General features: G+C 67.6%; 42 protein-coding genes and 1 pseudogene (1 of these 43 cut by a window edge). 23 read left to right on the plus strand and 20 right to left on the minus strand.

From position 1 onward, the window contains the following. Positions 1–474 carry the 5' portion of a hypothetical protein gene (locus tag UCD39_RS17385; protein WP_330497149.1) on the minus strand. It extends 111 nt beyond the left edge of the window, so only the first 474 of its 585 coding nucleotides appear in the window; its start codon is at positions 472–474; its stop codon lies off the left edge, out of view. Between the two features lie 122 nt (positions 475–596). Beyond that, on the minus strand, positions 597–1,535 hold the full coding sequence (gene msrP, locus UCD39_RS17390; RefSeq protein ID WP_330497150.1) for a protein-methionine-sulfoxide reductase catalytic subunit MsrP: 939 nt from the start codon (positions 1,533–1,535) through the stop codon (positions 597–599). A 229-nt stretch (positions 1,536–1,764) separates the two neighbouring features. Here msrP and UCD39_RS17395 point away from each other — a divergent pair, with 229 nt between their 5' ends. Then, positions 1,765–2,328 (plus strand): Mpo1 family 2-hydroxy fatty acid dioxygenase, encoded by a 564-nt coding sequence (locus UCD39_RS17395; protein ID WP_330497151.1) that lies wholly within the window; start codon positions 1,765–1,767, stop codon positions 2,326–2,328. A 66-nt stretch (positions 2,329–2,394) separates the two neighbouring features. Here the strand turns inward: UCD39_RS17395 and UCD39_RS17400 are convergent, their stop codons facing one another. Beyond that, positions 2,395–2,865, minus strand: a complete 471-nt coding sequence (locus UCD39_RS17400; RefSeq protein ID WP_145613550.1) for a Dps family protein — start codon at positions 2,863–2,865, stop codon at positions 2,395–2,397. 203 nt (positions 2,866–3,068) lie between these two features. Between UCD39_RS17400 and UCD39_RS17405 the strand changes: the two genes are divergently transcribed. Genes UCD39_RS17405 through UCD39_RS17420 form a run of 4 tightly spaced genes read left to right on the plus strand, consistent with a single transcriptional unit; the run spans position 3,069 to position 7,525 of the window. After that, complete coding sequence (locus tag UCD39_RS17405) at positions 3,069–3,815, plus strand: cupredoxin domain-containing protein (RefSeq protein ID WP_330497152.1); 747 nt, start codon at positions 3,069–3,071, stop codon at positions 3,813–3,815. Between the two features lie 25 nt (positions 3,816–3,840). Continuing rightward, positions 3,841–5,469 (plus strand): diguanylate cyclase domain-containing protein, encoded by a 1,629-nt coding sequence (locus UCD39_RS17410; RefSeq protein WP_330497153.1) that lies wholly within the window; start codon positions 3,841–3,843, stop codon positions 5,467–5,469. Continuing rightward, a complete protein-coding gene (locus UCD39_RS17415) occupies positions 5,364–6,260 on the plus strand; it encodes a putative bifunctional diguanylate cyclase/phosphodiesterase (RefSeq protein ID WP_330497154.1) in 897 nt (298 codons plus the stop codon). Before UCD39_RS17410 ends, UCD39_RS17415 begins: the two co-directional genes overlap by 106 nt. Beyond that, positions 6,257–7,525 carry a hypothetical protein gene (locus tag UCD39_RS17420; protein ID WP_330497155.1) on the plus strand — a complete coding sequence of 423 codons (1,269 nt, stop codon included), beginning with the start codon at positions 6,257–6,259 and terminating at the stop codon, positions 7,523–7,525. Before UCD39_RS17415 ends, UCD39_RS17420 begins: the two co-directional genes overlap by 4 nt. 20 nt (positions 7,526–7,545) lie before the next feature. Here UCD39_RS17420 and UCD39_RS17425 read toward each other — a convergent pair whose 3' ends face one another. The 3 genes from UCD39_RS17425 to UCD39_RS17435 form a co-directional block, all read right to left on the minus strand. Then, on the minus strand, positions 7,546–8,130 hold the full coding sequence (locus tag UCD39_RS17425; protein ID WP_330497156.1) for a DUF2239 family protein: 585 nt from the start codon (positions 8,128–8,130) through the stop codon (positions 7,546–7,548). Positions 8,131–8,206: 76 nt separating this feature from the next. After that, entirely contained in the window at positions 8,207–10,381 is a 2,175-nt protein-coding gene (gene uvrB, locus UCD39_RS17430) for an excinuclease ABC subunit UvrB (protein ID WP_330498478.1), read from the minus strand. Positions 10,382–10,436: 55 nt separating this feature from the next. Beyond that, positions 10,437–11,180 carry an NERD domain-containing protein gene (locus UCD39_RS17435; protein WP_145736749.1) on the minus strand — a complete coding sequence of 248 codons (744 nt, stop codon included), beginning with the start codon at positions 11,178–11,180 and terminating at the stop codon, positions 10,437–10,439. Positions 11,181–11,362: 182 nt separating this feature from the next. Between UCD39_RS17435 and UCD39_RS17440 the strand changes: the two genes are divergently transcribed. Together UCD39_RS17440 and UCD39_RS17445 are read left to right on the plus strand one after the other, a co-directional pair. Beyond that, on the plus strand, positions 11,363–12,565 hold the full coding sequence (locus tag UCD39_RS17440; RefSeq protein ID WP_330497157.1) for a pyridoxal phosphate-dependent aminotransferase: 1,203 nt from the start codon (positions 11,363–11,365) through the stop codon (positions 12,563–12,565). Between the two features lie 132 nt (positions 12,566–12,697). Then, positions 12,698–13,249 carry a hypothetical protein gene (locus UCD39_RS17445; RefSeq protein ID WP_330497158.1) on the plus strand — a complete coding sequence of 184 codons (552 nt, stop codon included), beginning with the start codon at positions 12,698–12,700 and terminating at the stop codon, positions 13,247–13,249. A 21-nt stretch (positions 13,250–13,270) separates the two neighbouring features. On the opposite strand, the gene UCD39_RS17450 is transcribed toward UCD39_RS17445, so the two are convergent. After that, a complete protein-coding gene (locus tag UCD39_RS17450; RefSeq protein ID WP_330497159.1) occupies positions 13,271–14,416 on the minus strand; it encodes a glycerophosphodiester phosphodiesterase family protein in 1,146 nt (381 codons plus the stop codon). A 307-nt stretch (positions 14,417–14,723) separates the two neighbouring features. Here UCD39_RS17450 and UCD39_RS17455 point away from each other — a divergent pair, with 307 nt between their 5' ends. The 3 genes from UCD39_RS17455 (at position 14,724) to UCD39_RS17465 (ending at position 16,591) form a co-directional block, all read left to right on the plus strand. Then, positions 14,724–15,359 carry a hypothetical protein gene (locus UCD39_RS17455; RefSeq protein ID WP_330497160.1) on the plus strand — a complete coding sequence of 212 codons (636 nt, stop codon included), beginning with the start codon at positions 14,724–14,726 and terminating at the stop codon, positions 15,357–15,359. 343 nt (positions 15,360–15,702) lie between these two features. Further along, on the plus strand, positions 15,703–15,975 hold the full coding sequence (locus UCD39_RS17460; RefSeq protein WP_330497161.1) for a hypothetical protein: 273 nt from the start codon (positions 15,703–15,705) through the stop codon (positions 15,973–15,975). A 10-nt stretch (positions 15,976–15,985) separates the two neighbouring features. After that, positions 15,986–16,591: a hypothetical protein gene (locus UCD39_RS17465; RefSeq protein ID WP_330497162.1), complete on the plus strand. Its 606-nt coding sequence runs from the start codon at positions 15,986–15,988 to the stop codon at positions 16,589–16,591. Here the strand turns inward: UCD39_RS17465 and UCD39_RS17470 are convergent, their stop codons facing one another. Further along, positions 16,592–17,134: a hypothetical protein gene (locus UCD39_RS17470; protein WP_330497163.1), complete on the minus strand. Its 543-nt coding sequence runs from the start codon at positions 17,132–17,134 to the stop codon at positions 16,592–16,594. A 698-nt stretch (positions 17,135–17,832) separates the two neighbouring features. Here UCD39_RS17470 and uvrC point away from each other — a divergent pair. The 5 genes from uvrC (at position 17,833) to UCD39_RS17495 (ending at position 22,735) form a co-directional block, all read left to right on the plus strand. Beyond that, complete coding sequence (gene uvrC, locus UCD39_RS17475; protein ID WP_330498479.1) at positions 17,833–19,722, plus strand: excinuclease ABC subunit UvrC; 1,890 nt, start codon at positions 17,833–17,835, stop codon at positions 19,720–19,722. Positions 19,723–19,837: 115 nt separating this feature from the next. Continuing rightward, a complete protein-coding gene (gene pgsA, locus UCD39_RS17480) occupies positions 19,838–20,479 on the plus strand; it encodes a CDP-diacylglycerol--glycerol-3-phosphate 3-phosphatidyltransferase (protein WP_330497164.1) in 642 nt (213 codons plus the stop codon). A 3-nt stretch (positions 20,480–20,482) separates the two neighbouring features. Next, on the plus strand, positions 20,483–20,722 hold the full coding sequence (moaD, locus tag UCD39_RS17485; RefSeq protein ID WP_330497165.1) for a molybdopterin converting factor subunit 1: 240 nt from the start codon (positions 20,483–20,485) through the stop codon (positions 20,720–20,722). 12 nt (positions 20,723–20,734) lie between these two features. Next, a complete protein-coding gene (gene moaE, locus UCD39_RS17490; protein ID WP_330497166.1) occupies positions 20,735–21,229 on the plus strand; it encodes a molybdopterin synthase catalytic subunit MoaE in 495 nt (164 codons plus the stop codon). A 201-nt stretch (positions 21,230–21,430) separates the two neighbouring features. Further along, positions 21,431–22,735 (plus strand): ATP-binding response regulator, encoded by a 1,305-nt coding sequence (locus tag UCD39_RS17495; protein ID WP_330497167.1) that lies wholly within the window; start codon positions 21,431–21,433, stop codon positions 22,733–22,735. Positions 22,736–22,991: 256 nt separating this feature from the next. Here the strand turns inward: UCD39_RS17495 and UCD39_RS17500 are convergent, their stop codons facing one another. From UCD39_RS17500 to UCD39_RS17535, 8 genes and pseudogenes are all read right to left on the minus strand, one after another. Further along, positions 22,992–24,335, minus strand: coding sequence for a DUF1329 domain-containing protein (locus UCD39_RS17500; protein ID WP_330497168.1), 1,344 nt, complete (start codon positions 24,333–24,335; stop codon positions 22,992–22,994). A gap of 242 nt (positions 24,336–24,577) precedes the next feature. Beyond that, positions 24,578–26,370, minus strand: a pseudogene (locus UCD39_RS17505) (acyl-CoA dehydrogenase C-terminal domain-containing protein). Positions 26,371–26,449: 79 nt separating this feature from the next. Continuing rightward, entirely contained in the window at positions 26,450–28,792 is a 2,343-nt protein-coding gene (locus UCD39_RS17510; protein ID WP_330497169.1) for a 3-hydroxyacyl-CoA dehydrogenase/enoyl-CoA hydratase family protein, read from the minus strand. A gap of 26 nt (positions 28,793–28,818) precedes the next feature. Beyond that, positions 28,819–29,955: a thiolase family protein gene (locus UCD39_RS17515; RefSeq protein ID WP_330497170.1), complete on the minus strand. Its 1,137-nt coding sequence runs from the start codon at positions 29,953–29,955 to the stop codon at positions 28,819–28,821. A 141-nt stretch (positions 29,956–30,096) separates the two neighbouring features. Beyond that, positions 30,097–30,513 (minus strand): MerR family transcriptional regulator, encoded by a 417-nt coding sequence (locus tag UCD39_RS17520; RefSeq protein ID WP_322482022.1) that lies wholly within the window; start codon positions 30,511–30,513, stop codon positions 30,097–30,099. Between the two features lie 349 nt (positions 30,514–30,862). Further along, a complete protein-coding gene (locus tag UCD39_RS17525) occupies positions 30,863–32,485 on the minus strand; it encodes a tetratricopeptide repeat protein (protein WP_330497171.1) in 1,623 nt (540 codons plus the stop codon). A 190-nt stretch (positions 32,486–32,675) separates the two neighbouring features. Continuing rightward, positions 32,676–33,590: a ribokinase gene (locus UCD39_RS17530; protein WP_330497172.1), complete on the minus strand. Its 915-nt coding sequence runs from the start codon at positions 33,588–33,590 to the stop codon at positions 32,676–32,678. A 93-nt stretch (positions 33,591–33,683) separates the two neighbouring features. Continuing rightward, positions 33,684–35,402, minus strand: a complete 1,719-nt coding sequence (locus UCD39_RS17535) for a long-chain-fatty-acid--CoA ligase (RefSeq protein ID WP_330497173.1) — start codon at positions 35,400–35,402, stop codon at positions 33,684–33,686. 756 nt (positions 35,403–36,158) lie between these two features. Between UCD39_RS17535 and UCD39_RS17540 the strand changes: the two genes are divergently transcribed. From UCD39_RS17540 to UCD39_RS17550, 3 genes are all read left to right on the plus strand, one after another. After that, on the plus strand, positions 36,159–36,443 hold the full coding sequence (locus UCD39_RS17540; protein ID WP_330497174.1) for a hypothetical protein: 285 nt from the start codon (positions 36,159–36,161) through the stop codon (positions 36,441–36,443). A 4-nt stretch (positions 36,444–36,447) separates the two neighbouring features. Beyond that, positions 36,448–36,963, plus strand: a complete 516-nt coding sequence (locus tag UCD39_RS17545) for a hypothetical protein (RefSeq protein ID WP_330497175.1) — start codon at positions 36,448–36,450, stop codon at positions 36,961–36,963. Positions 36,964–37,347: 384 nt separating this feature from the next. Continuing rightward, the gene (locus UCD39_RS17550) at positions 37,348–37,875 is read left to right on the plus strand and encodes a cold-shock protein (RefSeq protein ID WP_145736391.1); all 528 of its coding nucleotides are present in this window, start codon (positions 37,348–37,350) and stop codon (positions 37,873–37,875) included. 79 nt (positions 37,876–37,954) lie between these two features. Here the strand turns inward: UCD39_RS17550 and UCD39_RS17555 are convergent, their stop codons facing one another. Then, complete coding sequence (locus tag UCD39_RS17555) at positions 37,955–42,979, minus strand: alpha-2-macroglobulin family protein (RefSeq protein ID WP_330497176.1); 5,025 nt, start codon at positions 42,977–42,979, stop codon at positions 37,955–37,957. A 380-nt stretch (positions 42,980–43,359) separates the two neighbouring features. Here UCD39_RS17555 and UCD39_RS17560 point away from each other — a divergent pair, with 380 nt between their 5' ends. After that, on the plus strand, positions 43,360–44,004 hold the full coding sequence (locus UCD39_RS17560; RefSeq protein ID WP_330497177.1) for a DUF1345 domain-containing protein: 645 nt from the start codon (positions 43,360–43,362) through the stop codon (positions 44,002–44,004). Between the two features lie 62 nt (positions 44,005–44,066). On the opposite strand, the gene UCD39_RS17565 is transcribed toward UCD39_RS17560, so the two are convergent. Further along, positions 44,067–47,192, minus strand: coding sequence for an efflux RND transporter permease subunit (locus tag UCD39_RS17565; RefSeq protein WP_330497178.1), 3,126 nt, complete (start codon positions 47,190–47,192; stop codon positions 44,067–44,069). Positions 47,193–47,212: 20 nt separating this feature from the next. Continuing rightward, positions 47,213–48,460, minus strand: coding sequence for an efflux RND transporter periplasmic adaptor subunit (locus UCD39_RS17570; RefSeq protein ID WP_330497179.1), 1,248 nt, complete (start codon positions 48,458–48,460; stop codon positions 47,213–47,215). 643 nt (positions 48,461–49,103) lie between these two features. Here UCD39_RS17570 and UCD39_RS17575 point away from each other — a divergent pair. Next, positions 49,104–53,045 (plus strand): Pls/PosA family non-ribosomal peptide synthetase, encoded by a 3,942-nt coding sequence (locus UCD39_RS17575; RefSeq protein ID WP_330497180.1) that lies wholly within the window; start codon positions 49,104–49,106, stop codon positions 53,043–53,045. Positions 53,046–53,078: 33 nt separating this feature from the next. Here UCD39_RS17575 and UCD39_RS17580 read toward each other — a convergent pair whose 3' ends face one another. Next, positions 53,079–53,693, minus strand: coding sequence for a carbonic anhydrase (locus UCD39_RS17580; RefSeq protein ID WP_330497181.1), 615 nt, complete (start codon positions 53,691–53,693; stop codon positions 53,079–53,081). 237 nt (positions 53,694–53,930) lie between these two features. Here UCD39_RS17580 and UCD39_RS17585 point away from each other — a divergent pair, with 237 nt between their 5' ends. The 3 genes from UCD39_RS17585 (at position 53,931) to UCD39_RS17595 (ending at position 57,361) form a co-directional block, all read left to right on the plus strand. Continuing rightward, positions 53,931–54,389 carry a hypothetical protein gene (locus UCD39_RS17585; RefSeq protein WP_330497182.1) on the plus strand — a complete coding sequence of 153 codons (459 nt, stop codon included), beginning with the start codon at positions 53,931–53,933 and terminating at the stop codon, positions 54,387–54,389. Positions 54,390–54,562: 173 nt separating this feature from the next. Continuing rightward, positions 54,563–55,852, plus strand: a complete 1,290-nt coding sequence (locus tag UCD39_RS17590) for a DUF445 domain-containing protein (RefSeq protein ID WP_330497183.1) — start codon at positions 54,563–54,565, stop codon at positions 55,850–55,852. Between the two features lie 270 nt (positions 55,853–56,122). Then, the gene (locus UCD39_RS17595; protein WP_330497184.1) at positions 56,123–57,361 is read left to right on the plus strand and encodes a tetratricopeptide repeat protein; all 1,239 of its coding nucleotides are present in this window, start codon (positions 56,123–56,125) and stop codon (positions 57,359–57,361) included. Positions 57,362–57,671 lie beyond the last annotated feature (310 nt).

The following is a 57,671-nucleotide window of genomic DNA, read 5'->3' on the forward strand; positions in this document are numbered from 1 at the left end:
AAACTCCAGCCGCGCCTCCTCCATATTGGCGGCCCAGATGTGCACCGGCACCGGCCGGGCCCAACTGCTGTCGAAGAAGGCGTGCCGTTCCCCCCGCTTCACCTGATGAGAGACGGAGCTGTTCATCGCCAGGAATTCAAAAGGTCGGTTGGGCAGCAGCTCATGCCCCAGGACGCGCACGAAGCGGTGGGGCGACGCCTCCAGCTCCCGCACCTTCTTCTTCAGTTGGGCTTCCTGCCGCTGGGTAGAGAACAGGACGGTGGCGGCGCCGGCGGCAGTGCTCTTGCGTGCCTCCACCCGTTCGGAGAGGCCGTTGGCCAGGCGGGCGTAGCGGGCAAGGCGCTGACGCAGGCCGCTGACGTCGGCCATATGCTCCAGCACCATGCCATAGACATGGGCCACCAGGGATACGAGCACGCTGATCCCGGCCGTGGCCAGGAAAACGAAAAGCCCGAACTCCACTATGGCGATCACGCCCTCGCCCACCCCGACGCCCCCAAGGTCATGTTCTCGGATAGCAATACTTTAAATTATCCGGAAGCGTCGGCAAGCGATTATTTAATCCGGCCACTATAGTTAATGGCCGGTTCACGCGACTACATGAACAGCGCTTCCTTTTCCAATCCCTTGTATAGTCCGGCCACCTGGGCACCATAGCCGTTGAATATCTGCGTAGGTACCGACTCGTTGCTGCCCAGCAGACGCTCCCGCGCCTGGGACCAGCGGGGGTGGGGGACGGCCGGATTGACGTTGGCCCAGAAGCCGTACTCGTCGGCGTTCAGCAGGGCCCAGAAGGTCTTGGGCCGCTTGTCGGTGAAGCTGATCCGCACCACCGACTTCACCGACTTGAAGCCGTACTTCCACGGCAGGGTCAGGCGCAGCGGCGCGCCGTTCTGCGCCTGCAGCGGCTTGCCGTACAGGCCGGTGGACAGGAAGGCCAGCTCGTTGGTCGCCTCCGCCATGGTCAGGCCCTCGACATAAGGCCAGGGATAGAAGGGCTGGCGCAGGCCCGGCGCCGGGTAGACATCCCGGCCGAAGGTCTGCAGTTCCACATAGGTGGCCGAGGACAGCGGCTTGGCGAAGGCCACCAGCTTGGACAAGGGGAAGCCCATCCACGGCACCGCCATGGCCCAGGCCTCGACGCAGCGGTGACGGTACAGCCGTTCCTCCACCGGCATGGCCTTCAGCAGGTCGTCGATGCCCAGGGTCATGGGCTTTTCCACCAGGCCGTCGATGCGCAGCGTCCAGGGCCGCAGGGGCATCTTCTGCGCCGCCGACACCACGTCTTTCGACGTGCCGAACTCATAGAAGTTGTTGTAGCTGGTGGCGGCCGCCTCCGGCGTCACGGCCCGGTCCAGGGTGTAGGCGGGATTGCGGACGGGCGCGTCGGCGGCCAAGGCGCCCCGGTCCCCCAGGGCCAAGCCGCCGGCGATGGCGCCGGCGCCCACCATCATGGCGCGGCGGTTGATATAGGCCGATTCGGGCGTCGCCGCCGACTCCGGCAATTCCCAGTCTCGCTTGGTCCTGATCAGCATGGCGCCCTTCCTCACACCTGTCGCGAACGCCAGGTCCGACGTCACCCCCGGACCCGCGTCCCTAATAAAGAGGGAGCGGCAGGCCGCATATCAAGGACCCACCCGCTATGGATTCGATAGCCTGGCGCGGACAGGCGGCAACAGGTGCGCCCAGCAGACGATATGCCGCGCGGCGGACTGAGGAAAATGGTAGGGTTAGCGATCAATAACCCAACTCAGGGAGGGACCGGTGGCGAACGTGCCGTTTGACCAGACACCGCTTGACCAAGCACAGGCGGCCAGCACGCTGTTTGAGCGCCAGATGGCCATGTACACCACCTACCACCGGGACAGCCGCAACAAGGCGACCCACGCCGTGGGCATTCCGGTGATCGTCTTTTCCGTCGTCCTGGCCTGCACCCTGGTGCCCCTGGGGACGGTGGCGGGCGTGGGCACCATCACCCTGGGCCTGGCCTTGTCGGCCGTGGTCTGGGCCCTGTGGATCGTGTTGAACCGGACGGTGGGGCTGGCGCTGGGACTGCTGGTCGTGCCCTCGGTGCTGCTGTCCGCCTGGGCGGTGGCGCGGCTGTCCACCGGCGGGGTGCAGGGACTGGCGGGCGGCCTGTTCGTCGGCGGCTGGGTGCTGCAGCTGCTGGGCCATGTCTATGAAGGCCGGAAACCGGCGCTGGTGGACAACCTGTTCCAGGCCCTGATCGGCCCCATGTTCATCGCCCTGGAGGCCCTGGTCGCGCTGGGCCTGGCCCCCGCCGACCTGCAGGGGCGCATCGAGCGGCAGGCCGGCCAGCGGTCCTGACCGGAAAAGCGAAAGGCGGCCCCGTGGAGCCGCCTTTCCCGTATTAAGCGCCGATCGCGGGGAGGCTCAGCCTTCCAGCATGGCCCGCAGCATCCACGCGGTCTTTTCATGCACCTGCAGGCGCTGGGTCAGCAGGTCGCAGGTCGGCTCATCGCTGGCGCTTTCCGCCACCGGGAAGATGGAGCGGGCGGTGCGGGCCACAGCCTCCTGCCCCTCGACCAGCTGCTGGATCATCTCCTCGGCCTTGGGCACGCCACGCTCTTCCCGGATGACCGTCAGCTCGGCGAACTGGGCGTAAGAGCCGGGGGCCGGGAAGCCCAGCGCGCGGATGCGTTCCGCGATGTCGTCCACGGCCACCGACAGCTCGGTGTACTGGGTCATGAACATGGTGTGCAGGGTGTTGAACATCGGCCCGGTAACGTTCCAATGGAAGTTATGGGTCTTCAGGTACAGCGTGTAGGTGTCGGCCAGCAGGCGGCTGAGCCCTTCGGCGATGGCCTTGCGGTCCTGTTCGGAAATGCCGATGTCGATAGCCATGCTTGTTTCCTTCTCTTCTCGATCGCTGATTTGCCGGCAGGATAGCGCCCCGGGGACAGCCGGCAAGATAATTTAGAATCGTTCTAAACTGATCCCCATACTCTCCGTGTCCCCTGGCCCCGAAGGAAAATGTCCACGGATCGGTGCGCGGATTGTGGCACACTCCCGCGTCGAAAATACTACCTGCCTTCGAGGGGCGTTTTATGAGTTTCGCTGGCAGCGCCGATCCGGATCGCGCGCTCATGGGGATGAACAGGGCGACCGCCCCGGCGGTGGGCGCGAACAAGACTCGCGCCCACCGCCTCCTCCTGGCCGCGATGTTCATGCCAGGCGGCTTGGCGTTGGGCCCGGCAGCCCCCGCCGGCGCGGCCGACCTGACGGTGACGGTGGTGGACAGCGCCGGTCGCCCGGTCGCGGACGCGGTGGTGACCGCCACGCCGGACGGCCCGGCCTTGCCGCCCGCCACCCCGCCCGCCCCCCTGATCATGGATCAGTTGGACGAGACCTTCGTGCCCTATGTGCTGGTGGTGCCCAAAGGCGGCACGGTCACCTTCCGCAACAGCGACCTGACCCGCCACCACGTCTATTCCTATTCCGAGGCGGCGAAATTCGAGTTCGTGCTGTCGCCGGAGCAGATCGGGCAGCGCAAATTCGACCAGACCGGAGTGGTGGCTCTGGGATGCAACATCCATGACCATATGATCGCGCACCTGTACGTGACGGCGGCGCCGTTCGCCGCCGTCACGGGCAAGGACGGCAAGGCCACGTTGAGCGGCCTGCCGGCCGCCGCCGTCACCGTGGCCGCCTGGCAGCCCCGGCTGAAGCCCGGCGCCACCCCGCCGCAACAAACCATGCCGGCCACGGCGCTGGGCGCCCCGCTCACCCTGACGCTGCCCCCCCTGGTGCCCGACACGCGGCAGGGTGCGGATCCCGAACGCGGCGGCTACTGAGCCATAGAACGACAGGACGCGGCCCGTGGCTCTCGGCTTCAGAAATCGGCTGGTGTTGTTCCTGATGGCCACCCTGGCCGTCGTGCAACTGGGCACCATGGTGATCCTGTACGGCGTCGCGCGCTCCGCCCTGATCGACGCCGGCAAGCAACAGCTGGTGTCGAGCGCCCAGTCCTTCAGCCGTCACCTCGACACCCTGGCCAACCACCTGGCGGAAGACGCCAAGGTGATGTCGCTGGACTACGCCCTGCGCCAGTCCATCGCCGCCCATGACAGCGGCACGGCCATCAGCGCCCTGCGCAACTTCGGCCGGCGGGTGGGCGCCAGCCGCATGCTGCTGATCGACCTGGACGGCACCATCGCCGCCGACACCGCCCGCCCGCGCGACCTGACGGGCCTGGGCCGCTTCGCCTTCCCCGACCTGCTGCCCATGGCCGGCGAATCCGGCCGGGCGGCGGCATCGGGCGTGGTGGGGGGCGTGCCCTATCGCCTGGTGGTGGTGCCGGTGCTGCTGCCCGATCCCATCGCCTGGATCTGCATCATGGTGCGGGTGGACGACCGCTTCGCGGAGGAGCTGCGCGCCCTGTCGCCCTTGCGCAAGGATATCGCGCTGGCCGGCCAGACGGCGCCGGACGCGGCCTGGTCGGTAGTGGCGGCGGCCGGTGATCCCATGGACCCGCTGGCCGGCATCGCCGGGCCGGGGCAAATGGCGGCGGCGGAGCCGCAGTTGCTGACCAAGCACGGGGCGGAATACCTGGTTCTGACCACGCCCATCCCCACGGCGCCCGGCAGCCTGCCCATGCTGGCCGTTCTGCAATATCCGCTGGACGAGGCGCTGGCCCCCTATCGCAAGATCATGCTGTACATGGGCGCCCTGATGGCCGGCGGCCTATTGGTGGCCCTGGCCGGCATTGGCCTGATCGCGCGCGGCGTCACGCGCCCGGTGACGGCGCTGGCCGCCGTGGCCCGGCGTATCGCCGATGGCGACTACACCCCCCTGCCCCCCGTGCGCACCAAGGATGAGATCGGGCAACTGACCACCGCCCTGGATGACATGGCCCAGGCCATCGCCGACCGCGAGGACCACATCCGCCACCAGTCGCTGCACGACGCGGTGACAGGCCTGCCCAACCGTCTGAACCTGGAAGAGCAGGTGGACCAGGCGATAGATCAGGGTCATGGCGTCACCTTGCTGCTGGTAGGCCTGGACCGCCTGCGCGAAATCGCCAACACCCTGGGCCACGACCTGGCCGACCGCGTGGCCCGCGATGCCGGACAGAGGCTGGCCCGTGTCCTGGCAGCCCACGGCGCCGCCGACGCCACCGTCGCCCGGGTGTCGGAACAGGGCTTCGCCATCCTGCTGGTGGACCGCGACATCGCCGCCGCCCAGGCATTGGCGCCGGCGCTGGTCGCGGCCTTCGAAACGCCCTACACCGAGGCGCCCTTCGGCGAGGGCGAGGTGACCGTGGACCTGGCGGCGGGCGTCGGCATCGCCGCCTATCCCGACCCCACGCCTGGCGCGCCCCCTCCGACACGGCCAGCATCCTGTTGCGCCACGCCGACGTGGCCGTGCTGGACGCCCGCGCCGCGGAGTCGCACATCCGCGTGTACAACCACGCCGCCGATCCGCACCGGCCCGAACGCCTGTCGCTGATGGGTGACCTGAAAATCGCCATCGAGCAGGACGCGCTGGCCCTGGCCTACCAGCCCAAGCTGGAGCCCCGGACGGGGCGGGTGGTGGGGGCGGAGGCGCTGGTGCGCTGGACCCATCCGCGCCGCGGCTTCGTCCCGCCGGACAGCTTCATCCCCCTGGCCGAGGAAACCGGCGCCATCCGGCACCTGACCCGGTGGGGCCTGCGCCGGGCGCTGCGCCAGACGGCGGACTGGGCGGCGGCGGGCCATGACCTGCGCATGTCGGTCAACCTGTCGGTGCGCGACCTGGGTGACGCCGCCCTGCCGGACCGCATCGACGCGCTGCTGGAAGAGACCGGCCTGAAGCCCGACCGGCTGATGCTGGAGATCACGGAAAGCGCCATCATGGGGGACCCGGAGACGGCGGTCGCCCTGCTGAGCCGCCTGGCCGACCGGGGCATGGACCTGTCCATCGACGATTTCGGCGTGGGCCAGTCCTCCTTCGCCTATCTGCGCCGCCTGCCGGTGCGGGAGATCAAGATCGACCGGTCCTTCATCCGGACCCTGGCGGAGACGGCGCAGGACCAGGCCATCGTCGGCACCATCATCAAGCTGGGCCACAGCCTGGGCTACAAGGTCACGGCGGAGGGGGTGGAGGATGGCCCCGCCCTGGCCCTTCTGGCCGAGATGGGCTGCGACCTGGCCCAGGGCTATTACATCGCCCGGCCCCTGACGCCGGCCGCGTTCACCGACTTCCTGGCCAGGCATGCCGCCGGTGAGATGCCCTGGCAGGCCAGGGAAGCGCGGGGATGAGGCGCGCCACCATCCGAGGGGCCATCTCCAGGGCCATCCTGCCGCTGGCCCTGATCCTGGCCGCGATCCGACCGGCGGAGGCGGCGGAGGGCTACCCCGATATCGAGTTTCACGGCCTGCTGGACGCCCGCGTCGTGCGGACGCCCGATGACCGCAGCGCCTTCGACGGCGGCTTGGGCAAACTCCGCACCGGCGGGGCCCCCGGCACCCGTACCACCACGCTGGCGGAGGCGTCGCTGATGGCGACCGCCCACCTGATGCCCGGCCTGGACATCTACACCCATGTGCGGGCGGAGGGGGAGCAGCGCACGGCGGTGGACATCATCGAGGCCTATGCGCGCTGGCGGCCCGTTCCCACCGGCGCGCTGGCCTGGCAGGTCAAGGCGGGCGCCTTCTTCCCGCCCATCTCCCTGGAAAACGACGGCCTGGCCTGGACCAGCCGCTATACCCTGACGCCCAGCGCCATCAACAGCTGGGTGGGCGAGGAGTTGCGCACCGAGGGGTCGGAGGTGACCCTGACCTGGCGGCCGGAGGGACTGGGCGGCAGCCGCTTCGACCTCATGGGCGCCGTGTTCGCCGGCAACGACGGCACGGGCGAGATGTTGGACTATCGCGGCTGGGGGCTGGTGGAGCGCCCCGCCGGCCTGCTGGACACGCTCCGCCTGCCGGACGAGGTGGCCTTCCATCAGGGGCGCAGCCCACCCGCCCGCTTCCAGCCCTTCGCCGAGATCGACCACCAGCCGGGCTTTTATGTCGGCGGCCGGTGGACGGACCCGTCGGCAGGAGAACTGTCCTACCTGCACTGGGACAACCGCGCCGACCCCACCATCACCAACGGCAAGGCCTATGCCTGGGCCACCTATTTCGACAGCCTGGGCTATAAGATCATGCCGGCGCCTGGCCTGACGCTGCTGGCCCAGGCCATGCGGGGCGGCACCAGCGTCCAGCCCACCGTCGCCACGGAAAGCGAAGGGTATTTTGAGGCCCTGTACCTGCTGATAAGCCAGGAATGGGGTCGGTTCAGGCTGAGCGGCCGCTTCGACGCCTTCGGCACACACGAGGACACACCCGTCACCTTCCGCCCGCATTTCGACGAGCATGGCAAGGCCTACACCGCCGCCCTTTCCTACCGCCCCTTGGCCTGGATGCGCTGGACCGTGGAATGGGTGCACGTCGACAGCCGGCGGCAACAGCGCCTGAACGTCAACCTGCCCATCGAGGCGCACGAGAACCAGGCGCAACTGGGCGTGCGAGTGTTTTTCTGAGGCGACGCCTCCGGCGCGCGTCAGTTGGCGAACACCGGCTCCGCCAGGCGTAGGGCATGGGCGCGCACATCCGCCGGCCAGTCCCGGCTGTGATTCTCCAGCCCCAGGCGATCGCTGGCGAATAGGGCGCGGGCCGCCTCCTCGAAGCCGGGACGGTCGCCGGCCATGGTGGACATGAAACGATAGGCGGCCTCCCGTGCCTGGCGCACACGGTCCGCCCCCTCGTTGGCGTGGCGGGCGGCATCCACCAGCTTGCGCAGGGCGACCGACGCGCCACCCGGCTGGCTGGCCAGCCATTCCCAATGCCGAGGCAGCAGCGTCACCTCGCGTGCCACCACGCCCAGCTTGGGCCGGCCGGGCTTGGCCGGCGCCGGGGTGAGGTCGGCAGGGAACACCGGCGCCAACCGGCCGCGCACAGCCTCCACCGGCCCGCGCAGATCCACGTCCACGGGCCGGCCCGTCGCCTCATTGAAGATGAAGATCAGGCCGTCGTCGCCGGCGTCCTGCGCCGCCTTGGCCGCCAGCGCCGCCTCTACCAGGGTGCCGGTGGCGAGAAAGCGCGTGCCGGCAAAGGCCGTGCAGCGCATCTCTGGATCCAGGCCCATCGCGTCCCCCCTCATCATGAACGCCGCGATATTTAGGCCCCCGGACGAGCGGAGTCAATATTACCCGGGTAAAATATCAGGGGCCTTTGCGGCGCCGCCCGCCGGGCTTGGCCCCCGCCGGGCGCCCGGCGGGGATGGGCGCCTTGATGTTGGACTTTTCGCCCACCGCGCTGGCGCGACCCTTTTCACCCATGGCGCTGGCGCGAAGGGGGGTCGCCGCCGGATCGAGCCCCAGGTCGATAGCCTCCAGCCGGCGGATCTCGTCGCGGATGCGGGCCGCCTCCTCGAATTCCAGGTCGGCGGCGGCGGTACGCATCTTCTTTTCCAGGTCGGCGATGGCGGCCTTGAGGTTGTGGCCCACCAGGCTGCCCTCTTCGGCGAAGCCGGTGTTCACGTTCACCCGGTCGCCGCGCTCGTAGACCGAGTTCAGCACGTCGGCGATCTGCTTCTTCACCGATTCCGGGGTGATGCCATGCGCCTCGTTATAGGCTCGCTGTTTTTCCCGGCGGCGGCTGGTTTCCTCCAGCGCCGCCGCCATGCTGGCCGTGACCTTGTCGGCGTACAGGATGGCGCGGCCATCGACGTTGCGGGCCGCCCGCCCAATGGTCTGGATCAACGAAGTGCGAGAGCGCAGGTAGCCTTCCTTGTCGGCGTCCAGGATGGCGACCAGTCCGCACTCCGGAATGTCCAGGCCCTCACGCAGCAGGTTGATGCCGATCAGCACGTCGAAGGCGCCCAGCCGCAGGTCGCGGATGATCTCGATACGCTCCAGCGTTTCGACATCGGAATGAATGTAGCGGACCTTGATGCCCGCCTCGTGCATGTAATCGGTCAGCGCCTCCGCCATCTTCTTGGTCAGGGTGGTGACCAGGACGCGCTGGCCTTTGGCGATGCACGCGCGGCACTCCGCCATCACGTCGTCCACCTGGGTTTCGGTGGGACGGATGATGACTTCAGGGTCGATCAGGCCGGTGGGCCGCACCACCTGTTCCACGAAGACGCCGCCCGTCCGTTCCATTTCCCACGGGCCGGGGGTGGCGGAGACGAAGACGGACTGGGGCCGCATGGCGTCCCATTCCTCGAACTTCAGGGGACGGTTGTCGATGCAGGCCGGCAGGCGGAAGCCATAGTCCGATAGGGTCGACTTACGCATGTAGTCGCCCTTATACATGCCGCCCACCTGGGGCACCATGACGTGGCTTTCGTCCACGATCAGCAGGGCGTCCTGCGGCAGGTATTCGAACAGGGTGGGCGGCGGCTCACCCGGCGCCCGGCCCGACAGATAGCGGGAATAGTTCTCGATGCCGGCGCAGGAGCCGGTGGCCACCATCATCTCGATATCAAAGGTGGTGCGCTGCTCCAGCCGCTGGGCTTCCAGCAGCTTGCCTTGCGCCGAGAACTCCTCCAGCCGCAGCTTGAGGTCGCGCTTCATCTGCTCCACCGCCTGCAGCAGGGTGGGCTTGGGCGTGACATAATGGCTGTTGGCGTAGATGCGCACCTCTTTCAGGCTGGCGATCTTCTCGCCCGTCAGGGGATCGATCTCCTGAATGGCCTCCAACTCATCCCCGAACAGCGAGAAGCGCCAGGCGCGATCCTCCATGTGGGCCGGAAACAGCTCGATGGTGTCGCCGCGCACGCGGAAGGAACCACGGCCGAAGCCGACATCGTTGCGGCGGTATTGCAGCTCCACCAGCCGCTGCAGGAAATGGGTGCGGTTCAGCACGTGCCCCACTTTCACCGGCAGGGTCATTTCCGAATAAGTCTCGACCGAGCCGATACCATAGATGCACGACACCGAGGCGACGATGATGCAATCGCGCCGTTCCAGCAGCGACCGCGTGGCCGCGTGGCGCATGCGGTCGATCTGCTCGTTGATCGAGCTTTCCTTCTCGATATAGGTGTCGGTGCGCGGGACGTAGGCTTCGGGCTGGTAGTAGTCGTAATAGCTGACGAAATACTCCACCGCGTTGTCGGGGAAGAAGCTCTTCATCTCGCCGTACAGCTGGGCCGCCAGCGTCTTGTTCGGCGCCAGGATCAGGGTGGGGCGCTGCAACCGTTCGATGACGTGCGCCATGGTGAAGGTCTTGCCCGACCCGGTGACGCCCAGCAGCACCTGGTCCCGCTCCCCCGCGTTGATACCCTCCAGCAATTCCTTGATGGCCTGCGGCTGGTCGCCGGCGGGCTGGAACTCCGACTGGATGCGCAGGGGAACGCCGTCGGTGGCCGGCGGCAGGGCGCTGCCCCGCGGCATGGTCATCGGCAACGGCAGGTTGGGCTCTATCGTATGGGCATCGTGCGGCATGGCCTCAAGGTAGGCTGCGCCGCGCCACTTTTCCAGGCCGCTTGGCGGCTTTCTCCGGTGATCTCCCTTTCGCGCCCGCCGCCGCGTCCCGGTCGGGGCCGGCGGCAGTGCCGCCACCGCGTGCCAGCGCCTTGGACAAGGGCTCCCAGGCGGTCGCCACCGCCTCGCTCTCCGTTCCATCCTCCCGCGCCATGGATTTCAGGGTGGCCAGGAAGTCGCTGGACAGGCAGGCGGTGCGCGGCATGCCGCTGGTGAATTCCGTCCCGTCTGGAAACACTACCAGCACGCGCAGGCGAACCATGGGAAACCGGGCCTTCATGGCATGGATCAGCGGCTGGACCTGCACCACCGGATTGACGAACAAGCCGATCTTGCCGGTGGCTGCCAGGTAGCGCCACTGGCCGGCCTTGGTCTGGGCACTGATGCGGCCGCCCATGTCGGCCGGCGCGCTCATCACCATCGCCACGCTCGCCGGCAGGCGGATCAGGTGATCGACGCGCAGGGGCTTACCCTGCTTGTCGCGGATATAGATGCCATGCACCACGGAATATCCCGCGTCGTCCAGCGCCAGCTTGCGCCGGTAAGCCTCGGCGTTGTAGCGCCGGCGGGACAGGGTGCGGGTCTTGGGCCGCAGGGCCCACATCACCACCAGCATCAGCACGATGATGACGAGCGCCACCGTGCCGATGGTGACCATCTGGCTGATGCCCAGCAGCTGGGGTGCCTGATCGGTGATGTCTTGCGCCATTCTGGTTGATTTACCCCATCCCGGCACGACCTGTCATCCGGGGCGCGCGTCCCTCCGCGTATCTTAATGTCGCGGGGCCCCAAACGCGGCAGGCGCGGCATGCGCGGGCTGCGTTTGCGCCCCTATTTTGCCGGGCGTAAGGTCCGCCCTCGGATTTTCCTTTCCCAACAAGGGTAGCCGTCATGTCGATCGTTGCCGAGCGCCTCGCCCGGATTAAGCCGTCCCAGACCATCGCCGTCACCGCCAAGGCCCGCGCCTTGAAGGCCGCCGGCCGCGATATCATCGGCCTGGGCGCCGGCGAGCCGGACTTCGACACGCCCGACAATATCAAGCAGGCGGCCATCCGCGCCATCCAGCAGGGCCAGACCAAGTACACCGACGTCGACGGCACGCCGGAACTGAAGCGGGCCGTCTGCCTGAAGTTCAAGCGCGAGAACGGCCTGGAGTACAAGCCGGAGCAGGTGAGCGTCGGCACCGGCGGCAAGCAGGTGATCTTCAACGCCATGATGGCGACCCTGTCGCCCGGCGATGAGGTCATCATCCCCGCCCCCTATTGGGTCAGCTACCCCGACATCGTGCTGATGGCCGAGGGCACCCCGGTGTTCGTGGAATGCGGCGCCGAGAGCGGCTTCAAGATGCAGGCCGAGCAGTTGGAGCGCGCCATCACCCCGCGCACCAAGTGGGTCATGCTGAACAGCCCCTCCAACCCGTCGGGCGCCGCCTACACCTACGCGGAAATGAAGGCCCTGACCGACGTGCTGGTGCGCCATCCGCACGTCTGGGTGTTCACCGACGACATGTACGAACACCTGGTCTATGACGGCTTCACCTTCGTCACCCCGGCCCAGGTGGAACCGGCGCTGTACGACCGCACCCTGACGGTCAACGGCGTGTCCAAGGCCTATGCCATGACCGGCTGGCGCATCGGCTACGGCGCCGGGCCCGTCCAGCTGATCAAGGCCATGGCCAACGTGCAGAGCCAGTCCACCAGCAACCCCTCCTCCATCAGCCAGGCGGCGGCGGTGGAGGCCCTGGTGGGCCCGCAGGACTTCATCAAGGAACGCGCCGAGGTGTTCCGCCAGCGCCGCGACCTGGTGGTGTCCATGCTGAACCAGGCGGCCGGCATCCACTGCCCCCGCCCCGAAGGCGCCTTCTACGTCTATCCGTCCTGCGCCGGCACCCTGGGCAAGACCACGCCCAATGGCACCGTGCTGAACACGGATGAGGACTTCGTTACCTACCTGCTGGAATCGGAAGGGGTGGCGGTGGTCCAGGGCAGCGCCTTCGGCCTGGCGCCGCACTTCCGCATCAGCTACGCGACCTCGACCGAGGCGCTGGAGGAAGCCTGCCGCCGCATCCAGCGCGCGACGGCCGCCCTGCGTTAAAGCCGGGACGCGCAGTCTTCACGGCAACGGCCGTCCTGGCGACAGGGCGGCCGTTTTCGTTGGAGCGCCCCTTCCGAGAGATCAAACAGCAAGGTAAAGTTGGGAGAGGTTCCTCAATACGCTCGAGCCCCCATGTCCGTGGCCCCGCGCCCGCCCTTCCCAATGGTGTTTCGCGCCCGTCGTGGCAGGCTTGCCCTCTACGCCTTGATGTGCGCGGTGATGACCCTTCTGGGCGCGTCCGCTGTTCTCATGTCGGCACCGTTTTTCGCCTTCGGTATGCTGACCGTCGTGGTTTTCGGGTCGTTCACCCTGGTGTTTTTGGTCATAGGATTCCACAACACGCCGCGCTTCACCCTCACGGATGAGGGCATCATCCTGTCCGGTGGCGGCATCGTGAAATGGGCGGATATTGCCGATGTCAGAACCGGCCATCGCTTGGCGAGCGGCGGCATCGTCATTCATCTGAAGGACCACCCTAGCTATGAGGCCGTGCGATCAACCATGATCGCTTTCAGGCGGCCCGACCAGACGAAAGCGCCCCCGCGCCTCCTGCTACCGGCCACCTTGGTTGGGGTTCCATCAACGATGCTGGCAGCCTGGATCAACGACCAAGTCGTCAACGCTCGCACTTTCTCGCAGCGGAGCGCCACGACCTTGGCTGCAGGGACTGACCCTAACAAATAGGAGGGCGGTCTGCCCCTCCTCTCAGGTAGGCCGCCGGAAGGTATCCACGGCCCGGCGGCCGACGCCCGGGTCGTCGGTGAAAAAGCCATCCAGTCCGGCCGCCAGGTAGTGGTGGATTTCGGCCACCGATCCGTCGACGTTCCGGGCGTTGTCGCCGCGGCCATCACGGAAGTCCGCCGCCATGAACCGGTTCTCCGGCGCGAATTCCCACGCGAAGACCTGAAGCCCGGCGGCCTTCGCCCGGCCGATCAGCGGATTGGGCCGGCCCAGGCGGCCATCGTCACCCAGGGGAATCAGGGCACGGATATCGGGGGACAGGATGTCGGCGTAGGTCGCCATGTCCCGCAGGCCGGCATCGGTCAGCATGTCGCCATAGGTCTGCGTGCCGCCGCCCAGGACCACATCGAACGGCTGTTCCCGTTCCCCGCCCACCAGCTGCATGAAGCGCAACCCGTCACGCCGCCCCATCCGTTCCCGTAAGCGGCGCAGCGTCGGCGCTTCAAAGCATTGCACGATCATCGGCGCCTGGGCGACATAGCTGTGCCGCGACAGGGTTTCCAGGAAGGTTTCTTCCACCGCCAGACCCAGCGAGGTGAACAGATACGGCGTCTTCAATTCGGGAACCAGGCCGATGGGGCGGCCCCGCGTCGCGGCCTCGGCGGCCACGAAATCGATGAGTTCGTCCAGGCTCACCATCTGGAACTCCCCGTCATAGCGGGTGTTGTCCCGGCGGATGTCGGGAATGCGTTCCTTCAGCCGCAGGGTCTTCAGTTCCGCGTAGGTGAAATCGACGATGAACCAGCCATCGAGTGTATGGCCGCCCACGGTCACCGTCCGGCGACGCGCCGCGAATTCAGGATGGGCCGCCACGTCCGTCGTGCGGCTCAGTTCATTTTCATGCAGGGCCATAAGCACGCCGTCCTTGCTGGGCTGCAAGTCGGGCTCGATGAAATCGGCACCATCGGCGATGGCCTTGGCGTAGGAGGCCAGCGTGTGTTCCGGCCGCAAGGCGCAGGCGCCACGATGGGCAAGCACGTCGATTTTGCCCGGCGCAGGCGTCCCCGGCATGGGCGTCCCCTGCGCGCGTGTTAGGGCTGACACCGGGACGGCGCCCAGGCCCAGCCCCAGAGAGCCCAGGACGCAGGCGCGGCGGCTTAAAATGGTCATGTCGTCTCTCTTCGGTCAGCGATTACGCCACCGCTGGGACTTATGGACAGAGACCATTTCAAATTCGGTTCAAAAATATGAACGTTACTCGACGGCGCTGATGGATTGGCGCGCGTCGAATGGGGGCGAGGGCCACCCTGCGCCAAGCCCCTCCATCCATCTTTTTCGCGACAACCAACGGCCCCCCCGGGTGGTGTCCCGTTTTCTATTACTTTTGGCTGCGGCTGAGCCACTTCAGGTTTCGTTTCGCAGACCTATTCTCGCTGTGAACGCCCCGTTCCCGGGGTGCTGAACAGGGATTTGGAGCATGGGCAGCCAGGAAACCATCAAGGCGGACGCTATCGCTGGCGCGGATGCGGCGCGCCCGTCCTTTGCAAACCCCTTGCCCTCGATGGAAGGTGCGGGCCCCGAAGTTTTCGGCGCCGGCGACCAGGCGCCAGCCATACCACCCCTGCCAGCCGCGTTCCGGGTATCCCGCACCCGGTTCGGCATCATGGCGGTATGCGGCATCTTGGGCACGGGACTTGGCGGCTGGCTGCTGAGCCTCGCCGATACCGGGGCGGACCTGGTTGTCCCGGGATTCCTGACCGCCATCGCCGCCTTTATCGCCCTGCCATCGATTTATATGCTGTTCAAGCCCAGGACCCTGTTCACCCTCACGGAAGAGGGCGTCCTGCTGCCCCGCGACATCCTGCTGCCCTGGCGGGAGATCACGGGCGTAGGCTTGGTGCAGTTGCCGGGCCAGACCCACATCGGCCTACAGTTGCGCGATCCAGAGACATTCTACAGCAAGGTGTCCCCGGGAATGGCTTTCCTGTTCCGCGCCAGCACCCCCATGACCAATGGCGCGCCCGTGACCCTGTCAGCCAGCATGACCGGCACCAAGCCCGCGGTGCTGGCCACCTGGATCGCCCGCCTGGCCAACCAGGCGCGGGCGACCTGACGCCGATGGCCGGGCAAGACACCCCCGCCCTTCCCGCCGTGTTCCGCCCGACGCGTGCGACCGTGCGGACCGGCACCCTGACCTGGGGAGGCATGACCCTTCTCATGGCGGGCTTTCTGATCTGGGGCCTGAAGACGACGAACACGGTCATGGTGGCCTATGCGGCGACCGCCGGCATCATTTTCGCGGGCCGTACCGTGCAATGGTGGCAGCGCTTTTCTTACAACGCGCCCGCGTTCAGCCTCACGACGTGGGGCATTCTGCTGCCGTCCGGCCAGACGCTGCCCTGGGGGATATCTGCAGCGTCGGCCTGCCCAAGAGGGGCAGGCGCACTTACGTCGGCGTGCACGTCCGGGAATCGGAACGATACTACCAGTCGCTGTCCCCCCTGGCCGCGCTGCTGGCGCGTCGGGACGCCAAGGCCATGGACGGCGCCTTACTCTCCCTGGATGCGCATGGGGTGGGTGCCACGCCGGAGGATCTGGCGACCTGGATCGCCCGGAACGCCGCGGCCGCCCAGGACCTACCCGACCCTCTGGCCGGCGGCTCGGGGAACACCGCGCATGACTGGAGACAGCGCATCCACCTTGCCGCCCCACCATCCCCCGCACGGTGAGGTCCCCACCATGGCCAGAGAGAATGCCACCCTTGACACCAACCCACCGGCCGACAGCGGCGGCCGGGGACCGGAAATCTTCGGATACCAGGGAAGGCCCCCGCCCGTCCCGCGACTGCCCGCCCATTTCCGCCGTTCGCGCCCACGCCTGGCCACCGTAGCGCTGGTCAGCGCGGTGCTCGCGATGGCCGCCATCGCCTTGGCCATCGTGGGAGCTGACGGCGTCCTTATGCGGGTTTATTATGCTTTCTTCGCCTTCTCACTCCTGGGCGCCACGAAAGCGGCGATCCGTGAATTTTTCAGATGGGGGGTCGTCTTCACCCTCACCGACGAAGGCGTGGCGCTGCCGCGGGGCTCTCTTGTCCGCTGGACGGACATCACCGGCGTGGGCCTGACCAAGGAAGAAACATCGCTCATCCTGCAGTTGGACGACCCGGAGGAGTTCTATAGTTCCCTCAAGTCGACCATGGTCTTCCTGCCGCGCCTCAGCCCGCCGTCGCCCAAGGCGGTCCCGGTCACGCTTGCCGTCGCCAACCTCACCGCCAGCCCCGCAGTGCTGGCCAACTGGATTTACCAGAAGGCCAAAGAGGCGCGGACATCCCCATCGGCGGCATGATCAGCGCGGCGGCGGCGAACTCTCCGGTGTCGCGCGCAGGGGTTGGGCCAGGATGACGACCCAGATGAAGGCGTCGTTGGGCCCGGTGGGCGCGGGGTTGGCCACGCGGGCGACGCCCACATCGGTCATGCCGGGGGTGACGAAGGCGCCAACCGTGGTGTCCGCGCCCTGCCAGATGTCCAGCGGCTGGCCGGGGTCGCCCGACGCCCGCGCCTCCAGCGCGATATCCTGCATGGGAATGTAATGCGCTTGGAGCAGGCCCTGGCGCAGATCCGGCGCGGTCGTGCCGCTGGCCAGCGACATGGCGCGGGCGGCGGCGGCGTCATCCAGCAGCGGCTGGCGGCTGAGTGCGGGCAGCCCGGCCTGGATGCGCGTCTTCTGCACGAAATCGACCAGCGTCTCCGCCGCGTCACGATCCGCCGCGTTCATGGTGATGGCCGTGCCGGCGGGCACCGCCGCCACCGCCTGGTTGCAGAAGCCACCCGCCATGCCGCCCACCGCCAGCAAGGTGGCCGTCAGCATCATGGTCTTGAGGACGCGCATCAGTCTGCTCCGTTTCCTATTCCTGTTGGATGGCCCGCCGGCGACGTGAATACCTGCCATCACCAATCACCGTCAAAACCCAGTTTAGGTCGTGAGTATGGCGGAATATCGACCAGGGGTGGCATGCATACTTGCGTATGAGCTTGGTGGGGGTTGGTGATTCTTTCCCACCGCTCAAGCCAGCGCCAGGAAATCCCTGGAAATTGGGGTCGCAACTAAGTTTTACACAAGCCCCGCGCGTGTTCGCCGACCAACCCTGTCAATCCTTTTTTTACCTTAAATGAACTATTTGTTAGATATTGACAGAACCTGTTTCAAACGAAATCAATAACTTAGCGTTTTATGCCTATTTAATAGGCAAAATCCTGAAAGCCTTGCGGCGCCTGCGTCGGCACACGCTATCAAAGGCTTTTCCGCAAACTTATCCACAGGTTCCGTGGAAGACCGTCGGGTTTTCCCCACCCCTCCGAATGGGGGCTGATTCGGGGGTCCTTACCCCGGAAGGGGTACGATCCACCGCACGTTTCCGGGCTACACCACACCACAACCAAAGCAGCCCACGAGCGGGATGCCAGGGCGGACACTCTGCCCATTGACCCGGCACCAGCAATGGGCAGAGTGTCCGCCCCATGGCCATGACTGAAACCAGCACCGACATCCCCGCCGAGGAGTCCGCCGCGGAAACGCCGCCGGCCGACATGCCCAGCGACGCGACGCCAAAAGTGCGCCGCCGCACCGTGGCCGACCTGAACCGGGGTGTGGAGACCATCAAGGCCTATCTGCGCACCCTGCCGGTGACGCCCGGCGTCTACCGCATGATGAACGAGGGCGGCGACGTCCTGTATGTGGGCAAGGCGCGCAACCTGAAGCGCCGGGTGGCCAACTACACCGTGCCGGCCAAGCTGCCGGTGCGGCTGCAGCGCATGGTGGCCGAGACGGTGACCATGGAGTTCGTCACGACCCATACCGAGGTCGAGGCGCTGCTTCTGGAATCCAACCTGATCAAGCGTCTGATGCCGCGGTACAACGTGCTGCTGCGCGACGACAAGACCTTCCCCCACATCATGATCACCCGGGACCATGACTACCCGGCCCTGATCAAGCACCGGGGCACACGCGACCGGGCCGGCGACTATTTCGGGCCCTTCGCCTCCGCCGGGGCGGTCAACCGCACCATCACCGCCCTACAGCGCGCCTTCCTGCTGCGCAACTGCACCGACAGCGTCTTTTCCACCCGCACCCGCCCCTGCCTGCAGTTCCAGATCAAGCGCTGCACCGCCCCCTGCGTCGGCCGCGTCAGCCGCGCCCAGTATGGCGAGCAGGTGGATGAGGCCGCCGCCTTCCTGGCGGGCAAGAGCCGCGACATCCAGACCCGCATGGCCCAAGCCATGATGGAAGCGTCAGAGGCGCTGGACTTCGAGACCGCCGCCAAGATGCGCGACCGTATCCGCGCCCTGACCGCCATCCAGGCCCACCAGGACATCAATGTCGAGGGCATGGAGGACGCGGACATCATCGCCGCCTATCAGGACGGCGGCACCACCTGCATCCAGGTGTTCTTCTTCCGGGGCGGGCGCAACAACGGCAACCGCGCCTATTTCCCCAGCCACGACAAGAACCAGGGCACGGCGGAGGTGCTGTCCGCCTTCATCGCCCAGTTCTACGACAACCGCGCCGCCCCCGGCCTGGTGCTGATCAGCGAGGACGCGGAGGAGCAGGCGCTGCTGGCCGAGGCCCTGACCCTGCGGGCGGGCCGCAAGGTGGAGCTGGCCGTGCCCAAGCGTGGCGACAAGAAGCGCCTGATGGACCATGCCCTGACCAATGCCCGCGAGGCCCATGGCCGCCGCCTGTCGGAAACAGGCAGCCAGGCCAAGCTGCTGGCCGGGGTGGCGGAGGTCTTCGGGCTGGAGGCGCCACCCGCCCGCATCGAGATCTACGACAACAGCCATATCCAAGGCGCTCATCCCATCGGCGGCATGGTGGTGGCCGGCCCCGATGGCTTCATCAAGAACGCCTACCGCAAGTTCAACATCCGCGACCCCAAGGCGGCCGGCGACGACTTCGCCATGATGCGCGAGGTGCTGACCCGCCGGTTCGAGCGCGCGCTGAAGGAGGACCCGGAGCGTACGGGCGACACCTGGCCCGACCTGCTGCTGATCGACGGCGGCGAGGGGCAGTTGGGCGTGGCGGTGGAGGTTCTGGCAGAGCTGGGCCTGTCAGACATTCCCCTGGTGGGCATCGCCAAGGGCCCCGACCGCGACGCGGGGCGCGAGCGCTTCTTCATGCCTGGGCGTCCGCCCTTCGGCATGGATCCGCGCGACCCCGTGCTCTATTTCCTGCAGCGCCTGCGCGACGAAGCCCACCGCTGGGCCATCGGCAGCCATCGCCAGCGCCGGGAAAAGGCCATCAGCGCCAGCCCGCTGGACGAGGTGGTGGGCATAGGCCCCAAGCGCAAGAAGGCCCTGCTGCTGCATTTCGGCTCCGCCCAAGCCGTTTCGCGGGCAGGACTGGCCGACTTGCGCGCGGTGGACGGGATATCGGACGCCGTGGCCAAAATCATCTATGACCACTTCCATCCGGACGGCTAAACTCCCGCCCACCGGATTGTCACCCGACGGACTGCCGCCCGTGGGTTCCCGTCAGGTGCCAACGCCCTGCCGGCAATTCCATCGTGCCGCCTGAGATCGCCCCCAGGACCGCTTCATGCTGACCAGCCTGCCCAACCTGTTGACCCTGTCGCGGATCGTCCTGATCCCCGTCATCCTGGCCCTGCTCTGGTTTCCGGCGACCTGGACGGCCTGGACGGCCGCCGGGCTGTTCGCGCTGGCCGCCATCACCGACTATTTCGATGGTTACCTGGCCCGGGCCTGGCATGAGGAATCCATCATCGGGCGGTTCCTGGACCCCATCGCCGACAAGCTGCTGGTGGCGGCGGTGCTGTTCCTGCTGGTGGCCGACCATAAGATCGTGGGCCACGCCGTTCTGCCCGCCGTCATCATCCTGCTGCGCGAGGTGGCGGTTTCGGGCCTGCGCGAGTTCCTGGCCGGTCTGCGCGTGGGTGTGCCCGTGTCGCGCCTGGCCAAGTGGAAGACCGCCATCCAGCTGATGGCCATCGGCTGGCTGATCGTCGGCGATCACGGCCCCACCTGGCTGTACGTGCGCCCCATTGGGGAGGTCGGCCTGTGGGCCGCCGCGGTCCTGACCCTGATAACCGGGTGGGATTACCTGCGCGCCGGCCTGCGGCATATGCTGGCCCCCGCCGGGGAGGCCCCGTCGGCGGAGCCCGCGCCAGCGGCCTCCCCCAAGGCGCCCCCGGTCATCAGCGCCGCCCGCACGGGAGCCTGAGCCATGCGCATCCTCTATTTCGCCTGGCTGCGCGCCAAGATCGGCACCGCCGAGGAAGAGGTGGCGCCGCCCGCGGAGGTGACGACCACCGGCGACCTGATCACCTGGCTGCAATCGCGTGGCCCCGCGTACGCCGACGCGCTGGCCAACCGCGCCGTGGTCAAGGTGGCGGTGAACCAGGACTATGTCGGCATGGACCATCCCCTGGCGCCAGGGGATGAGGTGGCCTTGTTCCCCCCGTGACCGGGGGCTGACATGGCCATACGCGTCCAGGCGGAGGATTTCGACGTGGGCGCCGAACTGGCGGCCCTGAGCGACGGCAAGCCATCCATCGGTGGCGTGGCCAGCTTCGTGGGACTGGTGCGCGACATCGCGGGCAAAGAGTCCGTCAGCGCCCTGACCCTGGAGCATTATCCCGGCATGACGGAGCAGCAGCTGGCCGCCATCGAGGCGGAGGCGCGGGCGCGCTGGCCGCTGGACGCGGTGCTGATCATCCACCGCCACGGCCGCCTGCTGCCTGGCGACCGCATCGTCCTGGCCGCCTGCGCCAGCGCCCACCGCGCCGCCGCTTTCCAGGCCTGCTGGTTCCTGATGGATTGGCTGAAGACCAAGGCGCCCTTCTGGAAACGGGAGGAGACGCCGGATGGCGCGCGCTGGGTCGAGGCCAAGGAAGAGGATGAGCATGCGGCCGACCGATGGCGGCAGTCGGCGCCTTCACCCATACGCGACCCGAACGCGACGGATACCTGAAAATACGGGGGGCTTTTTAGACATCGACGCAAACGCTCCCCCTTATGCCGGCCGCATACCGAGTCTAATACCTTCCGTCTAGTCTCTGACTCATTAACTAAAACCTTGGTCAAGTCTTCGCTTTTAGTGGGAATCCCCCCAACAGCGTGGGACAAGTCCCCCGAAATGTTGTAGGATGAGGGCACCAGCTTCAGAGCCCCCATGCCCGACACTTCCAACAACCCGGCCGACCTGCTGGCGCAGGATCAACGCAACGCCACCATCCTGTTGGTGGACAACAACCAGGGATCGCTGATCGCCCTGGTCGACATGCTGCGCCAGGGGGGATTCCGGTTCGTTCATTGCCGGCAGGATGCGCGCGACTTGGCGGGGTATTGCCGCGACCTGTCGCCCGATGTGCTGGTCCTGAACCTGGACGGCGACGGGCCGGCCGAGAATGCGGGGCTGATGGCGGCGTTAGACACGTTGTCAACCCTTTCCGCTGAGGCCCGCCCCGCCGTGTTGCTGCGTGTCGGCCTGCTGGACACCACCCAGCGGGAGCAGGCGCGCCGTCGCGGCGTCGGTGATTTCATCGCCCACAACTGCCACCCCACCGAGGTCGTGACCCGCGTGGCCAGCGCCGCTCGGCTACGCTTCCTGGACCTTCAACTGACGCAACAGCAGCGTCAGGTGGAAATCCAGGTCAGGGACCGCACCGGCCGTCTGCTGGAATCGCTGGAAGCCATGCAGGAGCGGGAGCGGACGCTGCTGGCGGCGTTGGAGCAGACACGCATGGAAATCCGTCAGAAGGCGGACTTCCTCGCCCACGCCACGCACGAGCTGCGCACGCCACTGAACGCCATCCTGGGCTTCGCCGACCTGCTGCGGCGGGAATTCCACGGGCCCCTGGGCGATATGCGCTACCAGGAATACGCTGAGGATGTGCATGCCGCCGCGAGCCACATGGCGGCCGTGGTGGACGGCACGCTGGACCTCAGCCGTGCCGAGTCGGGGCAGGCGATCCTGGAGATGCGGGACATCGACATCGGCCGCGCCGTGCAGGACAGCGCCCGCCTGCTGCGCACCCTGGCGGCGGACAGCGGCGTGGACCTGACGGTGAAGGTGCCCGACCAGCCGCTGCGCCTGCGCACGGATCCGGAGAAGGTGCGCCAGATCATCCTGAACCTGGGCTCCAACGCCCTGAAGTTCACGCCACGGGGTGGGCGGGTAACGGTGGAGGTGCAGGCCGACGATCGGGGCGGCGCCCTGATCCTGGTGGTCCGCGACACCGGCGTGGGCATGGCCCCGCACGAATTGCCCATCGCGCTGAAGCCCTTCGGCCAGGTGCGCGGCCCCCAACATCCGGGCGCCCGGGGCACGGGGCTGGGCCTGCCGCTGACCAAGCGCTTCGTGGAGATGCTGGGCGGCACGCTGGATATCACCAGCACGCCCGGCCGGGGCACCGTCGTCACCGTGCGCCTGCCGGCGCCGGCGAGCGATACAGATGCCAAGCGCGCCAGCGCCTGAGCCATTCCCATCCGGCTGCTTCAGGACCGGCTGACTACCGCTTTACGTTTAGGGAAACTTGACCGGCGCCATTTATGCCGGTGAAAAAGGAAAAGCCCGCGGGAGGTGCGTCCTTCCTCCCGCGGGCTTTACGCATCCGGCGGACCTGAACCCGGCCGGATGCGGTTTCTGCGTCACTCCGGCCTGTCAGGGCCGGTTGTCGGCGGCGGGGGTGCGTCTCTCCCCCGCCGCCAACCCTTTGAACCCTACACGCGCCTCAGCGCACGCCGGACCGGCGCAGGCTGTCCGGCGAGAAATCGGCCGCGGTCAGGCTGACGTTGAAGTTGTAGGGTTTTTCCTGGTTGGTGAAGCCGCTGGCGGTGTAACGGCCCGACTGCAGGTCGTACACGGCGAACAGGCCCGCCCAATAGCTCTGGATGTCATAGAAGTTGATGCCGTGGGCCTCGGTCACGCGCCACAGCTGGTCGCGGCTGTCATACTGGTCGGCGACCAGGATGCCCCAGCTGTCCTCGTCCACGTAGAAGGTGCGGCGGGGATAGATGTGGCTAGTGCCGGCCTTCAGCTTGCCCTCGACCACCCACACCCGGTGCAACTCATACCGGGCATAGTCCTGGTTGATGTGCTTCGGCTTGATCAGCTGGTCATAGGTCAGCTTGTCGCTTTGCAGCTGATAGGCGTTGTAGGGAACGTACATCTCCTTCTTGCCAACCAGCTTCCACTCGTACCGATCCGGGGAGCCGTTGAAGACGTCCAGCTGGTCGGAGGTGCGCAGACCGTCCGAGGCCGTGCCCGGGTTGTCGTAGGCGACGTTGGGCGCGCGGCGAACGCGGCGTTGACCGGGGTTATAGGTCCAGGCGTTACGCGGTTCCTTCACCTGGTCCATGGTCTCATGCACCAGCAGGATTTCGCCCGCCAGACGCGCCGGCGCCGTCACTTCCTGCTGGAAATATAGCGAGGTTTGGCCGTCCGGGCCGGTGTCGGAGTAAAGGAACTTCGACTTTTCGTCGATGTTGATCATGGTGTAGGCGCCATCGGACTGCGGGTTGGCCGCGCCGTACTGGCGTTCCAGCTGCTTGCCCTTCCAGCGCAGGATGTGGTTCCACACCACCTCGACACCCGACTTCGGAATCGGGAAGGGCACGCCCACCTTGGCCCCATCCACGCCGTTGCCGTCGTCCACCAGCTTGGCGCGGGTGGCGTTGGCCAGCGTCTCGTCATAGACGCTCTTGGGCAGGGAGGCGCTGCGGTGGGTCGGGTAAACGACCATCTTGTAATCGGGGTACTGCTTCAGCAGGGCCTTCAGGCCTTCCGGCAGCTTGTCCGCGTACTGGGCCATGTTCTGGCCGGTGATGGTGAACAGGGGCTTGTCGCTGGCGTAGGGATCGACATAGACGCCGCCGGGCTTGTAGCCGGCGGGCGGGGTGGTGATGCCGCCGGTCCATTCCGGAATGGTGCCGTCCTTGTTGCCCGCCTTCTCGGCGCCGTTGGGCGTCAGGGTCTTGCCCAGATCAGCCGCGGACTGCGCCAGGGCGACGCTGGCCATGCCCCCCAGACAGACGGCGAAGGCGCCGCCGACCAACGCGGTGTTGCTCCACTTCATCCTTTTCCTCCCTTGTGCGCCCGGATATTCACCGACGCGCGTATCGTTAGCCGAGTGGGTCCTGGTCCAAACGTTCGTTTCCCCAACACCCATTCCCAAACGCTCACTCAAGGATCCCCCACCTCTGGGACAACCGTCCCGGGATTGGCGTTTGATCCTCTCATTTCAATAGTTTGGTCGATGCCGGCGCGACGCGCAATGGCTGTCGAACCGGCATCGCCGGAGAAAAGCGGGTGTGGGCCTCAGAACAGTTCGGCCTCCAGATCCATGACGGTCTTGGCCCCGGACATCAGGGCCTTGAAGCGGAAATCCACCTCGGGCAGCAGGCGCTGCACGAAGAAGCGGGCGGTCTTGATCTTGGCCTCATAGAAGCCGGACTTGCCGTTGCCGCCCTCGGCCAGCTTGGCGTTCGCCACCTTGACCATGCGCAGCCACATCCAGCCCAGGGCCACCAGGCCGAAGATGCGCAGATAGTCGGTGGAGGCGGCACCGGCCTCGTCGGGGTTCTTCATGCCCTTCTGGGCAATGATGGCGGTGGACTGCTGCAGCTTGCCGAAGGCCTTGGCCAGCGGGCCGGCGAATTCCAGCAGATCCGTGTCCTCCATCGCCGACTCCAGTTCCCCCGCCAGCGGGTGGAAGAAGCGGCGCAGCAGGCGGCCCATGTCCTGGCCCAGCTTGCGGCCCACCAGGTCCAGCGCCTGGATGCCGTTGGCGCCTTCGTAGATCATGGCGATGCGGGCATCGCGCACGAACTGCTCCATGCCCCATTCGCGGATATAGCCGTGGCCGCCGTACATCTGCTGGGCCATGGTGGCGCACTCATAGCCCATGTCGGTGAAGTAGGCCTTCACCACCGGGGTCAGCAGGGCCACGAACTCGTCCGCCTCGGCGCGGGCCTTGGGGTCGGGGTTGTGGGCCGCCTGGTCCAACTGGATGCCCACCCAATAGCCCAGGGCGCGGGCGCCCTCGGTGAAGGCCTTGATGGTCATCAGGTTCTTGCGCACGTCCGGATGGACGATCAGCGGGTCGGCGGCCTTCTCCGGCTCCTTGGCGCCGGTCAGCGACCGACCCTGCAGGCGTTCCTTGGTGTAGGTCAGCGCGTTCTGGTAGGCGACGGTGGCGATGCCCAAGCCCTGCATGCCCACGCCCAGGCGGGCGGCGTTCATCATGGTGAACATGGCGCGCATGCCCTTGTGGGGCTCACCCACCAGCCAGCCCTTGGCGTCGTCGAAATTCATGACGCAGGTGGCGTTGGCCATGATGCCCATCTTGTGCTCGATGGAACCGCACATGACGCCGTTGCGTTGGCCGGGCTGGTTGTCCGCGGTCGGCAGGAACTTCGGCACCAGGAACAGGCTGATGCCCTTCACGCCCGGGGGGCGTCCGGCAGCTTGGCCAGCACCAGGTGGATGATGTTGCTGGTCAGGTCATGCTCACCGGCGGAGATGAAGATCTTGGTGCCGGTGATGTTGTAGCTGCCGTCGTCGTTGGGGACGGCCTTGGTCTTGATCAGGCCCAGGTCGGTGCCGCAGTGCGGCTCCGTCAGGCACATGGTGCCCGACCACTCGCCCGAGGTCATCTTGGGCAGGTAGGTGTCCTTCAGCTCATCGTTGGCGTGGGTGTGGATGGCGTTCCACGCCCCCTGCGTCAGGCCGGGGTACATGGCGAAGGCCATGTTGGCGGAGATCAACAGTTCCTCGAGCACGAAGGTGATGGCGTGGGGCAGGCCCTGGCCACCGTACTTCGGGTCCATGGACAGGCCCTGCCAGCCACCCTCGACATAGGCCTGGTAGGCTTCCTTGAAGCCCTTGGGGGTGCGCACCACGCCATTCTCGTAGTGGCACCCCTCCTCATGGCCCGAGCGGTTCAGGGGCTGCAGCTCGTTCTCGCAGAGCTTGGCCGCCTCTTCCAGGATGCTGGAAACGAGATCGCGCGTGGCGTCCTCGAAGCCCGGCAGCTTGGCCAGATCTTCGGCCTGCAGCAGGTCGTTCAGGACGAAATCGATGTCTTCGAGCGGCGCCTTATAGGTCGGCATCGGAGAATTCCCTTAATTCCAAGGGGTAGCTTCGGGACACGCCGGGACGGTCGCCCGCCCCGGCCCCAAGACGAGAGCGTCAGTTGCGCAGCGGCTTGCCGGTGGACAGCATGTGGTCGATGCGGTCGATGGTGCCGGGCGTGCGCACCAGGCGCATGAAGGCCTCACGCTCCAGGTCCAGCAGGTCGTCCTCGGTCAGCACCGTGGTGATGTCGGTGTCGCCACCGGTCAGCACCCACGCCAGTTCGCCGGACACGACCACATCGTGGTCGGTGGCCTTGCCCTGGCCGTGGAAGCCTTCCACCGCCATATCCAGCGCCGTGCGCGCGCCGGGACCGGGCAGGCGGATTTCCACCGGCTCCGGCGCCGTGTAGTCCTTGGCCAGTTCCAGGGCCTTGGCCTTGGCGTCGGCCAGCAGGCGGTCGCGGTTCATGGTGATGCCGTCGGTCGGGCGCAGGATCAGCATCTCCTTCGCCTCGAACGCCGACTTCGCCACCTTGGCCGTGCTGATGTACTCGAAGGCCTTGGCGATGGGGGGCATGGGGCCGCCCGGACGCTTCTTGTTGAAGGTGTGGCGGTACAGCATTTCCTTGCAGCCGCCCCAGCCCGGCACCAGGCCCACGCCCACCTCGACCAGGCCGATGTAGCTTTCGGCGTGCGCCTGCACCGCGTCGCAGTGCAGCAGGATCTCGCAACCGCCGCCCAGGGCCATGCCGGAGGGGGCGCCCACCACGGGGAAGGGCGCGTACTTCAGTGCCTTGTAGGTCTGCTGACCTTCGGCCGTCGCCTGCTCGATCTGCGGCCACAGGGCGATGTTCAGCGCGAACAGGGCCAGGCCCAGGTTGGCGCCGACGGAGAAGTTGTCGCCCTCGTTATGGACGACCAACGCCTTGTAGGCCCCGGACTTGCCGTCGCCGATGATGTCGATGGCCTTGCGGTAGAGGGCCATCACCTGGTCGTCCAGGGCGTTCATCTTGCCGGTGAATTCCAGGCACAGCACGCCGTCGCCGATATCCCACAGGGCGGCGGACGCCGTCTTGGCCACGGGCTTGGACGCCCGCTTCACATCCGACAGCAGCAGCACACCCGCCGGGCGTTCCACCACCGCGTACTCGCCCTGCGTGGTCAGGTAGTGCAGACGGCCATCCTCCACCTTGTAGAAGGGGCGGCCGGCGGCCAGGGTCACCAGGGCGGGAACGGGCAGGCCGGCCTCGGTCAGCTTCTCGGCGAACCAGGCCGTGCCCAGGGCGTCGATCATCTCGAACGGGCCCTGCTTCCAATTGTAGCCCAGGCGCATGGCGGCATCGACGTCCAGGATGGTGTCGGCGATCTCCGGCACCAGGCTGGCGGCGTAGGCCAGCGCCTGGCTCAGCACCTTCCAGGCGTACTGGCCACCCTTGTCGCTGTGGGTCACCAGGCCCTTCAGGCTGCGCTCCTTGGCCGACGCCAGCTCAGCCTTAACGGTCGGGCGGTAGGCGCCGGTCTTCAGGTCGATGGTCTCGCGCACCCGCTTGCCATCCGGCGTCTTGGTCTGGCGGTAGAAACCGCCCTTGCCCTTACGGCCGGTGTAGCCCTCGGCGATCATCTTCGCCTGCAGCGGATTCTCGCGATAGACCCGGCGATAGTCGTCCTGCGCCGGCAGGGTGGACAAAAGGCTCTTGGCGATGTGCGGCCCGAGGTCGATGCCGACCAGGTCCAGCAGGCCGAAGGTGCCGGTCTTGGGCAGGCCCATGGGCTTGCCGGTGATCAGGTCCGTCTCCTCCACCGTCAGGCCCAGATCCTCGGCGGCGTTCACCGCCGCCTGGAACCAGTAGGTGCCGATGCGGTTGGCGATGAAGCCGGGGGTGTCCTTGCAGTGCACCACGCCCTTGCCCAGCCGCACGTCGCACACCTGGCGGATGGTGTCGACGGCATCCTTGCGGGTCTTCGGACCGGCCACGATCTCCAACAGCCGCATGTAGCGCGGCGGGTTGAAGAAGTGGGTGATCATGAAGTCGGCGGCGAACTGGTCGCTGGCGCCCTCCAGCAGGATTTCCAGCGGGATGGTGGAGGTGTTGGAGCTGACGACCGAGCCCGGCTTGCGCACCGCGTCCAGGCGGCGGTACAGCGCGTGCTTGATGTCCTTGTTCTCGATCACCGCCTCGATGATCCAGTCGACGTCCTTCAGCTTTTCCAGGTCGTCTTCCGTGTTGCCGGGGGTGACCAGCTTGGCGGCATCCCGGTGCATGAAGGCGGCGGGTTCCGTCTTCAGCAGCTTTTCGACCGCCCCCTTGGCGACGACGCTGCGATCACCGCCGCTGTCCTTCACGGCCTGGGGAACGATGTCCAGCAGGAAGACGGGAATGCCCGCGTTGGCGATGTGGGCGGCGATGCCGCTGCCCATCACCCCGGCGCCGATGACGGCGGCGCTTTTGATTTCCATGGGGTCTCTCCTCAACCGGGGGCCGATCAGACCGCTTCCAGGACGGTGGCGATGCCCTGGCCGCCGCCGATGCACTGCGTGACCAGCGCGAACTGCTTGCCTTCGCGCTTCAGCAGGCTGGCGGCCTTGCCGGTGATGCGGGCGCCGGTGGCGCCCAGCGGGTGGCCCAGGGCGATGGCGCCGCCATCCAGGTTCACCTTGGCGGGGTCGAAGCCCAGCTCATGCGCCACGGTCATGGACTGCACCGCGAAGGCCTCGTTGCTCTCCACGATGTCGATGTCCTTCACCGTCAGGCCGGCGCGCTCAAGCGCCTTGCGCGAGGCCGGCACCGGGCCGTAGCCCATGATGGTGGCGTCGCAGCCGGACACGGCGATGGAGCGGATGCGGGCCAGGATGGGCAGACCGTGGGCCTTGGCGTACTCCTCGCTGGTCACGAGCGTGGCGGACGCGCCGTCGGTCAGCGGGCTGGAGGTGCCGGCGGTGACGGTGCCCTCCTGGTCGAAGGCCAGCTTCAGGCCGGCCAGGGTCTCGGCCGTGGTTTCGGGGCGGATGCAGCCGTCCTTGTCCACCAGCTTGCCCCTCACGTCGATGCCGACGATCTCATCGGCCAGGCGGCCGGCGGCCTGCGCGGCGGCCGCCTTCTGGTGCGAGGTGACGGCGTAGGCCTCCTGGTCGGCACGGCTGAAGCCGAACTTCTTGGCCAGGTTCTCGGCCGTGATGCCCATGGCCATGTAGGCGCCGGGGTTGGCGGCGTGCAGGGCGGCGTTGGGCATGGGGTTGAAGCCGCCCATGGGGATGCGGGTCATGCTCTCGACGCCGGCGGCGATGAAGGCCTTGCCGGCGCCCAGCGCGATGGCGCCCGCCGCCATGTGGATGGCCTGCATGGAGGAGCCGCAGAAGCGGTTGACCGTGGTGCCGGCCACCGCCTGGGGCAGGCCGGCGATCATGCCGATCAGCTTGGCGACGTTGAAGCCCTGCTCCCCTTCCGGGAAGGCGCAACCGACGATCAGGTCTTCCAGATCGGCGGTGTTCACGCCGGTGCGCTCGACCAGCGCCTTGACCACCGTCGCGGCCAGATCGTCAGGGCGAACCTTCACCAGGTCGCCCTTGTTGGCCAGCGTGAACGGGGACCGGGCGTAACCGGCGATAACGGCTTTAGTCATTGGTGTGCTCCTCGCCTTGGCAAACGGGGCGGCGCCTCATTTCGCGGGCGCCGGATCATTGGGTGCGGGAAGGACCGGGCCAGGATGCGTCCCCGGCACGGCGAACTGGATGAACGAATGGGGAAAGGGACCCGGCGCCGGTCAGACGTCCAGGGCCCCCTTCTTGGCCAGATGGTCGACGACCAGGCTCTCGATATCCTTGAGGTCGACCAAGGTCTGCTGCACGTCGCGCAGCTGCTGTTCCAGGGTGGTGATGCGGTCGCGCGCGCTTTTCAGCAGGAAACGCATCTGCTCGACCTGGGCGTCGCCCACATCGTACAGATCCAGGAAGTCCTTGATGCCGGCGATGGTAAAGCCCAGGCGCTTGCCGCGCATGATGAGCTTCAGGCGCGCCCAGTCACGATGGGTATAGACCCGCTGCTGCCCCTCGCGTCGGGGGGTCAGAAGGCCCTCGTCCTCATAATAGCGGATGGTGCGGGGCGTCAGCTCGAAAGCCTCGGCCAATTGACTGATGGTGTAGGTCTCTTCCACCGCCGTCACGGGCGCTCCGTCGGGCATGGGTCCTCTCCCTGGGCTGGCCGAAACCCCCTCGTTTAGTGGAGGGTCGGCGCCTTACGTTTACGTAAACGTAAGGGCGGACACGGCAGATGTCAATGGGCCTGAATCAACTTTCAACTTCATCCGTTGGGGGTAGCCGTTGGCTTGCTAAATCATGCCCGCAGGCGGGCGGGCGGTCGCGCCGTCGGCCTAGGGGCGCTTAGATTGAAGGGGTGGGCGCCAGCGGCATGAGCCCGGCTCATGCCGTAGGACGCGACCGCGTCCGCCGGACCTTTCCGGGGAACGAAGTGGACTGGAAAGGGAGGATAAGCCAAGCCAGCGGATGCTGGCGCCTGGCGTTTGAGGGAACTCAGATGAAGAAATGTATCTGCGTGCGGTCGTAGCCGGTGCCCAGCAGCATGGGCTGGCCCTGGGCCACGGGGAAGTCGTGGCCGAAGAAGTAGACCGCCTGCTTCCAGTGGTTGGTGCGGGCGGCGGATCGGGAGCTGTAGACCACCTCCTCGTCCATGTGCAGGTCGAACCAGAAAGCGACCCCTTGCACCAAGCCGGGGCGGGTGGCCTGGACGGTCAGGCTTTTCAGGTCACTGTCCGGCATGCTGACGCGGAAGTCGAAGAACCAGGCCGGAAACGGGTCCGACAGCATCTGGTGGTCATCTCCGGCCAGGTCGATCTGCTGATAACCGGGCGCGCGGAACTGGTCGAATCGGCTCATGTCGAAGCCGCTGACGCTGCGGATGGGGCTGACGCGCCGCAGGTCGTCCGCCTGGATCAACTGGGCCCAGACGGTCGCGGCGGCGGGAATGACGCGGGCGCCGGGTCGGGCCAGGTTACGCCGGGCGTGGTCCAGGATGGCCAGCATGTCGGGCGCCAGCATGCCGACATTGACGATGTCGGACACCAGCACGTCCGCCGGGCGCGGCAAATCCACGCCCAGCTTCAGGTCCTGCGGTTTCTTGGCCACGATGGTCACGCGGTCGGCATAGCCGTTCAGCGCCACCGTCTCGCGCGCCACGGTGGCCAGGGCGGCCAGCGGCTCCGACGCCACCACCCGGGCGGCACCGGCGCGGGCGGCCATCATGCTGACCAGGGCGGAACCGGCGCCCAGTTCCAGCACCAGGTCGCCCGGGCGGATGGCCCGCAGCAGCGCCGCCTCATAGGCGTCGTTGCGTTCGTGATCGTTCAGGCGGGGGATGTGCCAGGCCGGCACCTGGGTGCTGCGCAGCAGTTGCAGCGCGTACTGCACCGCCTGGTTATCCGGCAGGCGCGCCTGCACGCCCGTCAGCAGCGCCACGGCATCATCGGTGCGGTCCTGGCCTTGGAACACCTGGGCCAGGCAGATCGCCGCCTCATACCGGCTGCTGTCGGCGGCCAGCACCTGGGCGAACAGGCCGCCCGCCTCGTCCAGCCGCCCGGTGTAGAGCAGCAGGGCGCCGAGGTTGTAGAGGGCGTCCAAATTGTCGGGCAGCAGGCCCAGGGAGTGGCGGAAGCAGAACTCCGCCTCCTCCAGGCTGCCCAGCTCACGCAGGGTGTTGCCCAGGTTGTTGTGCGCCTCGGCATAGCGGGGATTGATTTCCACCGCCTCGCGGAAACGGGCCTCGGCCTCGGCCAGGCGGCCCAGGGCGCGCAGGGCATTGCCCAGGTTGTTCTGGCTGACCGCGTCCTCGGGGTTGAGGGCGACGGCGGTGCGGAAGCAGGCCTCCGCCATCTCGAACTGACGGCAGCCATACAGCAGGACACCCCGGCTGTTGTGGTACTGGAAGTTCTCGCCGTCCAGGGCGATGGCCTGTTCGAACAGGTCGTTGGCCTCGATGGGCCGATTGGCCTTCAGCGCGATCACGCCCAGCAGGTGGGTCGCCTCCGCATGAGCGGGATCGGTCGCCAGCGCGGTGCGGCAGCTCATCTCCGCTTCCGCCAGGAAGCCGGCCATCAAGTGCTGGCGGGACAGGTCCACACAATCCTGGACGAAGGACATCCACTCCTCCTCGGGGGCAAGGTCGCGTCTTTGCGCCAGAAGGAGAGCAAGGGGTGTGCCAGACGCCCCCCTTGCCGAAGATCTTGGATTCCCTACAGGATTGCAATGAACCATCGGCGGTGCAGGACGCCCGCGCTGGACCGGGAAGCGTCGCCGGGCAAAGCTTGCCCGGCAGGTTAGGCCAGGCGGATCAAGCGAGAACGGCCCGCACCTCATCCCCCGTGGGCATGGCGTCGCCCGCCCCCACCCGGGTCACCGCGATGCTGGCGGCGACGTTGGCGTGGCGCATGGCCTGGGGCAGCGTGTCACCCAGGGCCAGGCGGGCGGCCACGGAGCCGACGAAGCAGTCACCGGCGCCGGTGGTGTCCACCGCCTTGACCGTGCGGCCGGGCACGATGACCTGATCGTCGGCGGTGACCGCCAGCGCGCCGCGCACGCCCAGGGTGGCCACCACGGTCTGCCCAGGCCGCCGCATCAACCGGCGGGCCGCCGCGGCGACGGCGTCCACCGGCGCGTCGCCGGCCAGTTCCACGCCGGCGAAATGGCCCAGCTCCGTCTCATTCACCACCAGGATATCGATGTCGGCCCACAGGCTGTCGGGCGCGTCGTCCAGCGCCGGGGCGGCGTTGAGAATGGTGGTGGCGCCGACCGCGCGGCCCCGGCGGAAGAAGTCGGCGATGGTGGCGCGGGGGATCTCGAACTGGCTGACCAGGATGTCACCCGCCTGGAGGGCGACGGCCTCCAGGTCGGCCGGCGCCACCTCGCCATTGGCGGCGGGGATGACGACGATGCTGTTCTCGGCACTGGCATCCACCATGACGATGGCGGTGCCGGTGGCGGTGTCGGTCCGGGCGATGCCCTGGGTGCTCACGCCGTTGGCCTGGAAGAAGGCTAGCGCCTGGTCGCCGAAGGCGTCGCGCCCCACACGGCCGATGAATTCCACCGCCACACCTTGGCGGGCGGCGGCGATAGCCTGGTTCAGGCCCTTGCCGCCCCGGCCGAAGGCCACGGTCTCACCGCTGACCGTCTCCCCCGGGCGGGGGGCGCGGCGCATGGTGGTGAGGACATCGGTGTTGATGCTGCCGGCGACGACGACTTTGGGCATGGAAGGACCTGATCAACGGGGTGGAAAAATAAGGACGGCGGCGATGCCAGGACACCGCCGCCGATCCAGTCTACAAAACCAAGCGTGGCTACGTCAGGAGGCCTTGGCTTTTTTCTCCGCCTCCAGCTCGTCCAACAGGGCCTTGCGCGACAGCTTGCCAATCATGGTCTTCGGCAATTCGGCGCGGAATTCCACCTGCTTGGGCAGCTCGATGGCCGACAGCTTGTCGCGCAGGAAGTCGCACAGCTCGGCCTGGGTCAGGGTGTGGCCCTCGGTCAGCTTGATGTAGGCCTTCACCGTCTGGCCGCGATAGGGATCCGGCACGCCCAGCACGATGCACTCGTTGACGGCGGGGTGCAGGTAGATCGCCTCCTCCACATTGCGCGGATAGACGTTGTAGCCGCCGGCCAGGATCATGTCCTTGATGCGGTCGACGATGTAGATGTAGCCGTCCTCGTCCATGTAGCCGACGTCGCCGGTGTGCAGGCGACCATCGCGCAGAGTGATGGCGGTTTCATCCGGGCGTTTCCAATAGCCCTTCATGACCTGCGGCCCGCGGATGCAGACCTCGCCCCGCTGGCCCTGGGCCACGGGGGTCTTGCCGTCTTCGACATCGATGATCTCGATGATGGTGCCGGGCACCGGCAGGCCGATGGAGCCAACCTTGACCTTGCCCCCCACGGGGCCATCGATGGGATTGACCGTGGCCACGGGCGACAACTCGGACAGGCCGTAGCCCTCCACCAGCTTGCAGCCGGTGTGGCCCTCAAAGGTCTGGCAGACATCCAGCGGCAGCGGCGCGCCGCCGGAGATGCTGAAGGCCAGCGAGGACAGGTCGTACTTGGCCCGGTCCTTATAGTTGTTGATGGCGGTGTAGATGGTGGGCACCGCCGGGAACTGGGTCGGCTTCTTCTTGTCGATGGTGTCCAGCACCTGCTCAATCTCGAACCGGGGCAGCAGGATCATCTCCGCCCCCAGGTAGATCGACAGGTTCATGACGCCGGTCATGGCGAAGACATGGAACAGCGGCAGCACGCCCAGCATGCGCTCCTGCCCCGGCCGGCCCTGGTAGAACCACAGCGCCGACTGCACCGTATTGGCCGTCAGGTTGGCGTGGGTCAGCATGGCGCCCTTGGGGATGCCCGTCGTGCCGCCGGTGTACTGCAGCACCGCCACGTCCTGCACCGGGTCGATGGTGACCGGGGTATAGCGGCCATCGTTGGCCGTCAGGGCGCGGAAGCTGATGTTGTGGGCGTCGGCCGGCGGACGGGCGATGTCCTTCCGCTTGGCCAGCGGATACAGAAGGTTCTTGGGGAACGGCAGGATGTCGGCCATGCGGCCGGTGACGATCTTCTTCAGGCAGGTCTGGGCCAGCATCGGCACCAGCTTGCCATAGCACTGGGGCACGTCGACCGTGATCATGATCTCCACCTCGGAGTCATTGATCTGCTTGACGAGCTCGCGCTCCGCATACAGCGGGTTGAAGTTCACCACCGTGGCGCCGGTCTTCAGGATGCCGTAGTAGCAGAAGACGGAATAAGGGGTGTTGGGCAGGAACAGGCCGACATTGCTGCCCCGGCCCACGCCCAGCGCCTGCAGGCCCTTCGCCACCCGGTCCACCATGTCGGCGCCCTGGCGATAGGTATAGCGCTTGCCGAGGAAATCGATGAAGGGACGGTCGGCGAAGCGCGCGGCGGAGCTGTCGAACAAGTCCGTCAGGGGCTTCACCGGTATGGGCGCGTTCCAATCCACGCCCGTCGGATAACTATGTTCCCAAATGTGCGCCGCACTCACGGCCGGGTCGGCCATCATACGTTTTCTCCCCAGGGGCGGCCCGCCACTCAGGTATGGGGTGCCACCGCTCCAATTGTGTTTTGAAGCTCAGGGTGCCGACCTGGCGACGAGGGACGCATACCCGGCGGTCGTATCGGCAACCGACATGCCGGGGCGTTGGTCCCCGGTCTAGGGCGGTAACGTGCCTGGATCGCGGGCGCTACTCAAGCGTTTCCTGAACGGCGAACCGTTAAGCCGAGGTTAGGTGGCTGTGAGAGCCTGTGGTTTCGGCCAGGCGCCTTGCCCCTAGAAAGGATGCCGCCATTCTTTGCGCAACGCCGCGCCAGCTGACGCGCCGCGCCGACAGGCGCTTTTTCAATTGCAGAGATGCGACATTTTGGCACCCCAGTGCGCCAAGTTTTCCACACGCCAGCCAAATGGCTTTATAGGGCATAAAGATTCTGCCGAAGATCAAATACAGGAAGCATACTTTGGTATTCCTTGATTTTATGGCGGCCACAACCGGCAAAATATATTTGAAAAAAAGAATCAAATGGCAAAATTCATTTATGCTTTTCGGCTTTTGTCTACGATAAAGGGGGTCAAAATCACTTCCAAGTGTGTCGCGAAAACAATCCCATCAGCGATGGGTAATGATTTTCCATCTTCACTCTTTAATAAAAATGGCCCATTCCACACTCCAGATAGGGCGCCCCTCACCCCATTGACAACTTGCAATTTTGTTACGAAATTCGATTGCGGAGAGCATTTTTCTCTATCAATGGAGGAACAAATATGACGGCCATGCTGCAAGACCCATCTCGGTTCCGCCACTTCGACCAGATGGAAGAGCTTAGCTTGGAAGAGTTGGAACTCGTTAGCGGTGGTGGTGTAATCGCCGATGGTTTCACCGGTGCAGGTGGGGCTGCGGGTTGGCTTGCCGGCGCCCGGGCTGGCGCTCAGCTTGGCGCGGCGGTCAGTTGGATCGGGGGGCCTGCCGGTGAAGTTGGCGGCATCATCATCGGCGCAGCGGCTGGCGCGATCGTTGGCGGGCTCATCGGCCGCGCGTTAGAGGACTGATAAAATGTCGAAGGGGGGCGATGAAAAAGAGCCGGCAAGAACGTTCGTAAGCTATGCGCGCGGACGCGGCAAAGTCGCCCCCCTTCCCCGTCCGCATCTTGTTTTTCGCCGCTTGGCGAGCCTTTCCCCCTTCGGCTCCATTCGTGATTTCATCCTTTGGCTGTCTTTGGTCGTCGTGCTTATGCCGACGGCTTTCTACATTGTTTCCACCGTGCTGGATCAGGCGTCCGCACGGGGTGCCATGGCCGGGGCGGCGATTGGGCTGATCTGCACGCGTATCCTGAATTTGCGCGGTAAAGCTGAATTGCAGGACACGTCGCCCCAGGAAATCACTGAGCATTTGGAAATAATGAACTATCGGTATGTTGGGCTTCTTGATGGATTTCGCCTGCTGAAGCCTGCGGGAAATAGCTGGCTGCGTTGGGACAGCAATATCGCACTTGTTGGCCCCCACGAGATTGAGGCGCCTCTGTTCCTGATGTGGAGCCTGAATAAAAGACTCCGATCCCATAATGTCTAAGGCAGATTGGCAAAGGCCAAATCGCATTGGAAGGCGGGCCCAGGCGCGCCGTGATCCCCCAGGCAGCGACCCTCTGCCGACCAGCCAACGGCGGCGCTGACCGCTACGCCCAACCGGCTTGGAAGATGACCAGAACTAACGGCCCGCCGCCTGTGGATGACGGGACGGAAGTCCCTGCCGCAGCGCAACATTTCGCCACACATTACAGTAGCGGTCCCGGGGAGTTTATGTTTACCATTAAGACGGGTTAAGCCGCCGCATTGACAGTAAATCAGGGACAGTTCCGGGACACCGGACGCACCGGCGCGGTGGTTATTGGGAGGTGAGATCATCGGGCCGGCGCCCGTTTGGGCGAACCCGGCGCAATCGGGAAGGTACTGCCTCGTGCCACGCTTCGGATCGTATGACGCCTTCAGCCAGGACGAGGGTCTCCCGGCCAAGGCCCAGGTTAAATGGTTCAACACCTCCAAAGGATTCGGCTTCGTCGCCCTTGAGGACGGAACGCCCGACGCTTTCCTGCACATTTCGGTGATCAGCCGGGCGGGTTTGGCGGACATCTCCGAGGGAACGGAACTGCTCTGCACCATCGGCGCCGGGCCCAAGGGCCCCCAGGTGCTGCGCATCGTGGAGGTCACCGGAACGGCGGCCCCGCCGGAACGCGCCGCCGCCCCGCGCACCCGGGACCGTGTGCCCACGGGGTCGGAGATCGAGATCGACGGCACCGTCAAATGGTTCAAGGCCGACAAGGGATTCGGCTTCGTCCTGGCCGATGACGGCGGCAAGGACGTCTTCGTGCACAAGAGCGTCCTGCGCCGGTGCGGCATGGACCATCTGGATGAGGGACAGCGGGTGCAGATGCGCATCGCCGACGCCCCCAAGGGCCGCGAGGCGGTGTGGGTGGCCCTGGCCTGAGGCTCACCTCCCGCGCCCTCCTGCTTGAGAAACAGCCCCGGAAGCGTCGCTTCCGGGGCTGTTTTCATGTGGGGTCGGTTCAGGGAAGGATGGTGAGGCTACCGGCGGCGCCGGTGGCCTGGTGGTTGGGCGAGGTCCATTCCTCCACCTGCGATGGCGCCAGGGAATAGGTGCCGGGCAGCACCGCCCGCACCAGGTAGACCAGCCGGAACTCGCGGCGGTCCGCTGGCAGATCCACCGCGGCGACGTAGCGATCCTCGCGCGCCTCCACATGGGTGGCGTCGCTGAGATCGCCCACGGCGCCCGCCAGCTCCGGCGGCAGGCCGCCCCGGGCGATTCGCACCGTCTCGATGGCCAGTCCCGCCGCCACGGGGTCGCTGACCAGCACCTGGGTCGGGGCCGTCCCCTCCACCTTGCCCGACAGCACGACGGCCAGCAGGTCGTTCTGGTGGATACGGGCCGGGTCCACCGGCCGGCCCTTCAGGTCCAGCAGGCGGCGGTCGATGGAATACCCCTGCCCCGTGGCGCCGGGGGTGCCCGTGGGGGCGGCCAGGGGGATGCCGGCGACGGCGACCGTGCGCTGGATGGCGGCTTGGCCGCCGTTGGTGACGGTCAAGGCGCGGCCGCCGATCTCCAGACGGCGCACCAGGGGCCGGGTCTCCGCCGGCGCCTGCCCCGCCAGCCCCAAGGTCATGGAACCGGCGCGCTGCATCAGGCCCCGGCTGGCCACCAGCAGCCAGGCGCGTTCCTGGCTGCTGATCAGCGCCGGCTCGCGCAGCAGGCCCTGCACCTCGCGCGCCTGGGCGGTCACCCGGTCCAGGGACGCGTTGCCCTCGGCCAGCAGGGCCAGGCTGGCCGCCCGGTCGCGCAGGTCGGAGCCGAAGTCGCGCATGCCCGGCAGGGTGATGCGCAGACCGTCGACCCTATTGTAGGCGTCCTGGGCCTGGGGCAACCCCACGGCGGCCAGCGCCGCCGCGACGTGCGCCCGCGCCAGACGGGTCGGCAGCTTGTCCCAGAAGGTTTCATAGAAGTAGCGCACCGGCGTGGCGTCCACCGCCTTGGCCTTGGCCACCACGGCCAGGCCATAGGCGCGGGCGGGCAGGTCCGCCGGTTCCACCCAGCTGTTGCCGATGCTGCGCACCAGCCAGTCCAGGCCCTTGCGGTAGGGCGCGTCCGGCACGGCGTGGCCGGTGTCGCGCGCCCGGGTCAGGAAGTCCATGACATAGGCCGACAGCCAAGGCTCCGCCGGGCCGTCCGCCGACCACAAGGCGAAACCGCCGTCCGCCCGCTCCAAGGTCAGCAGCTTGTCGATGGCGCGGTCGATACGCTCCCGCAGGGTGGCGTCGGTGTAGAGGCCCAGCGCCTTGCCCGCGTCCCCCAGATAGAGCAGCGGCAGGGCGCGGCTGGCGATCTGTTCCGACGACCCATAGGGGTTGCGGTCCAGGGTCATGAGCAGGCCGGGCACGTCCAGCTCCGGCAGGGGGCTGAGCGCCAGCCCCGACACCGCCGTCTCCGGACGCAGGCTCTGGGCCAATTCGGCCGGGACCTGGAGGCTGGCGCCGGGCCGGATGTCCGCCGTCTCATGCCGGGTGACGACAGGCAGATTGCCCCGCACCGGCACGGTGAACTCACGGGACAGCACCACACCCTCCGGCCCCTTGACCGTCATGAGCAGGCGGCCCGATCCAACGGCCAGGCCTTTCATCACGCGGTTCAGGGTGACCTTGCCGCCCTTGGCCAGGCCATGAAAGACAGCCACGATTTCCCGCGGTTCCGGCCGCTGCACATCCTTGCCCTTGCGCTTCTTGGCGCCCACGCCCCGGTTGGCCGTATCCACCGGGAAGGCGAGCGGTCCCTCGGCCTGCAGGGTCACCGTGTAGGTGCCCCGCGTGCCGCTGACGTTGTTCAGGGTCAAGGCCAGGCGGACGGTATCGTCCGGCGCCAGGAAGCGGGGCAGCGCCACATCGGCGCGCACCGGGTCGCGCACTGACAGCACCCGGTCGGCATGGCCCAGGGCGCCGGCCGACCACACGGTGGCCATCAGGCGCAGGCGGCCCTGGAAGTCCGGCAGGGTCAGGGGCACCTGCACCTTGCCGTCATTCCCCACGGGCAGGATGCCCGAATAGAGCGCCACGACGGGCGCGCCCCGGGGCGGCACCGCGTCGGAGGTGGGGACGGACGCGGGCGCGGCGGCGGGCGGGGCGCCGTGCGGCGCGGTCAGGCGACCGTAAACGTCGTGGATCTCGACGCCCAGTTGGCGCTGGCCAAAGAACCAGGCCTCCGGGTCCGGAGTCTTGTAGCCGGTGAGGTCCAGTACGCCCTGGTCGACGGCGGCCAGCACCAGGTGGACGCCCTGGCCGGCGGCAACGCCCGGCACCACGATGGGGATATGCACAGTCTGGTGCGGCTTGGCCTCCGCCGGGCCTTCCACCTTGGGCGTCAGCGTGCGGCTGGCCAGGGTCACGGGCAGGAAATCCACCCCGACGGCCCGCCGCGGCAGGGAGCGGCGGCCAGCCTCCACGGGCGCGAAGGCGTTGGCGATGACATAGGCGCCGCCACCGATGTCGGCATCCACCGGGATTTCCACCAGGGCGCCCTCGGCCCCGATCTCACGGGTCAGGGTCTGGCGTACCGCCCGGTCGGCCAGGGTGATCAGCACGGTGCTGCGGTAGGGCGGACGCACGAAGACGGCCGCCTTGGCCCCCGGCACCACCGGACCGCCGCCCACGGCGCCCTTCACCGTCACCTCCACGGCATCCGGTGTCTCACCCAGCCGGGCGCTGACCCAGGAGCCGGCGGCGAAGCGCACGCTGCCCGACACGCCGGTGGCGGGATCGTACACCTCCAGCCGGTAACGGCCGGACGACACCGGCACCTCGACGCCGGCCGGCGCCTTGGCCGTGGTCGCCAGCGTGCCCCCCGTCACCTTCTGGTCGTGAATCTGGGGCTTGTAGTCCCAGCTGCCGTTGGCCTCGAACCAGACATAGTCCAGGCGTTCCTCGTACAGGTCATAAGACAGCTGCCCCTTGTCCAGCGGCTTGCCGTCCGGCGACACGGCGATGACGTCGAAGGCCGCCGTGGCCCCTTCGGGCACGGCGTCATCGTTGAACCGCGGGCGGATGCCGATGGTGTAGGGGTGCCGCTCCACCGGGACCACCAGATCATGGCCGGTGGTGCCGCCGCCCACGTCGAACAGGGCGGCATGGAACACCGCCTCCAGCGGGCGGGACCCGTCCAGCTTGCCCTTCAGCGACACGGGCACGGTGGCGACGCCGTTGGCGTCGGTGGCGAAGCCGGGCAGGGTTTCCTGCCGGGGGGCGCCGTCCTCCTGCGCCAGGCCGAAGCGATAGCCTTGGAATTGCGGCCCCTGAAGCTCAGGGAAGGGATCGGCGGCGGCGCGCAGCGTGACTGACAGGGTGCCGGCCAGGTTGGCGGCTGGGGCGCCGCTGGGCGTGCGGCCGTTGATCGACAGCGTCAGGGTGCCGTCCGGCCCCACCCGCGCCTGGTCGGCGGACAGGTCCAGGTTCACGCGCGGCGGCACGAAATCCGCCACCTGAAAGCGCAGGGTGCCCACGGCGGGGCCATCCGCGTCGGCATGGGCCGTGACGGTCCAGGTGCCGGTGGCGGCGTTGCCGGGCAGATCCACGGTGGCGGCGAAGCCCCCCATGCCCCGGTCGGTGAGGCTGTAGCGCTCAATCTCCAGCCCATCGGGGCGCTGGACCTTCAGGGTCAGGGGACGGCCGGCCACCGCCTGGCCGGCGGCATCGCGCAGCAGGGCGGTGACATGCACCACCTCACCCGGGCGATAGATGCCGCGCTCGGCGAAGACATAGGCGTCCAGGGCGCCCGGGGCGGGACGGCCGGCAGCGCCGCGCGCGGCCAGGTCCAGGCCGGGGGCCGACAGATCCAGGAAGCTGAAATCGCCATCCTTGGTGCTGGCGAACAGGGCCTGGCCCTTGGCCGCGCCGGAGGCCGGGTCGAAGCGGGCGGCGCCATCGGCCCCGGTCAGCGCCTTGCCCAGTTCCTTGTTGTCGCGGGCGGCCACCCGCACCTCCACCCCCGCCAGCGGCGTGGCCGTGCGCAGGGAATGGACGTAGACCTGCAAGCCGTTGGTGCCCGACAGCGTGGTCAGGCCCAGGTCGGAGACGATGAACCATTGGGTGGCGCGGCCTTCCCAGCCGGCGGTCTTGGCGCTGGCATCCTCCGCCACCGCGACATACACGCCGGGCTTCAGCTGGCCCAGGACGGCGTCGATGGGGAACGGCGTCACTTGCGGCTGGTTGCGCTTGGCGCCCACGGCCATTTCACCGCGCCACACCAGCTCGCCGTTCTTTTCCACCAGCGAGCCCACATCCAGATCGTTCAGGGTCTGGTTCAGGCGGCCGTAATAAATCTGCTCCACCAGGGAGCGGTCCTTGATGTGCAGCACCTGCAGGCGCGCGCGATCCACATTGATGGTGCGCAGCGGCAGGCCCTCGCGGCCGATGCGCGGCAGGATGTAGCCGCCGCCGCGGAAGGACAGGACCGGACGGCGGTTCAACACCTCGATCTCGCGCGACTGCGGCGCGGCCAGGGTCTCCGCACCGCCGGCGGCGGGCAGGCCGGCCTTCAAGGTGACGGTGTAGCGGTGGCCGTGCTCCAGCTTCTGGACGCACAGGGTGCGATCCCGCGCCACCACCGGCTTCTGCACGGGGGTCCCGGCATCGGGGGCACCAGCGGGACCTGTCGCACCGGCAGGAGCGGTGTTCCTGGCCAGCACCTCGACCTTGCCGGCATAGGGGTCCTGAAGGCCGGGCCGGGCCTTGGCCAGGGGCCGGTTGAAGGTGAAGCAGGCCTCCGGGTCATCACGCTCGGCGTTCACCTCCAGCCCGGTCAGGGCGAAGGGGCCGGTATCGGCCGGCGCCTGAGTCGCCCCAGCGGGGGGGGCCTTCGGAGGAGCGCCGGGCCCATTCGGGGGGGATGGGGCCTGGGGCGACGGTGCCGGGGGGGATGAAGGCTGGGCGGCCGCCGGCTGGGGTGCTGGCGCGCGCTCTTGCGGGGAAGCTGTGGCGGCGGCGGGCAGGAAGACAGCCAAAGCGAGGGCCGCGGCGAAGCTACGCACCATGGGCGACGGGGCCTCCACCCCGATAATGACGGCAAGAAACCAGGGAAGCCGGCACCCGTATTGAAGGGGCATCCGGCCAGTCAGGGCGCCAGAGGACGATGTTTTGGACGCTATTGCAACAGGCGCGTTGTCGATACGGCACGCCGTTCGGCCTCACATCCCTAGGCCAAAGGGGATAGCGGGGCGTGAGCGGGGCCGGGACGGACGCTTTGCCCTGTCCCATCGCCCCCTTTTACACCTGGCATATCCCCAGGCTTAGCCTCAGGGGGCCCTCCTCGGTCGAAACGCCGCCCCAGCCTTTCCACTTGTTTCCTTGCCCCGGCCCGACCGTCCGCTTAACGCTGGGCCGATCCTTTCCCACCGCCTCCGGGGGTGACCTCATGGCCATCGTCAATCCATTTCGGCCGTTTCGGTACCATCCCAGCCTGTTCATCGGACTGGCGTTCGCCGGTGCCGTGGGCCTGGCCGCGTCGCGCGCCGTCCATACGGTCAGCGCCGTGCTGATCGGCTGGTGCGCCGGCGTCGCCCTCTACATCACTCTGGTGTTGATCCAGTTCGGCCGCGCCAACCTGGACAGCATGCGGTCCCGCGCGCGCGACTTGGAATCGGGCAAGTGGATCATCCTCATGGTCGCCAGCACGGCGGCCCTGGCCTCGCTGGTCGCCATCGTGCTGGAGGTGGCGGACGCCAAGGGCACGGCGCATGTCGGCGCCAGCGCCGCCCTGGGGGCCGCCACCGTGCTGTGCTCGTGGAGCTTCGTCCACGTCATTTTCGCCCAGCACTACGCCCATTCCTATTGGCTGGAGGGCAAGGGCATCGACTTCCCCGGCTGCACGCAGCCCGATTATTGGGAGTTCCTCTACTTCGCCTTCACCATCGGCATGACGGCCCAGGTGTCGGATGTGACGACGCAAGGGCCCACCATCCGCCGGCCGGTGCTGGCCCACAGCCTGCTGTCCTTCCTGTTCAACACCGCCATCCTGGCGCTGGGCGTCAACATGGGGGCCGGCCTGTTGGGGAACTGAAAAAGAAATCGGGCGGGCCCTCGCGGCGCCCGCCCGATTTCAATCGTCACCTGCCGCCGCGCTCACTCCGCGCTTTTCACCACGGGGTGCAGGGGGACGGCGTGGGGCGGCCCATCCTTCGGAGTGATGAAGCGGCTGAACTTGGGCGCCATCCAATGCTGGATGTCGTCGACAATGGTGAAGACCGCCGGCACGAACACCAGGGACAGCAGGGTGGAGGTGATCAGGCCACCAATCACGGCGGTCGCCATGGGTTGCTGGAAGGAGCTGTCGTTGCCCAGGCCGAAGGCGATGGGAACCATGCCCGCCACCATGGCGATGGTGGTCATGATGATGGGGCGGGCGCGCTTGGCGCCGGCATCCAGCAAGGCCTCGCGGCGGTTCATGCCCCGGTCGCGCATCGAGACGATGGCGTATTCCACCAGCAGGATGGAGTTCTTGGTCACGATGCCCATCAGCATCAGGATGCCAATGAGGGCCGGCAGCGACAGCGACATATGGCCGATCATCAGGGCCGCGAAGGCGCCGCCGAAGCTGAGCGGCAACGCGGTCATGATGGTCACCGGCTGGAAGAAGTTGCGGAACAGCAGGATCAGCACCGCCAGGATCAGCAGGAAGGCGGTGGCCAGCGCGATGATGAAGCCGATCATCATGTTCTGCATTTCCTGCGACTGCCCGTAGGCCGGCTTGGAAATGCCGGGCGGCATATGGGCCATGGAGGGAAGCTCATTGATCTTCTTCATGGCCTCGCCCACGTCCATGCCGCGCAGGTCGGCCTCGACCGCCAGCTTGCGGGCGCGGTCGAAGCGCTCGATCTGGACGGCGCCGGCTCCCATGCCGATCTCAGCCACCGCCCGCAGGGGCAGCAGGTCGCCGGCGGAGGTGCGGACGCGCAGGTTTTCCATCACATCCAGATCCGACCGGTACTTGGGATCGATCTGCACGCGGATGGGCACTTGGCGGTCACCCAGGTTGAACTTGGCCACGCTGGTGTCGAGGTCGCCCAGGGTGGCGATCTTGGCCACCTGGCCGATGGCCGCCACAGAGACGCCCTGCTCGGCCGCCCGGTCGAAGAAGGGGCGGATCTGGATCTCAGGACGCAGCAGGGCGGCGGTCGAGGTGACGTTGGCCAGGAAATTCTGCTGCCGCATCTCGTCCAGCACTTGGTTGGAGAAGCGCTCCAACGCCGGGCCGTCGTTGCTCGTGAGCAGCACGCTGATGTCCTTGGCCCCCCAGCCGATGGAGGAGTTGAAGCCGATGTGGGCGCCGGGCACGCGGTTCAATTCCGGTGTCACCGCCGCCTCGAACTCCTGCTTGCTCATGCGCTCCGAGCGGGGCTTCAGGATGGCGGTGACGGCGCCATTGCGCAGCTGGTTGTTGCGACCCGCGCGGCTCCAGACGTGCAGCACCTCGGGGCGCTTCGCCAGGATCTGGGCGACCATCTGGGTGGTGGCGTCGGTTTCGGCCAGGGTCACGCCCGGGGGCAGCACCACCTGAACGGTGGACAGCCCGTTGTCGCTGGGCGGCACAAAGCCGGAAGGCAACATGGCGGCCATGACCAGCGACACGGCGAAGATGCCGACACCGGCCAGCACGGTCAGCCAGCGGTGGCGCATGCTCCAGTTCAGCAGGCCCATGTACCGGGTGATCCAGGGGCCACCCCCCTGGTCATGGTCCTTCTGGTTGGGCTTCAGCATGTAGGCGGCCATCAGCGGCGTGATGAGACGCGCCACCAACAGCGAGAACAGCACGGCCACGGCGACGGTCAGGCCGAAGGATTTGAAGAACTGGCCGACGATGCCGTCCATGAAGGACACCGGCAGGAAAACCACGACGATGGTCATGGTGGTGGCGACCACCGCCAGACCGATCTCGTCCGCCGCCTCCAACGCCGCCTGGAAGGGACGCTTGCCCATGCGGATGTGGCGGACGATGTTCTCGATTTCCACGATCGCGTCGTCGACCAGGATGCCCACGACAAGCGACAGCGCCAGCAGGGTGATGCCGTTCAGCGAGAAGCCCAGCCACTTCATGGCGAGGAAAGTGGGGATCACCGACAGCGGCATGGCCAGCGCCGAGATGAAGGTGGCGCGGCCATCGCGTAGGAACCACCACACCACCAGGACCGCCAGGACGGAGCCCAGGACCAGGGCCTCGACCGAGTCGGCGAAGCTCTGCTTGGTGTATTTGACCTCGTCGAAGATCAGGTTGAAGTGGACATCCGGGTACTGCTCCTGCAGCTTGCGGATTTCCTCGTCCACGCCCTGGGCGATGGTCACTTCCGAAGAGTGGGGGGCGCGGCGGATGCTGAAGCCCACCGTGGGCTGGCCGTCGTAGCGCGAGATGAAGCGCATCTCCGACGTGCCGTCGGTGACGGTGCCCAGATCGCTGAGCCGGACCTTGGCGGCGGAACCGTTGAAGGTCCCCACGAAGATGGGAACGGTGATCTCGGTGTTGGCCAGTTCCTCCACCGTGCGGGCCGACCCCAGGGTGCGGATGGACTGTTCCTTGGCGCCCACGGCGCCGCGGCCACCCGGCAGGTCCACGTTCAGCGCCCGCAGCTGGGAATTGACCTCATCGGCGGTGATGCCCCGCGCCATCAGGCGGTTGGGATCGAGGTTGATGCGGATTTCCCGGTCCAGCCCGCCGAAGCGGTCGGTGGCGCCGACGCCGGGCACATGGGTGATGGCGCGGCTGATCTCATTGTCGATCAGCCAGGACAATTCCACGACTGAGCGGGTGTCGGAGGAGACGGCGTAGGTCAGCAGTTCGTCGCCGGTGGCGTCCTGACGCTCCACCTGCGGTTCATAGATATCAGACGGCAGGTTGGACCGGATGCGGGCCACGGCGTTGCGCACGTCGTTCACCGCGCGGTCGGTGTCGTAACCGATCTTGAATTCCAGCACCGTATTGGACAGGCCATCGGTGATGGTGGACGACACATGGTCCAGGCCCACGATGCTGGACACCGCGTCCTCGACCAGCTTGGTCACCTGGATTTCCATTTCCGACGGGGCGGCGCCCGGCCGGCTGACCGAGACGGTCACGACCGGGAAGTCGATGTCCGGGTTCTGGGTCACGTTCAGGGTGAAGTACGAGACCAGTCCCGCGATGATCAGGACGATGAACAGGACGATGGGCGGAATGGGATGGCGGATGGCGACCGCGGAGATATTGCCGCTGCTCATGATATGCCCCCCCGATCCGGTTACTGCTGCACCGGCAGCGGCTTGACGGCCGCGTCGGGAATTTTGTCGACCACGGTTACCAGGTCGCCGTCCTTCAGATAACCGGCGCCCGACAACACCACCTTGTCCCCCGCCTTCACGCCGGACAAGATGGCGATGTTGCCGTCCTGCCGGGCGCCGGTGGTGATGTTGCGGGCGGTGACGATGCCCTTGTCATCCACCACGAAGACCAACGGCTTGACCTCGCGGTACACCACGGCCGGTTCCGGCACCACCAGGGCGTTGGCGACGCCCACGGCCACGCGGCCGGTGACGAACATGCCGGGGCGCAGGTCGGGGTTCCGTTCCAGGTCGATGCGCAGGTGGCCCAGGCGGGTCTTGCTGTCCACGGTGGGCTCCACCACGCGGATGGTGCCGGTGTAGTGATGGGCCATGTTGTCGCCGTCGACGGTGATGTTCACCGTCTGGCCGGCCTTGGCCACCATCATGTCGTTCTCGGGCACCTCGGCCACCAGTTCCACCCGGTTGTCGCGGATCATGCGGAACAGCTCCGTCCCGCCGGCGGACAGCACGGCGCCGATGCGGGCGGTGCGGGCGGTGATGGTGCCGTCGGCGGGCGCCCGCACCTCCGACTGCTTCAGCTTGGCGATGGCCAGGTCGCGGTTGGCCTCGGCCACGCCGACGCGGGCGCGCATGCTGACGGCCAGGGCGCGGCGGTTGTCCAGGTCACGGGCGCTCATGGCACCGGTGCGCACCAGATCCTGGGCGCGGACATAGTTTGCGTCGGCCTCGACCACGTTGCCCTTGGCCTCGGTCAGCAGCGCCTCCTTCTCCGCCAGGTCGGCACGCAGCACGCTGTCGTTGAAGCGGGCCAGCAGCTGGCCCTTCTTCACCGCGTCGCCGATATCCACCAGCACCTCGGCCAGGGCCAGACCCGACGTCTCCGTGCCGATGGGCAGGTCATCGAAGGCGGCCAGCGAGCCGGTGACCAGCAGGGTGCGGGTGACGGGCGCCACGACGACGGGCGCCACCGTCACCGGCAGGGCGGACACCTTGGCCGGGGCCGCGGCGGGGGCCGCCGGCTTGGCACCCGAGCGCATGAGAACCGCCGCGGCGACGGCGCCCAGGACGACGACACCCCCGGCCAGCAACCACCATCGGTAGCGCTTCACCCCTGATCGTCCGCGAACGCGGCCCGGCGAACCCGCCGGCGCATAGGCATCGAGGTCGGACCGGTCGGCGGGCAGTTCAGCGGAATGGATGCTCATCGTCTTTAAGCCTTCTGTCCAGCCGGCATCCGACAGCTGCCGTCGGGATACCGGTATTGGCTATGGCACGGACGATGGGAAGCAAGGGTTCGTGAGGGCGAGCGACAGGAGCTTTTGGGAAAGACCCAAAAGTGCCGCGTCCGCCGGCGAACCCACGGCCCCCGCGACCGTGGTGGCGGACAACGCCTGATTTACAACGTGAGATCACACCCATAACGCGATCCACGCCGGTCCGCCGGTTTCGAGGCTGAAACTACAGAGGGTTGTGTTACGGGAAAAGCCGCTCTTTGTATCGTTTTGTAACGGAGCGATGCGCCGGGGCGCCAGCCACGGAAGGGCGCTACCACCAGCGAAGTAAGCTTTCTCCCTCGCGGCCCCTTATTTTGTATGCGACCCTGGGTCCCAAGGCCAACCGCTTGACATGGGGGGGCAATCGGCCATCTACAACAGGTGTGTGTCGGATAGGTCCGCGCCGGTGTCGCCACCCCTGGAATACGGGGTGCCCATCCCTCCGTAGGGGATGAAACGGGCATGGGAATGTGGACCTTTACCGGGGTATACCGGGTTCCCCCGCGGGCGGCTCCTCGCCACCGGGGATAGGGCCACCGGGGACAGGCCTCCGGGGATCGAGGGTGGGACGTTGATGCTCAGCGGTTCGTTGATCGCCGAACGGATGGACGCGGGGGGCCAAAACCCGGGAGGGCAGCAACCCTCCGGCCCGCAGGCCGGCCTGGCCGGCGCGCAAACGCTGGCGGCCTTGTTCCTGGCCCGCGTGGCCGCCACGCCGTCGCTGCCGGCGGTGGAGACCGGCGACGGCTTTATGCTGACCTGGGGCGACATGGGTGAGCGCGCCCGCCACGTCGCCGCCACCCTGGCCGCCCGGGGCGTGGGACCGGGCGCCCGCGTCATGCTGCGGGGCCGTGGTACCGCCGAGTTATACGCTTGTCTGTTCGGCATCCTGTTGCGCCGCGCCGCCTATATTCCCATCGACGCCAGCTGGCCGGCCGCGCGCGTCGCCAGCATCGCCGAGCAATCGGAGTCGGTGTTGATGGTGGACGCCGCCGGCGACTTCGCCGTGCCCGGCGTCGCCTCGGTGGCGCCGGAGGATCTGATCGGCACCGCCCTGCTGAACGACCCCCTGGTGTCGCCCCATGGGCTGCCGGACGCCCTGTTGCCGGCCACGCCCTCCGACACCTGCTACCTCATCTTCACTTCCGGCACGACCGGCCTGCCCAAGGGCGTGGTGCTGTCGCACGGCGCCGTCATGACGTATGTGCGCGGCGCCTCGCAGGTCTACCAGTTGGCCGAGACCGACCGGGTGTGGCAGGGCTTCTCCCTGGCCTTCGACGCCTCGGTCGAGGAGGTGTGGCTGGCGGTGGCCTCCGGCGCCTGCCTGCTGCCGGCGTCGGGCCTGGTGATGCGTGACCCGCAGTTGCTGGCCAGCGAATTGCGCTGCCGCCGCGCCACCTTTTTCTCGACCGTGCCCACGCTGCTGGGGCTGATCGACGAGGATCTGCCCGATGTCCGCCTGCTGGTGGTGGGCGGGGAAACCTGCCCCGCCACCCTGGTGGACCGCTGGGCGCCCGGCCGGCGCATGCTGAACACCTACGGCCCCACCGAGGCGTCGGTGGTGGCGACGGCGGATGAGGCGCGGGCCGGCCAGCCGGTCACCATCGGCCGGGCCCTGCCGGGTTATCGCGTCCTTGTGCTGGGGCCGGATGGCCTGCCCGTGCCGGTGGGCGAGACAGGGGAAATCCACATTGGTGGGCCGGCGCTGGCCGACGGCTACCTGAACCGGCCGGAAGAGACGGCCAAGCGCTTCAAGATGGACGCGGCGGGGCAGCGCCTGTACGCCACCGGGGACGTGGGCCGCCCGTTGATCGATGGCCGCGTCGACTTCCTGGGCCGGGTCGACAACCAGGTGAAGCTGCGCGGTTTCCGCATCGAGCTGGGCGAGATCGAGGCCATCGCCGGTGGCTGCCCCGGCGTGCAGCTGGCCGCCGCCGCCGTGCGCCCGGTGGCCAGCGTGGACAGCATCGTCATCTGGTACGTGGGCACGGCCGACCGCAATGCCCTGGCGGCCCATGTCGCCGCCGCCGTCCCCGCCTACATGCGCCCCAGCTTCCTGGTGAAGGTGCCGGCCATGACCCGCACCGTGGGCGGCAAGATCGACCGGCGCGAATTGCCGGAGCCAACCCCCCGCGACGTGCCCGAGGACATCGGCGAACCGCCCCAGGGCGAGGCGGAGGAAGAGGTGGCGGAAGCCTTCGCCCACGCGCTGGGCCGGCCCATCCGCGCCCGCGACGCCGATTTCTTCATGGATCTGGGCGGCCATTCCCTGGCCGCCGCCTCCGCCATTTCCCGCCTGCGCCTGCGCCATCCCGAGGCCACCGTGCGGGCGCTGTACCTCAACCCCACGGTGCGCGGCCTGGCCCAGGTGCTGGCGGCGCCGGCAGCGCCCAAGGTGGCCAACGAGATGCGCCGCGCCAGCACCCGGCGCCACCTCGCCTTCGGCCTGGGCCAGGTGCTGACCCTGCCCCTGGTGACGGCGTTGGGCGGACTGCCCATGCTGGCCATGCTGGGCGTGTTGGCGCAGCACGGCATGTCCGGCCAGTTGAGCGTCCAGTCCTTCGTCATCATGGCGGCGCTGTCCATCGCCGCGCTGCCCGTGTCCTTCGCCCTGGCCATCGCGGCCAAGTGGCTGCTGCTGGGCCGGGTCAAGCCCGGACGCCACCGCCTGTGGGGCCTGTGGCACTGGCGCTGGTGGACGGTCAGCCATATCGAGGCCGCCCTGCCCATGTCGTGGATCGCGAGCACGCCGCTGATGCGGCTGTACGCCCGCGCCATGGGCGGGCGCATCGGCCGTGGCGCCTTCCTGGGCTGCCATGGCGGCATGCTGTGGGATCTGATCAGTGTCGGCGACCAGGCCACGGTGGGCGAGGATACGCTGCTGCTGACCCACCATGTCCGGGGCGGCCATATCGAGGTCGGCACCGTGACCATCGGGATGGGCGCCACCGTGGGCGCCGCTTCCATCGTCGGGCTGAACAGCGGGCTGGAGGCGGGCGCCGGGCTGGAGGCCCGCAGTTGCCTGATCGACGGCGCCGTGGTGCCAGCCGACGCCGTTTGGGCGGGTTCCCCCGCCGGGCCGTCCACACGGCCGGACTGGATGATGGGCCGGGCGGACGGTGCCCTGCGGCCCCGTGCCCCCCGTTATCTGCTGGGGCTGGCGGCCCTGAGCCTGGTGCGTTTCCTGACGCTGCTCCCCCTGGCCGTCGCCTTCGCCCTGGCCCTGAACACCGACATGCCCCTGGCCCAGCTGGGTCCGCGCCTGCTGCTGGCCGGCTTGGTGGGCGGTGCCGTGTGCATGCCCTGGACGGCGCTGGTGCTGTTGGCCGCGCGCCGTCTGGTGCCTCCGGTGGTGGGGCGCGCCAGCGTGCGCCTGGACAGCATGGTGGAATGTCACCGCTGGTTCGCCGACCGCGTGCACCGCATGGCGGTGGAGCAGCTGTACACCGTCTATGGCTCCCTCTATTCCGCTACTTGGCTGAGGCTGTGGGGCGCCAAAATCGGCCACGCCTGCGAAGTGTCGACCGTGGCGCACATCGTGCCCGAACAATTGGAGGTGGGCGACCGCGCCTTCCTGGCGGACGCCTCGTTGGTGGGCAGCCCGGCCATCCACGGCGGCCTGGTGCGCTTCGCCCCCACCCGCGTCGGCCACGACACGTTCATCGGCAACTCCGCCTTCCTGCCGGCGGGGACCGATCTGCCGGACAATTGCCTGGTGGGCGTCCTGTCCACCGCACCGTCCGATGCCGACCGCCAGACCGATTGGCTGGGCCTGCCCCCCGTCCGCCTGCCCCGCCGCCAGAAGGTGGAGGGGATTTCCGAGGCGTTCACCGTGGCGCCCACGTCCCGTCTGGTCGCCACCCGCGCCGCCATCGAGGCGGCCCGCGTGCTGGTCCAGGGCGCCATCACCGGCACTGCCACTGTGGGCGCCCTGTGGCTGGTCGCCCATGCCCTTGCGGTGGCCAGCCTGTGGCTGGGCCTGCTATGGCTGGGCCTGGGACCGCTGGTCATCTGCGTCAGCGCCGCCCTGCTGCTGGCCGGCGTTAAGTGGGCGGTGGTGGGCCGCTTCCGACCCGGCATCCATCCGCTGTGGAGCACGGCGGTCTGGCGGATCGAGTTCGTGACCTCCCTCTATGACGCGCTGGCCGGATGGGTGCTGGGCCCGTTCCTGGGCACCCCCTTCCTGCCGCAATACATGCGCCTGCTGGGGGCCAAGGTGGGGCGTCGCGTCTACCTGGAAACGGCTTATCTGTGCGAGCTGGACATGGTCGACATCGGCGACGATGCCGCCATGGGCCCGGGCGTCACGCTACAAACCCACCTGTTCGAGGACCGGGTCATGAAGCTGGGCCCCGTCACCATCGAGGCCGGCGCCCATGTCGGCGCCGGGTCCGTGGTGCTGTACGATTCGGTGCTGGGCCGCGGGTCAGAGCTGGGGCCCCTATCCCTGGCCATGAAGGGCGAGCACCTGCCCGCCGGCAGCCGGTTCATCGGTTGCCCGGCGCAGCCGGTTTAAGGGCCTGATCGGCGCAGCCGGTTTAAGGACCTATCAGAGGGGGACACCCTCGATGCCGTCCTGCACCGACTTGAATTGGCCCGTGGCCTGGTTCAGCAGCAGCAGGTCGGCATCGGCGACGTCGAATAGACAACCGTGCAGACGCAGGCCGCCGCCCTCGACAGCCGCCTTGATCCAGGGGAAGGTCAGCAGGTTGGCGATGGTCAGGCGAATGACCTCGCGCTCCGCATCCGAGACGTCCTTGGCCTTGCCGCGCACACTCTTGGCGATGGCCATCCAGTTGCCGATGAAGTCGCCGTCGGCCTCCCCCTCCGCCATCAGGGCCTTCACGCCGCCGCAATGGGTATGCCCCATGACGATGATGTCGCCCACGCGCAGTTGGCGCACAGCGAATTCCAGGGCCGCGCTGGTGCCGTGGAAGTCGCTGTTGGGATGGTAGGGCGGGATCAGGTTGGCGACGTTGCGGATGATGAACAGGTCGCCGGGGCCGGCGGAAAAGATCATCTGCGGGTCGACGCGACTGTCGCAGCAGGCGACCACGGCGGCACGCGGATTCTGGCCGACCTCGGCCAGCCACTGGAAACGACGGGCATATTCTGGAAAGGCGTTGGCGCGGAAATTCAGGAACCCCTCGATGAGCTTCCGCATGAACGTCTCTCCTGAAGCCTTTGCCGAAACACCGGGCGGCCAAACCCGGCGCCCGGCCTCTGGTCTACTGACTGACGGGCGCAAAATCCAGCCTCTCGGTCGCGGTCCCAAGGTCAACGACCCTGGCTGAAGGCCGAAGCGCCGCTATATGACAAAGGGGCCGCCGCCGGATAAGGACCTTCGGCGCTGCCACGAAAAGTTGTATTGTTGCCCCGGACGCACAAGCCGACAAGACGCATGAACCATCGCCAAATCCTGGACGCGGCGCTGCGCAACCAGCCCGCCCACCGCAGCCGCTACCTGAACCTGGTGGCCGACGGCGTGGAACGCGACAGCCGCTTCGCCGACCGCACCCACCTGCTCTACCCCGTCCTGGCGCGCGCCGCCGGCACGGTGGAGCCCATGCTGGACCACATGGAGTTCGTGGACATGCTGGCGGATTTCCTGGACCGCCATGGCGCGGCCATCGGCGCCGCGCTGTATGACCGCTCCTATCTCAAGAGCCCGGACCGGGCGCTGGCCCGGCCCGCCACCCTGCTGTCCGGCTGGATATCCGCCCGCATCCTGGACGGGCTGCAATCCGGCCGCTATCAGGCGCCCGCTGACCGGACGTACAGCTTCCGCTCTGGCGACGGCGCCATCGACAGCACCCTGCGCGGCTTCCCCTTCCACGAGGAAGACGCCACCGGCGATTGACGGCGCCGGTGGCGTGACGACGGGAACCGGAAATCGGCCGCGACGGTTCGGTACCGGGGTGGACCTGTTCCCGTCCCCGCAACATGGCCCGGGACGCGCGCCCCGGCCCCCGTCATGATGGGGCACGCCCTCCCCCCTCCCTGTGTCCCTCCCTTGCCCCATCCCGGAAGCCCATGCCGCAGCAGCCCCTGCCCTTCGATCCCGCCACCGCCGGCGACCGCGCCGCGGCCTTGCGCCGCTGGCGACGGGTGGCCGGGTTCTACCTGGCGGTCGTCGCCGGCCTGTGGCTGGCGGCCCGCCTGGTGCCGCGCCTGCTGCCCGACGCCATCGGCTGGCCTTGGCCGGGGTTCTGGAGCCTGCTGCGCGCCGTGGGTGAGGCGGGGCTGGTGGGCGGCTTGGCCGACTGGTTCGCGGTCACCGCCCTGTTCCGCCACCCGCTGGGCGTCCCGGTGCCCCACACCGCCCTGGTACCGCAAAACCGCGACCGTATCGCCGACGGCATCGCAACCTACATCGATAGTGAGTTCCTGGCGCCGGACCGCCTGCGCGGTCAGGTGCAGCGGCTGAACGCCGCCGACCAGGTGGCCGGCCTGCTGGCCGACCCGGCGAACCGCGCCCAGATGGCGGACCTGGCGCTCGCCTCGCTGCCCCGCCTGCTGTCGAGGGGGCGGGAGGCCGCGCTGCGCGAGGCCCTGGCGCGGGCGGCGATGGAAGGCCTGCGGGCCATGGACCTGCGGCCCATGGTGGCCCGCCTGCTGCGCGACGCCATGGACAGCCCGCTGTTCGAGGCCCTGATCCAGGAGATGTCGGACCATGGCGTGGTGCTGATCCACGGCAGCCGGCCGCACATCCGTGACGCGGTGGCGAACCGGTCGAAGTGGTGGATGCCCCGCACGCTGGACCGCAGCCTGGCCGACCAAGTGACGGATGCCCTGGCTGGGCACCTTTTCGACCTGCGCAGCCCGCACAGCGAGGCGGGACGGGGCTTGCGGCTGTGGCTGCGGGAAATCCCCGACCGAATCCAGGAGGGCGACCCGCTGGGCGAGCGGCTGGCATCGGTGTTGCGCAACGCCGTGGACATCAAGACCCTGCGGCTGCTGGCACATCACCTCATCGGCCACCTGAAGACGGCGGCACTGGAAGACGCGGCGAATCCCGACGGTGTGCTGCGCGACGCCCTGGACGCCATGCTGGTGTCGCTGGCGCGGGAATTGGAGCAGCCGTCCACGCGCGCCCGCCTGGACGCGGCGGTGGAAGGCGCCTTCCTGGCCGCCATCCCGGGTTGGCGCCAGGCCATCCGCAGCTTCGTCACCGACACCCTGAAGGCCCAGGACGCGGCCGACTTTTCACGCCGGCTGGAGGAGGGAGTGGGCAAGGATCTGCAGTTCATTCGGATCAACGGCACGGTGCTGGGCGCCTTGATCGGGGCCGCCCTCTATCTGCTGGACCTCACCTTCGGCTGAACCGCTGCGGGGGCGAGGGGGCGACGGAGGGGGTGACGGTCGTTGCCCCGCTTTCGACAGATGACGGGTGTAGGGGTTGACGAGGACCCGTTCCATCCCGCAGGGTCCCCCCGCCAGGGATTAACCCTATCCTTCCGTGGCAGCGTGTCCCCGAGGTGCTTTACGCCGGGGCGCGGCGGCGGCGGGTGCGGTTGGCCCCGAATTCGACCTTGGCCCCTTCGACGCGACGCCGGACCGGGCCACCACGTGATTGTCATCGACGAGGACCGAATGCGCGCCAAATTCTATCCCTTCATGCTGGGTGCCCTGGTGGCCGCCGGTATCGGGACCGCCCACGCCAAGGACAAGGACAAGGACGCCACACCGCCGGAGAAGCAGATCAGCAAGGAGCTGACGCCGTCGCTGCAGGCCGCCCAGAAGGCGCTGGAGGAGAAGAACTACCAGGCCATCCTCGACGCCACCGCGCAGGCCGAGGCCGCCAAGGCCGACCGGACGCCGTACGAGAACTTCTTCATCGCCGAGATGCGCGTGCAGGCCTATGTCGGGCTGAACGACACGCCGCACCTGATCGACGCGCTGGAATCCGAACTGGCCACGGGCCAGCTGCCGGAGGCCGAGGCCGCCAAGCGCGAGCGCACGCTGACGCAGCTGTACTACCAGAACAAGGATTACCCGAAGTTCCTGGCGAAGTCGGACGCGCTGATCCAGAAGGGCACCGCCTCGCCGGACGTGTACACGCTGCGCTGCCAGGCTTCCTGGTCGCTGAAGGACTGGGCCGCCACGGACACGAACTGCAAGCAGGCCATCGACACCGAGGAGAAGGCCGGCAAGGCGGCGCAGGAGCAGGTCTACCAGATGCTGGTGGACAGCGCGATCCAGCGTAAGGACTACAGCTCTTACGTCGACTACATGGCCAAGCTGTTGCAGCACTACCAGAAGCCGGACTATTGGACCGACTACCTGGCGTTCCTGCCGCGCAAGGCCGGCTTCAACGACCGGCTGTCGCTGGACCTCTACCGCCTGATGTCGCGCGTCGGCGCCATGAGGGGCGGCAACGAGTATCTGGAGTACGCCGACCTCGCCACCCGCGCCACCCTGCCGGGCGAGGCCAAGGCCGCCCTGGAAAAGGGCCAGAGCCAGCTGGCCGGCAACCCGACCGCCAAGCAGATGCTGGCCGAGGCGACGAAGGCCGCCGCCGAGGACCAGAAGGGCATCGACAAGCAGGTCGCCGAAGTGTCCAAGGCCCCCACGGGCCTGCCGCTGGAAAAGCTGGGCGAGGCCTATGCCAGCTATGGCAACTACGCCAAGGCCATCGAGCTGATCCAGAAGGGCATCGACAAGGGCGGCCTCAAGAACCCCGCCGATGCCAAGCTGCACCTGGCCGTCGCCTACCTGAACGCCGGGCAGAAGGACCAGGCCGAAAAGCTGTTCCAGGAACTGTCCAGCGCGCCGGAAGGCGTGGGCGAACTGGCCAAGGCCTGGCTGCTGTACCTCAACCAGCCGGCTTGATCGCCGTCTCTCGGCGCATCTTCGGCAATGCCCCCTGTTCGTTCAGGCCAGCGACCGCTGGCCCCGCAGCGAGCACCGGAGGGCGGAGCGAGGATAGCCAAGCCGCCGGATTGGCGGCGCCCGGCGCCTGAGGGAACCGCGTCGACGACGCAATAAAGTAAGGAACGGGGTCGGCACGGTGCCGGCCCCGTTTCTTTTGGCGGCAAAGTCCCGGATTCTGGCCTTGTCCGCCTTGGCCGATCTCGACGGGGCGGGGGGCGCCCGCTAAACTCCCCGCCCATCCAGTCCGGCGCCCGCTTGAAGGGGCCCA

Origin of the sequence: Nitrospirillum karajorum (assembly GCF_036348415.1) — a bacterium.
Classification (GTDB): domain Bacteria; phylum Pseudomonadota; class Alphaproteobacteria; order Azospirillales; family Azospirillaceae; genus Nitrospirillum; species Nitrospirillum amazonense_B.

Bases quoted from the DNA above. Each gene is read 5' to 3' on its own strand.
- UCD39_RS17465 (WP_330497162.1), top strand. From the start codon at position 15,986: ATGGCCAGAGAGAATGCCACCCTTGACACCAACCCACCGGCCGACAGC.
- UCD39_RS17450 (WP_330497159.1), bottom strand. From the start codon at position 14,416: ATGACCATTTTAAGCCGCCGCGCCTGCGTCCTGGGCTCTCTGGGGCTG.
- UCD39_RS17425 (WP_330497156.1), bottom strand. From the start codon at position 8,130: ATGGGCCTGGATCCAGAGATGCGCTGCACGGCCTTTGCCGGCACGCGC.
- UCD39_RS17555 (WP_330497176.1), bottom strand. From the start codon at position 42,979: ATGGTGCGTAGCTTCGCCGCGGCCCTCGCTTTGGCTGTCTTCCTGCCC.
- UCD39_RS17470 (WP_330497163.1), bottom strand. From the start codon at position 17,134: ATGCGCGTCCTCAAGACCATGATGCTGACGGCCACCTTGCTGGCGGTG.
- UCD39_RS17565 (WP_330497178.1), bottom strand. From the start codon at position 47,192: ATGAGCAGCGGCAATATCTCCGCGGTCGCCATCCGCCATCCCATTCCG.
- UCD39_RS17435 (WP_145736749.1), bottom strand. From the start codon at position 11,180: ATGGCGCAAGACATCACCGATCAGGCACCCCAGCTGCTGGGCATCAGC.
- UCD39_RS17420 (WP_330497155.1), top strand. From the start codon at position 6,257: ATGAGGCGCGCCACCATCCGAGGGGCCATCTCCAGGGCCATCCTGCCG.
- UCD39_RS17580 (WP_330497181.1), bottom strand. From the start codon at position 53,693: ATGCGGAAGCTCATCGAGGGGTTCCTGAATTTCCGCGCCAACGCCTTT.
- moaD (WP_330497165.1), top strand. From the start codon at position 20,483: ATGCGCATCCTCTATTTCGCCTGGCTGCGCGCCAAGATCGGCACCGCC.
- UCD39_RS17585 (WP_330497182.1), top strand. From the start codon at position 53,931: ATGAACCATCGCCAAATCCTGGACGCGGCGCTGCGCAACCAGCCCGCC.
- UCD39_RS17545 (WP_330497175.1), top strand. From the start codon at position 36,448: ATGTCGAAGGGGGGCGATGAAAAAGAGCCGGCAAGAACGTTCGTAAGC.
- UCD39_RS17405 (WP_330497152.1), top strand. From the start codon at position 3,069: ATGAGTTTCGCTGGCAGCGCCGATCCGGATCGCGCGCTCATGGGGATG.
- UCD39_RS17515 (WP_330497170.1), bottom strand. From the start codon at position 29,955: ATGACTAAAGCCGTTATCGCCGGTTACGCCCGGTCCCCGTTCACGCTG.
- msrP (WP_330497150.1), bottom strand. From the start codon at position 1,535: ATGCTGATCAGGACCAAGCGAGACTGGGAATTGCCGGAGTCGGCGGCG.
- UCD39_RS17595 (WP_330497184.1), top strand. From the start codon at position 56,123: ATGCGCGCCAAATTCTATCCCTTCATGCTGGGTGCCCTGGTGGCCGCC.
- UCD39_RS17530 (WP_330497172.1), bottom strand. From the start codon at position 33,590: ATGCCCAAAGTCGTCGTCGCCGGCAGCATCAACACCGATGTCCTCACC.
- moaE (WP_330497166.1), top strand. From the start codon at position 20,735: ATGGCCATACGCGTCCAGGCGGAGGATTTCGACGTGGGCGCCGAACTG.
- uvrB (WP_330498478.1), bottom strand. From the start codon at position 10,381: ATGCCGCGGGGCAGCGCCCTGCCGCCGGCCACCGACGGCGTTCCCCTG.
- UCD39_RS17590 (WP_330497183.1), top strand. From the start codon at position 54,563: ATGCCGCAGCAGCCCCTGCCCTTCGATCCCGCCACCGCCGGCGACCGC.
- UCD39_RS17575 (WP_330497180.1), top strand. From the start codon at position 49,104: ATGCTCAGCGGTTCGTTGATCGCCGAACGGATGGACGCGGGGGGCCAA.
- UCD39_RS17495 (WP_330497167.1), top strand. From the start codon at position 21,431: ATGCCCGACACTTCCAACAACCCGGCCGACCTGCTGGCGCAGGATCAA.
- UCD39_RS17525 (WP_330497171.1), bottom strand. From the start codon at position 32,485: ATGTCCTTCGTCCAGGATTGTGTGGACCTGTCCCGCCAGCACTTGATG.
- UCD39_RS17535 (WP_330497173.1), bottom strand. From the start codon at position 35,402: ATGATGGCCGACCCGGCCGTGAGTGCGGCGCACATTTGGGAACATAGT.
- UCD39_RS17540 (WP_330497174.1), top strand. From the start codon at position 36,159: ATGACGGCCATGCTGCAAGACCCATCTCGGTTCCGCCACTTCGACCAG.
- UCD39_RS17570 (WP_330497179.1), bottom strand. From the start codon at position 48,460: ATGAGCATCCATTCCGCTGAACTGCCCGCCGACCGGTCCGACCTCGAT.
- UCD39_RS17440 (WP_330497157.1), top strand. From the start codon at position 11,363: ATGTCGATCGTTGCCGAGCGCCTCGCCCGGATTAAGCCGTCCCAGACC.
- pgsA (WP_330497164.1), top strand. From the start codon at position 19,838: ATGCTGACCAGCCTGCCCAACCTGTTGACCCTGTCGCGGATCGTCCTG.
- UCD39_RS17520 (WP_322482022.1), bottom strand. From the start codon at position 30,513: ATGCCCGACGGAGCGCCCGTGACGGCGGTGGAAGAGACCTACACCATC.
- UCD39_RS17560 (WP_330497177.1), top strand. From the start codon at position 43,360: ATGGCCATCGTCAATCCATTTCGGCCGTTTCGGTACCATCCCAGCCTG.
- UCD39_RS17500 (WP_330497168.1), bottom strand. From the start codon at position 24,335: ATGAAGTGGAGCAACACCGCGTTGGTCGGCGGCGCCTTCGCCGTCTGT.
- UCD39_RS17510 (WP_330497169.1), bottom strand. From the start codon at position 28,792: ATGGAAATCAAAAGCGCCGCCGTCATCGGCGCCGGGGTGATGGGCAGC.
- uvrC (WP_330498479.1), top strand. From the start codon at position 17,833: ATGCCCAGCGACGCGACGCCAAAAGTGCGCCGCCGCACCGTGGCCGAC.
- UCD39_RS17445 (WP_330497158.1), top strand. From the start codon at position 12,698: ATGTCCGTGGCCCCGCGCCCGCCCTTCCCAATGGTGTTTCGCGCCCGT.
- UCD39_RS17455 (WP_330497160.1), top strand. From the start codon at position 14,724: ATGGGCAGCCAGGAAACCATCAAGGCGGACGCTATCGCTGGCGCGGAT.
- UCD39_RS17400 (WP_145613550.1), bottom strand. From the start codon at position 2,865: ATGGCTATCGACATCGGCATTTCCGAACAGGACCGCAAGGCCATCGCC.